Genomic DNA, 57,671 nt, shown 5'->3' on the forward strand with positions numbered 1-57,671 from the left:
TCAGGGCTGAGAACGGCACCCGACAGATCGCTGACATGCGCGGAAAGATCACGGATATTGCCGTCTGCATCGAGAAGGCCCGGCTTTTCCTGACCAGTTTCGCCATAGCGAAGAAATTTCATGAGTGCTGCCTCTCAAATTAGTGTAATATCTGCTGTAGAAACAGCTTGGTGCGTTCGTGCTGCGGGTTATCGAAGAACTCGACTGGTGCGTTTTGTTCGACGATTTGCCCCTGATCCATGAAGATCACGCGGTTTGCGACCTGGCGCGCAAAACCCATTTCATGCGTCACACAGATCATGGTCATGCCTTCATCAGCAAGGTTGACCATAGTGTCGAGCACTTCCTTGACCATTTCCGGGTCAAGTGCCGAAGTCGGCTCATCAAACAGCATGACTTTTGGATTCATGCAGAGAGCACGGGCAATAGCTACGCGCTGCTGCTGACCACCGGAGAGCTGGCCCGGATATTTATTGGCCTGTTCCGGAATTTTCACGCGCTTCAGATAGTGCATGGCGATTTCTTCGGCCTGCTTCTTTGGCATTTTACGCACCCAGATCGGGGCAAGCGTGCAGTTTTCCAAAATGGTCAGATGTGGGAAGAGGTTGAAGTGCTGGAACACCATGCCAACTTCACGGCGCACTTCATCGATGTTTTTGAGATCGTTGGTCAGTTCGATGCCGTCGACAATGATCTGACCTCTCTGGTGCTCTTCCAGACGATTGACGCAACGGATCATAGTTGATTTGCCTGAACCTGATGGGCCAGCCACGACAATACGTTCGCCACGCATAACTTTGAGATTTATGTCACTCAGCACGTGGAACTCGCCATACCACTTGTGCATGTTCCTGATTTCGATGACAGTTTCAGCAGCTGCTTGACGCGCATTGGCTGACATTTTGGATCGTATCGACATAGCTTGTTCTCCAGCCATCAAAATAGCTACTCTGTAAGCGATGTTGAAATATCGTTGGCAATCTGAATAACGGTGGGTGCAAGTCCTGCAAGTCTGGCGTCTGGCATGCGTTCAGCTGGACCGGACACACTCACAGCTGCAAAGACGCGTCGGGTCGAGTCGCGCACTGGTGCTCCGATGCAACGCACGCCAACCTCGATTTCTTCGTCGTCGACCGAATACCCCCTTGCCCGAATACGTTCCAAATCTTGCAAGAGCGTGTCCAGGTTAGTAATGGTATTGGCCGTATAGCTGTGTAACCCCTCGCTCGCGATTTTTCTAACCAGCTGCTCGTTCTGAAAAGCAAGAAAAGCTTTTCCAACGCTTGTACAATATGTCGGTGCGGCGCTGAGCGTCGTCAGACTTGAGGCGATCATTTCCTCTCGTTCGACACAGACCATTTGATGCCCATCAAACATGTGAAAATGTATGATCTCTCCGGTCAACTGCTGGAGCCGGGCAATATGTGGGTGCGCACGAGTAGCTGTATCGAGGCTATCGAGAACACTGCTGCCATAATGAAACATTTTCATTCCGAGCCGATAGCCTTGCCTGCGGCCGTCCTGATCAAGAAGGCCCACATCCCGAAGAGAAGCGACGATCCGGTGTACGGTTGTTTTGGGAAGTCCTGTCGCACCGGCGATCTCACCAACCGTTAGTGAAGGTTGTTTCCTTGTAAAGCTATCAAGCACAAGTGCCATTTTGCGTAATGATTTTGCACCTGTTTCGCGGCTTTCGCTGCTGTCGGCATTATGAGTATCTGTGTCATTTTCTGTCATAGCTTTGTCCAAATCTATCTTCCTGCTAAAATCAATCGCGCGCGCTTTTCTAATTTTCCTGCAACTCTTTCCAGCACAAAGCAAACACCAAAATATATCAATGCCAGAACTCCGAAAATAACAAAGGGTTCGTTTGTTCGGATCACAACTTCGCGTGCGAGCTTGGTGATTTCGCTGATCCCAACGACGGATACAAGTGATGTATCTTTGATAATCAGGATGCTTTGTCCTAATAAGGATGGAATGATCGCCATAAGTGTTTGAGGAAGTGTAATGTCCTTAAGCCGCTGAAACAGATTGAATCCGAGCGCTATGGCCGCCTCGTTTTGACCTTTGTCAAGACCGCGTAACCCGCCCTTGATGATTTCGGTCATATAGGCACCGTGAGAGAGAGACAATGCTATCACGGCAGTCGTAATGTGGCCGATATCGATGCCGAATTCAGGCAGACCATAATAGACGAGAAATATAAACATCAAGAACGGTGTGCTTCGAAAAATGTATACGTAGATAGTGACGATCAGGCGAACCAACCGCCATGGCGATGTCGCCAGTACCCCGCCAATGATGCCAAGTCCAAGGGCTGGAAAAAAAGAAGCGATCATCAGGTAAAGAACGATTGGCAGACCTGTTAGTATAAGAGCCAGCGCGTCACCTGATATCGAAATAAGATGTACCATGCTCATGCTCGCTTATGTCTGGAGAAACCTGCGCGGTTTTCGTAAACGTCCACCAAAACGTTCAGCATCACGCAGATGATTATGTAAAGAACGCAGCTCACAAGATATGCGGGCAAAAACTGGTAGCTTTCGTTTGCGACATCATCGGCAGCTTTTGTGATTTCTAGAACCGCAATCGTATAGAGTAGTGATGTATCTTTGATCAGCTGAACGAATTGGCCTGTCACTGCTGGTAGAATTACTGGAGCAGCCTGAGGCAATAATACCTTGTGAAGCGTCATATGCTGATTTAGCCCAAGCGCTGATGCAGCTTCACTTTGGCCTTTAGGAAGCGCGTTTAATCCGCCGCGTACCATTTCCGCAATATAAGCGCCTGAGTTAAATGTGAGTGCGATAACTCCGGTCCAGAATGCGCTGAGTGTAATGCCACAAGCTGGTAGTCCAAAATAGATGAAGTAGACTTGTACCAGAAGTGGAGTATTCCGTACAATCGATACATACACCGCAATGATGCGACCAATGAAATTGGTACTTTTGAACCGTGATATACCCGCAAAGATGCCAATAATCAGCGCAAATGCTAGCCCCAATGAGGCTGCGGAAAGTGCGTTTTTAACACCTGTGAGGTAGGTGTCCTGATATTGCAGAAATAGATCGTAGGCGTCAGAAAACATTTTAATTCTCCTAGTGCCTTAAAATTTGATCAAGAAAGTTACGCGTGCGTTGCTCGGCCGGATTTGAAAAGAACTTTTCCGGCGGGGCTATTTCCACCAGTTGACCTTGTTCCAAAAACGCAATTTCATTTGCTATTTCGCGCGCAAAGCCCATTTCATGCGTCACTATAATCATAGTCATCCCCGAATGAGCCAGTTCGCGCATCACCTGAAGCACTTCTCCGACCATTTCAGGATCTAATGCAGAGGTTGGTTCGTCAAAAAGCAGCATTTCGGGGTCCATTGCCAGTGCCCGACAAATTGCTACCCGTTGCTGTTGTCCCCCTGAGAGCTGAACCGGATAGGATCGAGCTTTGTCAGCCAGCCCAACGCGTTCTAGGAGGGCGATCGCGCGCGCATGTGCTTCACTGCGACCGCGGCGTAATACGCGGCGTTGCGGGAGCGAAATATTCTCTGCAACGGTCAGATGTTGGAACAGATTGAACCTTTGAAATACCATGCCAATTCTGCGATGCAGATTTTTAGCTCGCATAGTAGATAAATCTTCGCCTTCAAGAAGCATCATTCCGTCCGAAAGCTTCGGTGCAAGCCGGTTAATCGCGCGAATGAATGTGCTCTTCCCAGATCCCGATGGTCCACATATCACCAGAACGTTGGACTTTTCGAGCGAGAGAGAGATATTGCGCAAGGCATGGAACTGATTGAAGTGCAAACCAACGTCGCGCGCCTCGAAATATGCCAAATTAGCCTCCCAAAAGCCGATAAACTGAAATTTTCCTATGGCGACATGTAGTGAGACACGTCGCCTATGAGGGGGCTTATTGGAGTGTCATACGGCTTCCATCGCCGCTTTCAGGGACATAGGCGCTGATACCAAGGAGTTCCACGAGAGCTTTACGGTCATCTGATACGCCGTTATTTTTTTCAAGGAAGTCCTTTTTCCAAGCGTCTCCTTCCACCCAATATTTCTTAAGTGCAGCGAGTTCGCCACTCTCGGCGATCTTGGTCAGAAAGAAATCGAGGTATTGTTGTGTATAAAAATCACCGGGGCGAACGGCAAAGCCCCACGTGTCTGCGGTTATGAGTTGGCGCGGCTCTGAGAGAGCTTCAAATCCATATTCAGGTTTGACAATGCCAAGTACTGCGAGATCATTAAGGATTGCATTTACTCGGCCTGTCTTAAGTGCCTGATAGGTATCAACGTCATTTGGGTAGGTTTGCAATTCTGCCTTCGGGAAAAATTGTTTGGCAGCATCAACAGCGTTTGTACCTGCTTTGACGGCAATTTTTTGTCCCGGCTGATTGAGGTCTTCCCACGACTGATCTTTGTTTTCAGGCTGAACAATCGCGACGACGCCCGTTTCATACCAATTGTTACGCGTAAACATTACCTGTTGTGCACGTTTAAATGTTGTGGACATGCTGGTTGCCAGAATATCTGACTTGCGGCTGAGCAAGCCAGGAATGAGCCCCGCCCATTCTACGTTGCGCATCTCCAGATCAACATCAAGCTTCGCAGCAATCAGGCGATCAAGATCGATTGAAAAGCCAGCAGCATTGCCATTGGCATCGCGAAATTGCCACGGCGCTGCAGATAGATCGTTCATGATAACAATCTTCTTGGCCTTTAGAATGTCACCCAACGTTCCGCGAGGGTCTTCCGCTGCTGCCACTGACAATGTTGCGATGCTGGTTGCGACAAGTGCACCTATAAAGAGCTTCATGATTTTTTTCATTTTGTTCTCCCTTATTCCGTTATTCGGAATATATATTTGTAGCAAAGTAATAAACGCACAAAATTGATAGATAGGCAATAACGGTGTTGACTATTTCATATTTTTTTATTTTACTGACGCATAGAAATACATATTCCGAATTGTGGAATAATGACAGTAGAGAAGCTGCATTGCTGGGGCTAGAGGAGCAGCCTTGGCTTTCTGGGTTGAAAAACAAATGAGGGGTACAACTTCGCATAGGATGTGTTCCGTGCTGAAGGCTGTCGTCAGGAGCGATAATAATGAATTTTCAGGCAGCGAACTGGCCGGTTGCAGGAACTCCAGCTCGGATCAACAAAATAGAGCTGAACCAGATTTGCGACATTGCTGATCTTGCGCGCGAGGATCCGGATGTCATTAAACTCTGGATTGGAGAAGGGGACCTTCCCACTCCGGCTTTTATTCGTGAGGCTGCCATCAATGCGCTCGAAAATGGCCAGACACGGTACACCTATGCATTGGGTGTCCCCGCGCTTCGCGATGCGCTTGCGCGTTATCACAAGCGACATTGGAATGTTGATGTCAATCCAAATCGCTTTAGTGCTACTGCTGGTGGTGTTCAGGCCATTATGCAAGCTTTCCAGGCTATTCTAAGCCCTGGAGATGAGGTGATTGTGCCCGTCCCAGCGTGGCCTAATCTCATAGAGATTGTCGGCATACTCGGAGGGAAGGTCGTTCCTGTTCCATATCGGACTAAAGAGCAGGGCGGGTTCCTGCTCGATCTTGACGATCTGTTTGCTGCTGTGACGCCGCGCACGAAAGTTATTGCAATCAACTCGCCTTCCAATCCAACTGGTTGGATCATGCCGCGTGAGCAAATGATTGCAGTTCGGGATTTCGCACGCGAACGCGGACTGTGGATCGTTTCTGACGAAGTTTATTCACACTTCACTTATGATGGTAGCCTGGCACCATCATTTTTGGAGCTGACGGAGCCGACGGACAGGCTGCTGATAACCAACACCTTTTCCAAAAATTGGTGCATGACGGGTTGGCGGGTTGGTTGGATTATATATCCTGAGGGCATGTCGACGATCTTCGACAATCTCAGTCAATACAACACAACAAGCGTGTCAACCTTTAGTCAGCATGCAGCAGTCGCTGCACTCGATCATGGAGACAGCTTCATAAAGGAGCTGGTTGCACGTTCTGCGAAGGGGCGCGAGATCATATGTTCCACACTTGATAAGCTCCCGAATGTACGTGTGTTTTGGCCTGAAGGAACATTTTACTTCTTCTTTTCGGTGCATGGCATGAACAACGGCTACGATATGGCAAGACGTATTTTGCGTGAGGCGAGCGTAGGAGTCGCGCCAGGCTCCGCCTTTGGGCCGGGTGGAGAAGCATTCTTGCGCGTTTGCTTTGCAGTGGACCCGGCGCTCATTGCCGAAGGAGCAGGTCGTCTCGAGGAGTTTTTAAAGAAAATATAGGATTTGAGGCTTTGGGCGACACGAGTATTGCTCTGATTGATCAGTGTTGTTCCCGGCTTATGAAAATCTTGGTGAATGGACTATCTGGGAGAGAAAAGTGAAAAAAATTATCAACCGCCCGGCGGATATCGTCCGCGAAATGTTGGAAGGTTTGGTCGGGATTAATGCAAACTTGTCACTGTTGGACAGCGAAAATGTGGTGATACAGTCCAGTTTACCTGATCCGGTTCAGCGTAAGGTTGCGTTAATCTCCGGAGGAGGTGCGGGTCACGAACCTGCTCATGCAGGTTATGTCGGTGAAGGCATGTTAACTGCGGCCGTCACAGGCGAGATATTTACATCCCCAAGTGCAGACGCCGTTCTGGCAGCTATCCGGGCAAGTGCTGGTCCGCAGGGTGCTCTTCTTATCGTGAAAAACTACACGGGTGATCGCTTGAATTTCGGCCTGGCTGGAGAGCTTGCAGCACTTGAAGGTATTCCCACCGAACTCGTTGTCGTCGCCGATGATGTGGCGCTTGCAGGCATAGTTCCTGACGAGCGCAGACGCGGTATCGCTGGAACCGTCTTTATTCATAAGATTGCTGGTGCAGCAGCTGCATCGGGAAAATCACTTGCTGAGGTTGCCGACATTGCGCGACGTGCGGCGGAACGTATTGGTACAATGGGTGTCGCACTTGGTTCGTGTACCATTCCAGCTGCAGGAAAGCCGAGTTTTGAACTTGGCGAACAGGAGATAGAACTTGGTCTTGGGATCCATGGTGAAAAAGGTGTAGAGCGTGTCAGCATCATGGCCGCAGACCAGCTCACAGAGCGTTTGATTGACACCATTGTTGCTGATCGCAAGATACATGCTGGTGCGCGCGTTGTTTTGCTCGTGAATGGCCTTGGTTCCACGCCGCCTATGGAGTTGGCTATTGTTTCACGGCGCGCACTTGCGAGGCTACGTGAGCTGAACATTGAAGTGGAAAGAGCGTGGAGCGGGAACTTTCTGACTGCGATTGAAATGGCAGGCTGTTCGATTTCGCTGTTGGAAGTTGATGATGCAACACTCCTTGGTTTAGATCATGAAACCGATGCGAGTGCCTGGCCTCGCGGTGGAAATGTTCCAAAGCAACTTAATGTCACGCGTATGTCGGCCCAACAGGCAGTTCAAACGCTTGCGGTATCGTCGGTGCGATATGATGCTAAGACTGTTCAAGCCATTGCACTTTCAATCGCTGATGCGCTCGAACAGGCCGAACCTGAATTGACAGATCTTGACAGCAAAGCAGGCGACGGCGATCTCGGAGCGAGTATGGTGCGTGGCGCACAAGCGATTCGTGATGTGCCTGAGGCGTTATGGGCAGATCCCGCAAACGCTTTGATTACACTGGGCAATGATGTACGCCGTGCCATCGCAGGGAGTTCCGGACCATTTTACGCAATTGCATTGACACGCGCTGGCCGTTCACTTGGCTTGGATGCTGTGTCCGGGGTTCCTGATTATAAAGAGGCACTCCGTATAGCAACCGCCGCGGTCAGTGAAATTGGGGGCGCCAAGGCAGGCGACCGCACGATGCTTGATGCTCTTTTACCTGCCAGAGATGCGCTTGATTCAGCTGCAGCGTCATCGACTGCTAAAGACGCGTGGCACGATGCAGCTCAAGCAGCTGAAGTCGGTGCAAAAGCTACGGCGGCTATGATGCCGCGACTTGGACGGGCAAGTTATTTGGGCGAACGTGCACTTGGGGTTCCAGATGGAGGAGCTGTGGCCGTAGCTATTTGGATGCGTGCGCTGGCAAACAGTTTGTAACAGCGATCACTAGCAACAAACAAAGTAATAAAGATTCACGTCGTCACGAGAATGGGCGAACCCTTTCGTGCGCCTTGATGAAACAGACCTGAATGGTCAAACCTTGGGAAAAAGTTATGAATCTAGAAAACATCAATGGCATCATTCCACCAATCGTCACACCGTTCACCGCTGATGGAGAAATCGACGAAGCCGCATTCCGCAATATCGTAAAATTTAACCTCGACAAGAAGGTCCATGGGGTTTGCGTTGGCGGAAGCTCGGGCGAAGGTCATACGCTTACTGTTGAAGAATTCGCACGCCTTATGGAAATTACTGTCGAAGAAGTCGATGGTCGTATTCCGGTGCTTGCAGGAATTATTGCTAACTCTACACGCGATGCGATCCGCCGCGCCCAGGCAATCTCACACCTGTCGGTACAGGGGCTTCAGGTGACACCTGTTCACTACGTTTTCAAGCCGGATGAAGAAGCTACATTTGCACATTTCAAAGCACTCACTGAAGCGACTGACGTTCCCGTCATCATCTATAACGTCGTTCCATGGAACTATCTAAGCCCGGCACTGCTCATTCGTCTCATGAAAGAACTGCCCGGCGTTCAGGGCGTAAAGCAGAGTGCAGGCGATTTGAAGCTAATGGCTGATCTGATGCTTGGCATTCCTGCAGGCTGTAAAATTTATACAGCTGTTGATGCCTTGCTCTATCCTTCTTTTGCGCTTGGCTGCCATGGAACTATCGCAGCTAATCCAGCAGCTGTGCCAGGGGTTTGCATAGCATTGTGGAATGCAGTGCAGCGCGGTGATCATAAGCGCGCAAAGGAAATTCATGAAGCGCTGCTTCGCTTCTGGAACACGATTTCCGCGGACAACCTGCCGGCCAACATCAAGACAGTTATTGCACTGCAAGGCACTGAAGCTGGTCTTCCACGCATGCCAATGCCGCAAACATCGGCCGTGCAGTTGGAAAACATCAAACGCGAACTCAAGAATGTACTGAAATACGAAGAAGCTTAATGTCATACATGGGCGTTCACTCTGAACGCCCATTCACGCCTTGTTACGGTTGTGTGGGGCAATGCCGTGCGACCTGCCTACTGTTCTAATCTCGTTTACAAATTTCGTGATGGCTGACGTATCTGTCATTACAACCTGAATTCCGTGGGAGGAAAATTATGTTTAAACTGATTTCGTCAAAAGCATTAGCATCCGGTTTTGTAGCAACCGCTATATTGTCCAACCCAGTTTATTCACAAGAATGGCCAACCCGGCCAGTTCAACTCGTGGTAGTGGCAGGTGCCGGCGGCGGATCAGATTACACATTTCGCTTAATGGCTGCTGAGCTTGAGCGCACCCTGGGACAGCCCTTCACCGTTGTCAATCAAGCTCAAGCATCGGGTATCGTCGGCTATACAGCTTATAAAAATTCAGCGCCAGACGGTTATACACTAGGCCAACTTTCGCCAATTGCTCAATTTTCTATGCTAGGGCAAGCCGATTTCAAAGCAGATGACTTCACACCCATTGCTCAATTCAATGCGGACCCTTCAGCGATCCACGTTGCTGGCGACTCTCAATACCAGGATCTGCGCTCGCTCGTCGCTGCCATTAAAGACAATCCTTCCTCCTTTAACATCTCGTGTGGTGGAACATGCAATGCAAGTTGGGATATTCCATTTGTCTCGATGCTGCTTGGAGAGGGTGTCGATGTTAGCCAGATTAAATTGATCCCTTCTCAGGGTTCAGGCGCAGCACTTCAGGAACTCGCTTCAGGTGGCATTGATATTGTCCTGTGTTCAGTGCCAGAAGTGACCTCGATGGCCGATGCCGGAATTGTAAAAACACTTGCCGTGATGAGTGCAGAGCGCTTGCCAATTAACGATGCAATTCCCACGGTCAAAGAGGCTATTGGTACGAGCTATATGGGAGGAACCTGGCGCGGGATTGCTGGACCGGCTGGTCTTGATCCTAATGTCGTTGCCAAACTGGAGCAAGCGGTCGCTAAAGCTGTCGAATCCGAAACCTTCCTAAAAGGGATGCAAAACCGTGGGTTCGGCGTCACTTATCTCAACAGCGCTGATTTTACGACATTTCTCGGTGATCATTACAAAGAAACTGAAGTCGTGCTGAAAGCCGTTGCTGGGAAGTAACAATCGGCTCCCTAACCAGATACAGCTGCCGGCGCGATGCGTCGGCAATGGCGTATGGTGAATAAGGATTCAAATATGACGCAGAGATTGGTGGGTGCAGGGTTTGCGCTGCTTGGGATATTGGTTGTCATTTTAGCAATGCAATTACCCCAGCCGTTGGCCGCCACACGTATAGCTTATGGACCAGGTTTTTTTCCGCTCTTGTTGGGAACTGTTATAGCGGCTGCAGGAATATGGCTGGCTCTCGTGGGGTCCGGGCAAGCGATGGATGAGTTAGAGTGTGAACGATACTCTTTAGCTAATTTTGCAAAGCCCGCTGTCGTCTTTGGAGCTGCATTAATTTACGTTTTTTACTCTCAGCATTTCGGCTTTCTTATCTTGGCTCCGCTCATTTTGTTCACGCTTTTGCTCTTGGGCCGGGTGAGTCTTGTTCCTGCACTGCTAATAGCTCTAGCGACATCCATTATAGTTTACGTCGTCTTTGCTAAAATTCTTCTCGTTCCGCTGCCACTTGGATTTCTTAGTCCTTGGGGGAGGTACCTGTAATGGAAAATGTTATTGCAGGACTCGGTCTTTTGTTCAGTGTTGAAGTTATGCTTGTTATGCTGGCCGCTGGCATTTTTGGGCTTTTCATGGGCGCGCTGCCCGGACTCACGGCTACGATGGCAGTTGCGCTACTTGTACCCGTCACGTTTTATATGGACCCGGTGCCAGCGATCGCAGCTATGGTGACGGCCGCCGCTATGGCAATGTTTGCTGGAGACATTCCGGCGGTTCTCTTGCGCATGCCCGGAACTCCTGCATCCGCAGCATATACTGATGACGCTCATTCATTGACAAAAAAGGGGCAAACCCATGTCGCTATGGGTCTTTGCCTTCTGGCCTCAGCGATAGGTGGTCTTTTCGGTGCACTCATTCTGGCCACATTGGCACCGCCATTGGCAATGATCGCGTTGCGCTTTTCGTCTTACGAGTATTTCTGGCTTTGTCTTTTAGGCCTTACGACAACTGCCTTCATGATTTCGTCATCGCGGGTTAAAGGTGTCCTATCCCTGTCTCTTGGCCTTTTTACCGCTACCATTGGCATTGACCCAATTAGCGGCGTACCACGTTTTACATTTGGAAATCATAACCTCATCGGCGGTTTATCACTTGTTCCAATCATGATTGGACTTTTTGCTATTGCCGAAGTCTTTCGATACTATGCTCGTAAGGAGCCTACGGTTCGTCTTGAACAAAAGGCGATTAAAGGTGTGTTCGAAGGTCAGGCCAGACTACTCTGGAAAGAGCGTCGGGCTGTTGCTCAGGGAAATATTCTAGGAACAATACTCGGAATATTGCCCGGCGCTGGCGCAGACATTGCGGCCTGGATTTCATATTCTCTGGCTAAGCGGTTTGCACGTGAACCAGAAAAGTTCGGTAAAGGATCAACGGAGGGGTTAGCTGCCGCGGGTGCTGCCAACAATGCTGCTGTAAGCGGTGGTTTTATTCCGTCGCTTGTTTTCGGCATCCCCGGTGATGCCATCGCAGCCATCATCATCGGTGTCTTGTTCATGAAGGGTGTCAATCCTGGACCGACGATCTTTTTGAATAACCCCGCTATCGTATATGCAATCTTTGGCGCATTCTTTCTCGCTAATTTGTTACTTATTCCCCTTGGTTGGGTGGCGATACGGCTGAGCCGCGTGATGCTGATGGTACGTCTTAGCATATTGATGCCGATAATATTTATCTTCTGTCTGGTTGGCGCATTTGCAATGGAAAACACAGTGAGCGCCGTCGGTGTGGCATTGGCGTTTGGTGTTATCGGGTTTGCATTTGAGGCCTTTCGCATTCCGCTTGCGCCGTTTGTTCTCGGAGTTGTTTTAGGCCCCCTCCTCGAGCAAAATTTTTTGAGTTCAATGATGAAATCAGGTGGCAATTGGCTAACGTTTGTCGATCGTCCGATAGCAGGGGGACTTGCGCTATTAACGTTGCTCATATGGTGCTCGCCGCTAATCAAAGCTGGTCTTAGCCGTACAAGGTAATGTTCTACTACCATAATTTCGGCGTTGTGAAGGGAAGCACGCAGTAGAGTAGCCAGTCACCAATATAGTGGCATACTTGACTGGCTCTTCCTGAACTCGGATAATTTATACCGGATCTAAGCGGCTGTTGTTACTGGACCAACGTCTGAAAATTACGCTGGCGTTGACCCCACCAAACCCAAAACCGTTGGATATTGCGTATTCAGTGTCAATCTGGCGCGATTGGTTTGATACAAAGGTGAAGCCACTGGCTTCTGGATCCGGGTTATCTAAGTTGTGTGTTGGTAGTGCAACCTGATCCTTTAGCGCCAGAATTGTGAAAATTGCCTCAAGCCCCCCAGCAGCGCCCAACAGATGACCTGTCGCGGATCTGGGGGAAAGTGGCGTCCATGATGACGACGGGCATGACGTGGACGTCGTTTGGCGCGACGTTCGGGAGGATACTTTCAAAGCTCTTCTTTGCAACCATCAGCGGAATACACAAACTGATAGATCGTTTCATGACTGACAGAAACGGGATCGCGCACCAGTCGCATTCTCCCGGCAATCTGTTGCGGTGACCATCCACCGCTGATGTGATCGATCACGGACTGCCGGAGCTCATCATACCGGATGAGCTTGCGTTGCTTCGAACGCCGCTCACGACATTTCTGGTCAGCAATCGTACAGTAATAGCCGTTTAAATCCTTGATTTCATCATCGTGAAACTGATTGCGTTTCAGTTCACGAAAAATCGTCGAGCGATGCCTTCCAAGCCTTTCAGCAATAACGTCAACGAAAAGCTTTGCAGTGCGCCAGCGCGCTATTTTACGGCGTTCATCCAGATCAATATGCGAATAGGTGCATTGGATAACCCATTGTTATCATTTGTAAGTCGCACTTCAAGCTGGAACTCACCTAGTAACAAGCAGGTAGTAATCAAAAAACTCAGTCTCATCTGTCTCTCCAAGTTGGTGAGAACTTAAATGAAGACTGGCTCTAATCGGTATCCCTAAGAATAAGGGGCAGACTGTGTCGCCCCTCATTGATTATGCGGCTTCCAGCTCGTGAATTGCAGCCAAATCGCCTTCAATCTTGAGGTCAAAGCTTGCTTGCATATTCATCCAGAATTCCGGCGTAGTGCGAAAAAACTTTGCGAGGCGCAATGCGGTATCGGGTGTAACGGCTGTCTGTTCGTTTGCTAAGCGCTCGATTCGAGTACGAGGTACGTTCAACTGCTTGGCCAGTGCTCCTGTGCTCATATGGAGTGGAATAAGGTATTCCTCGCGAAGGATTTCGCCTGGATGCACGGGAGGCAGTATGCTGGTCATGGCTTTTCCTTTCAGTGGTAATCTACAATTTCGACCTGTTCAGCACCAGCACCAATCCAAACAAAGCAGATGCGCCACTGGTCATTTATCCGAATTGAGTGCTGTCCAATGCTATCCTTCTTCAAAGCCTCTAAACGATTGCCGGGCGGCGAACGAAGGTCATAAATTGTTACGGTGCTCTCAATCATTGTCAGTTTACGAACCGCAACTCTTACTGAATCAGCCGGGAAACCCGTTGGGCATTTGCCACTCGCGAGGGTCTCCGTTGGCTGTCTTTGTATGATCGGTTCATACTGAACTCCTTATGTATGTATCATATCGTGATACATTTTTGTCAGCATATAAGATGATTAGCCGCCGTCCTTTTGGGCGGCTTTTTGAATGGGAAAATCACATGAACCCGATTGAACAATATATCCGCCAAGCTGCATTTCAGCGGGGCATCAACCCCGATATTGCGACGCGTTAATTTTCTGAATTTGCCAATAAGGCGGTCGTACGAGAGGAAAATGGCGGCCGCTTCTTACGCTTTTAAGAGCCTGACTCATAATAACGCAATTATATCATGCTCTTGCGATGCGGGGGATGGAGCAGGCGGATATTTGCGATGTAGACCCACGCTTCAGCAGAGCCGAGCTACTCTAATTTGCTTCGTCTAACTGTCTAAGAATTCGTTTCGCGCGCTTTTGGACTTCATATGAGACACGGCTTAAGAGATCATGCCCCCCGACTTGTGTCCCGGCTATTTCATTGGCGACCATCTCAGCATGCTCTAGTACACTCTTGGCCAAGGATTGCACTCTGCGCAGTGTTTTAGCCGGACTGAGGCTAACACGCGTCGCCAATTCTTTCCAATCGGCTGCGTGCAACTCGTTAGCATTCGCTATGCCAGCAATCGCCTGAGCCAGGGATTGATCTACATTTTTGTAGATGGAAGTGCACATCAGATCGTACAGCGGAGCCAATTTAGCTGATCCACCTTGACCAATCAGGATTGAGTAATTCTTCGCGTGAGCATCAGTATTGCAGATCAAAACATTGAAGATAACGGCATCAAGGAATTTTTCGCGCTCACCAGCCGAAATGAACTCTTCAACGGCTTTAAACATGTCGACAAGCGTTGGGCCATTCCGACCGCCGAACCTGGAGCGTTCATATTTTTGAGCAGGAAAGTAACCCAGCACCTGGCAGAAATCTTCTTGATGGATACGGCGCACGAAGCCTTTGCCGTCTCGAATGCGGTCATAGCGTTCGACGAGGAGATACGAGCGACTTCCTGCTACTCCCGTTGTCACGTTCGCAACATCAAGACCGCATGCCTGGCGAGACGCATGCAGAAAGCTTCGTTCTGAACGCTTGCAGGAAGCAGGGTTTTCAGAACATCAGGTTTCAAAATATGCGTTGATGGTGTCCCCTCAGTTGGTACCCCAAGCATTCCATCATCGAGCATGTAGACCGGCAGTTTGTCTTGAACTCCAGCCAGAGACATGGATACGCCTTCGGTGCCAATCAAAAATGGCTTCTCTGGCAGCTCTTTGATTATCTTCTCCAGTGTTGCTTCATCTGGAATGGGTGTAACACTCGTACTCCCACTTTTGCGCGGCGCGCCGACTGATATTGCGCCAGCGGTATCTCTTCCGAGGTGAGCTAGCACACCGACGATGTCTTGCGGTGACACCTTGAGCCGCTGACGAATCTCACTCAGATGGCTTTCCGGCATCAAGTTAGCAAGCCAGGGCAGAATCTTATCAGAGCCATATGATGACGTTTTTGTTGGCATGGTCACGGAGAGAGGGAAGGCCGACTTTTGACTTGCCCATTTGTCCAGATAAGCGAAATTCAAGTTCTCTTCGGAGTGGAGCTCGCCAACTGCAAAATCTTCATAAAAAAGAGTTGTCATTACAAATGGCCTCGGCGTTTAGTATTTTGGCACGAATGACAATTCGTCGTTGTCTTCTGGTAACGTTTGCCGATTAACTGTAAGCGAATTTGCATCGATGATATTAATGCCGACTTCACGGGCTACCACCAGAGCCTTCCCGAGTTGGCATGTCGCCTTACCTTTTTCCAGGTCGATGATAAAGCGATCTCCGGTGCCGCATCTGCCTGCCAGGTCGGTTTGTGTCCAGCCGAGAGCTTTTCGCTTCTCGCGAACCAGTGCCCCCAAATCTGCAGCTGACTTTAACAATCGCCTTCTCCTTTTCATCTTACCGTACAGTAAGATTTAGGCGAGTTCAACTCGAAACATACCGAGCGGTAATATTTGCAGAATCCTTACCGGATTCTTATCGTTCGGTAAGAGAGAAGGCTCTATCGCAAATAATACATTTGGTTAGATGCGTGATTATTGTCGAGTTTCACCAGGATTTAACCCGTATTTCCATTTCGCACTAGACCACCCATCTCCGTGGCAGTGAATTGTTCGAAAACAGTTTTACCAGGCGTAAGTGGATTACGGCGGAATCGAAAAATGGATCGAACTCAAACGAGGGCTATTACTCTCTGTTTAATGAGATGTTTGAGCGCTCCATTTTTCGCAGTGCCGAGGCGAAAAAACGCCCCGGCAAAAAATGTTGCACATTTTAGGCACTAGAAGTGGAAGTTAAGACCTAACTTAACTGTATGTGTGTCCAGGGAGTTGGATGACTTGCGACCATTCACGACATTTGAACTACCAGTTTGAGGAACGTATTCCATAATTGGTTGTTCCATCGGTTCACAGAAAACACCGCCTAATACTTCACAGTTCCATGGATCGACCGGAATAATCTCCGTACCAACTTGCACAGGCTGATAGTAATCTAAGCCCGTGCCGGACCGGGCACTATCAAAACTGAAGCTTTTATTACCAAAGCGACTGTAAGTGTAATCGGCAGAAATTGACCATCGATCGTTGATTGCATATTCAGCGCCGCCACCAACGGTCAGACCCGTGCGTACACCAGAATCTTTTTCTATGAAAAACAGTGTATTCTCAGAATAAGAAACTTCATCAAAGCGATACTGGTCGCGTGACATTTTTTGATGTGCGAAGGCGACGCCCGCCGTGCCGTAAACCATCCAGCGATTATCGAACGCGTAGCCCAGACGCCCGCGGATAGAGCCCTTCCAATCAACTTCATAATTCGTGTTGGATTGAATACCCGCAATATCGTTGCGAGGGCCAATCCACTCTGGTTCCATATAGCTGAGGTTTGACCCTTTCATGCGAATTTTGCTGACGTCAGCTTCCACGCCGACAACGACGCGATTTTTAAACTGATAGTTATAGCCAGCCTGAACACCAAACATCGCGGAGTTACCGATGCCGTGATCAAAGGATTCGCTGCTCGATATCGGATCAGTCGTTCCATCGAGTGCTGTCGTTGTTGACGACGTGCTGCCTGAATTCATCCCAGTGTGAACGCCGCCATAAAAGCCGGTCCAGTTGATTGCATTTGCTCCGCCCTGCGAGCGGGAGAATGGCGAGAGCTGTGGCAAGCGCTGGTCGCCACCAAAATTACTGGTCAGACCTGCATAGAATGTGCGTCCCGGACCAGGCTGGTTTACCAGGCCAAGCGGGTCGACATAATATTGATCGGTCAGGTTTTCGACACGGAATGTAGCGGTGAGGCTGTCATTGACCTTATATTCCGCAAACACATCGACCAGCGTGTACGGATCCCATTTCGTCTGCGCGATAAACTGGCTCGCACCCACTGCCGTCACGTCACCGTGACCAATTGCACGCGGACCAATGTAGGAGACACGACCGCCCAATGTCAGCCGGTCTTCCATCATTTTCTGAGACAGGGTCAGATCGACACTGTATTCAGGCGGCACCTGATTGGTGGCATAATCGCCATAAAGCGATTTCTCTCCGCACGTATCTGACGTACGGCAGAATTCTACGCCAAGATAGTAATTAGCTGACAAGTCAGCGGTAAATCCACCAGCTTCATAGCGGCTGGAAAACTCAAGGCCAGAGAAACGTGCGCGGTCAATATTATAGACCTGCATACCTGTGAACGAAAACTCGCCTGCGGAGTTGTAAAACTCTCGATAAGCACGCGCGATGTAATTTTTAACGTCCCAGTTGAAGTAGCTTAACTTGACCATGCCACGGTCATCATCTCCAAGCAGACCTTCCTTTGTGAAGTTGGCGCCAACCTCCCAATTGCTGGAACGCTCAGGTTCAAGCATAGCATTTGGAATAACCGTAAAGGCTGAAACTGACTCAAACATGCTTGGATAGCGCAGCGCGTTTGAGTAGTTCACATAGAGTTGGCTTCCGTCAAACGGCTCGACAGTTACGCCAACCGAAGGGCTTAGGCCTCCGGAATCACGTTTTGGTTCCGGGTTGAGCTGTTCTGCACTGTTGGCTTCTGTGCGGCGATCGTTCGACCAGTAATGCGAATAGCGCAAGCCTGTATTCAGTGTCAGCCAGTCAACCGGCTTGTAGGCTGCCTTAGTGAACAGATCAAGTTCATCGCGGTCGGCATCGCGCAGGTTGAGCCAGCCCTCAAGCTCATTGGTGTGCTTGCTCGGGCGCGTATCTTCGTTGAGATAAGAAATGCCGTAATTCAGATCGAGGTCACCATAGTCTCCGAGTGAAAATTTGGATGTGTTGGTGACATCCCAACCCCACATGACTGTATCTGAGCCGGTACGGAAGTTTTTCGGCAGGCCGACAGACTCTGACGTTGGATATGTGCTGCCGCGGCGCGGATTGCGCAATTGTAGCTTCGTGATCCAGAGATTGGAGCGCAGATCAATCAGGTCATTGTCATCTGGATTCCAGCTGTAACGTAACGTGCCAGTATCAAGCGTAGAGCCAGAGGTAACTGCCTGCTGTGTCGGTTGTGTTTTATCACTGGTAAAGCGGGATGCCAGCAGATCGCCTGCCTCGCCACGAAAACCTGTGTATCCAAGCTTGAGCGTATGACCGCCATCAAAACGCAATGTCGTCTTGGTCAGGAATGATTTGGTTTCAAGCTGTGTGTTGAGAACTTCTTCGCCAGCACGATAGTTTGTGAGTCCACCGTTTTCGAGGAAATTGGGCCAGTTCTGGCAAAAAGATCCGTTAGAATTACAAACTGACCTTGGACCGGTATCCACTGGATCTGCCGCCGGGCCATTCTTACCAGCATGATAATTGCCGCGCTTTCGATAAGCATAGCCGGCAAAGAAATCATAATTTTCTTCTTTGATTGCCGCGATAATGCTTGCTGAGCCATTGGTTGGCTTCAGGAAGGAAGGTCTATCCATCCCGTCGGGCGATCCAATCGCAACAGGTGCAGCTGAAGTTGAATTTGGCCACTTATACCCGCCTGTTGCACCTGCCTGAGGCGTGGAGGAGTTGCCGCCAAACTCGCCTTTGACGCGCATACCCCAACCGTCGCCTTCTTTTACAATGTCATCGGCATCAAGCGTACGGATCGCGACACTGCCAGCAATGCCGCGTGATGATGCGTCCGATCCCTTATTGATGTCGACGCCTGCGATCAGGTCAGGATCGATATAGGTGCGGTTGGATAGGCCCTGATAACCTTGATAGACGGTGACACTGTTTTCAGCACCATCGATGGTGGTCGCAACACGCCCCATGCCCTGCATACCGCGAATATTAACGTCAATCGAACCCGCACCGTTACGCGCTTCGCCAGACATCACACCCGGTGTGCCACGGAAAATATCTGCCGGGCTTGAGCCACGAAAACGTTCGATGGTTTGAGCGGAAATATAATTGGTTGGGGCTGCGGTATAATAAGGGGTGTCTGCTGGCGTGAAACCCGCACCACCAGAAACAGTAATCGTATCGAGAAGTGTTGTACCATCAGCTGATAATGGAGCTTGCGCCGCTGCAGATTGATCGCCCAAAGCAACGGTATTTGTTCCGGTGAAACGATAAGAGATACCGGAACCAGACAGGAGGCGTGAAAGGGCGTCCTGACGCGACATCGTGCCGGAAACCGCCGGTGCCTGTTTTGAAGCTGCAATCTGCGGCTGATATGTGACCTGCATGCCCACCTGTCGGCCAAAATTGGCAAGCGACGCGGCGAGTGATCCAGCGGGTATGTTGAATGAAATCTGCTGTGAAGTCTGCGCTTCAGCCTGAACAGATATGGAAAGGGATAATGCGTAAACACACACAGATCCCATCAATGCAGCCGTCAGAACCCGTGTTCCGAAACGTCGCGCAGCACTTTTATCAACCCGAAGCCCCATTGCTCAATCACTCCAATACCCAGAACGCCGTGCGCCTTCGTGGACGCATCAAATACGCTCTAATCCCTCGAATCTACGCGTCGTGCTCTCCTAAACCGGGATCGATTTTGGCTGACGCAGTAGTGAAAAGGCGGATGTATGGCAGCGGCTAACTTCCGACCCTGATGTTTAAAACGAACAGGGTTTCAAATTTTTCTCCCCACAAAAAATAAATTCATTAAATTGAAGAAACGATTGTGAGCCATGGCGAGACCTGTCGCACGCGGCCACCATAAGGTTCAACAACGGCTTCCAGAGCGGCGGCAGGATTGTTCAGATCGAATACACCACTGATGCGCTGTGCCCCAAATCCAGACTGTGCCAATAGGACCCTGCCGGATTGCCAGCGTGCAATACGTGCGACTACAGAGGCGATTGTATCACGTTCAGCAACGAGTAAACCCTGACGCCATGCCGCGATTTGCGAGGCATCTCGGTTGCCCCGTTCAAAATTATGCGTTTGTTCATTAAACGATAGCCAATCGCCTTGCCCGAGCGGTGTCAGCGCATCATTTGCGCCTGTTGGCCTGATAGCAACAAGTCCATGATCAACCGACACGGTGAGATAACCCGCGTCATTGCTTACATCAAAAGCCGTCCCAACAGCCGTCGCTGTAAGATCACCCGTCTGCACAATAAACGGACGCGCAGGGTCTGACTTCACATCGAAGAATGCCATTCCCGCAAGAAGTTCTATCCGGCGTTCGCTTTCGCCGAACCGCAAACGGATTGCCGTATCTGGGCCAAGCGTTACCTGGCTGCCGTCAGAAAGAGATACGTCCTTTAGCTGAGCTGACGTCGTCATGAAATCAGCCTGTGCTTGCAAGATCAGCTGCGGTCCAAACAATGCACCGGCCGCAATAACGGCAAGGCCTGCTGCGCTGCCTGTTAGCAAAGAGCGTCGTGATATTTTTGACGATGTGGCGCGACGCTGGTCACGCATGACCTTGCCTGTCATGCCGTAAATTTCCATGGCTTCACGCCAGGCGACTTCGTGATCAGCGCTGCGTGCGCGCCATCGGCTGACGAGCTCAAGCGTAACAGGGTTTTCAGGGTCTTCCTGAATGCGCATGACAATATCGAGAGCTTCCTCGAAAAGCCTTTCGTCCTGCGAAGTTTTCTCATCCATGCAGCATTAGTCCTTTTGTCCAGCGAGTTCGCTTGCTGAACGGCTTTAGATAATCAACTCGTACAAGCTATAACGATTAGGAGGGAGAAATTTTCTCCCAGAGCGCATCCCGAATAACGGAAACCGATTTACGGAAAAAGATGTGCGTATAAATAAAGAGCCAGAGCATTTCGTCTGATGCAAATCAGGAATCCTATCGTTTTAAGAAGGAATGTCTTCGTTCAAGCGAGAACGCAAATGCACATATCCGCGTTTGATCAAGGTCCATGTCCGGGATACTGACAGGCTGAGTTCGCCAGCGACCTCGGTTATGGTTTTTTCGTGGAGGCGGTGTAATTCAAAGGCGCGGCGCGTCTGTTCAGGCAATTCAAGTAATGCCTTTTCAATAATAGCAAGTCGCTGCCGATCATAAACAATCGTTTCCGGTGTCGGTGTGCTATCCGCCAGCCGCCGCCATTCCTCATCCGGCATGTTGACAAATTCAACGATGCGCTCGCGTCGATAAAGGTCGATTGAGAGATTGCGTGCAACCTGATGCAGATATGCGCGAGAATTATGCTCTTTGGCCGACGGCGTGGCAGACATCAAACGTATAAATGTATCTTGTGTGAGATCGGCCGCGGTTTCCGCATTGTGTCCTCTGCGCCGAAAAAAGCGATTAAGCTCTCGCGCATGACTCTGGAAAAGGCGTTGCAGATTCCACATCAATAGAACTCATTCGGAATATAGGTGATGCCGATCAAGCGGCCGAGCCTGGAGTGTCGCCCACCGAATTGGCAGCTTCATGCTGCTCAATTATCTCTTAGTCTTATATATGATTACAATAGTCAACTTAATATTACAGGCTCTTCCCGATGGAATCCACAATCGGAATCGGACACAAGGCCTGCGGCGTCACACGAAAGGTCGCGAACACTTGCTGGCTCTCCCGTCGATCGTGCCCCAAACTCTAACATCACACTCGGAGTGACATGGCCTGAGCCTCCACCAACGGCTTCGTAGTCGACGAATGATTAGTCGGAGTCGATTTTTACTGTCGCTGGAAGCGCCTGTGCGTTGATCGCATCGACTATGAGTGGGCTAACAGTCTCATATAGCCAGATGGGCAAACGTTTCCTCGCTTCTGGTTTTCGGCAACGCCTCGTCATTCTCGCCCCCGAGATCATGAGCGAGCTCACGAATATCGTAGGTCAGGTCGACATCCTGCGAAAAACTGCGGATGGCCTTGTAAGCTTTGGAGACGGACGTGCCACTTTTGAAAACGAGGTGATCGCAGGGCGCCGTCCCATAGAGGGTCGCCAGAGCCCAGACGACCCATGCGTCCTTTTCCAGAAGATGGATTGGCCGCCCGGCCTTCTCAGCGGCGATCGCAAGAACATCTCTCCGATCTTCTCAAGAGAGCTGCAAAAACTGTTCAGCCATGGGCGGCCTTTCCTACGCTGCGGGCAAGCCAGCCGGGAAACTGGGGGGCGCGACGAGTTAGGTGAACGCCTCGGCGGAAAGCTACCGCTTGATGCTCAGAAGTGCCTCTTCTGCCTTTTGAGGACCAAGCCACGCCAGCGCGCGGACTGCCAGGCCGGCCGGTTTGTTCCTCAGGGCGAGCTGCCAGCGCGGCACGTGCTTTAGCTCGACAGTATGGCTACCGACCGTCATGGTACGGCTGCGGCCGGATGTGAAATAGATGGACCGGACCGGTACCTGAGTGGACAGCCCCAGCGAGTTTGTAGCGGCAGCACCATTTGAAACGATCACCTCACCGCGCTGGTGCGCAACCGCTTCTACGGCCTGCTCTACCGTCGGCGGCCGGATTCCGAAGCGGCTTTTGATCGCCTTCAGATAGACCCCACGACCTGCCTGTACGAGCTCGCCGCGTTTATGCAGACGTGACAATGCCTGGTCTACCGCGGCACGGTTTCCCAAATGCAGGAAGACCTTTGCCGAAAGCGCCGTTCCCTCGGCAACTGCCCGGCGTGACCCATGATCTGCGTTGTCAGTCTTTGCATGGCAATTCTCCTGTCAGAAATATATACAATTTTCTGACACTTTGGAATCCGGTGGCCCCGGTCTTTTTCAATCTAAGGAAAATCTGAATAGGAAAATTTTACTTCCCCGTTCCATGAGTGACAAGGCTATATCCATGATTCTTTTTGTGAATCGTGTTTAAGCAGCCAGTTCACGACCACGGACGGTAGAATCCGCCCGCTTGACTCTTTCTGGTTTTAAGAACAAAAAGAGAACAAATTCGTCCCTCTGGACATGAAAACTCAAAACGCGAGCCTGAGGAGGTCCGTGAACGATGTCACGCGCCCATAATCCTCGCATGATCGAGGACTTGAGAAACAGGATTGCTCACCTTGAGGGATCGGCGAACCGTAAGGCCGAGGTCTTGCCATTCGGCGTAGCCGAGATCGACAGGCACCTCCCCGGCGGAGGGCTTGCTTTCGGTGCGTTGCATGAGGTTGCCGGAGGAGGGGCGGGGACCGTCGATGGCGCAGCCGCCGCCTTGTTCGTCGCTGGCGTCGCGGCGCGCTCGAAAGGCAAGGTTCTCTGGTGCCTGACGCGACCGGATCTGTTTTTCCCGGCGATTTCGCAGGCAGGCCTGCATCCCGATCGCGTGATCTTCTGCGAGGCCGATAAGGAGGAGGATGTCCTGGCTTCGATGGAGGAGGGGCTCGCCTTTGGCGGGCTCGGCGCTGTCGTTGGCGAACTGGTCCGGTTGCCGATGACGGCCTCACGGCGCCTGCAACTCGCCGCCGAGAAGACCGGTACGTTGGGGCTGGCGCTCCGCCGCTGGCGCCGGCAGACCGAAGCCTCCGATTACGGCCAGCCGACGGCATTGACGACCAGGTGGCGGGTCAGCGTCCTGCCGTCCGACCCCTTACCCGTCGCTGGCGTCGGACGCGCGCGCTGGCTGGCCGAGCTGATGCGCGTCAAAGCGGGCGAGTGTGCCGAGTTCGAATTAGGAGCCTGTGATGCCCAGGGCCGTATCTGTCTTCTTTCCCTATCTGCCGACGGATCGCATCCGGCGCACCGGTGGGGACAGCGCGCCGGCTGACCAGCCACTTGTCGTTGTCGCCAAATCCGGCGCCAGGCGTTGGCTTTCGGCCGTCGAGCCGCAGGCCCTCAAACTTGGCCTGCGCGTCGGCATGCCCGCCAGCAAGGCGCAGGCGCTTGTCTCCAACCTCGTGATGATCGACGCGGATTTGGCTGCGGACGCCGCGGCACTGGAACGCCTGGCGCTCTGGGCACTTCGCCAATATAGCCCTGTCGTTGCCGTCGATGGCACCGACGGGCTGATCCTCGACACCGAAGGTGCCGATCATTTGCGCGGCGGGGAATTGCCGCTCATCACCAGCTTCGTCAATTCGCTACGGGCTAAGGGCCTGACCGCGCGTGCGGCCGTCGCCGACACCTGGGGTGCCGCGCACGCCATTGCCCGCATGCGACGGGCCGAAACCAGTATCATTCCGATTGGCGAGATCGCGGGAGCAGTGACCGGCCTGCCGATCCATTGCCTGCGGCTCCCTGCCGACACGATCCAGGCCTTGTGCGTTCTCGGTGTCGAGACCATCGGCGATCTGTCGGCAATGCCGCGCGCGCCGCTCACCCTGCGCTTTGGCCCCGAAGTCGGCCGGCGGCTCGACCAGATGTTCGGCCGGCTTGCCGAGCCGATCGAGCCCTTGCGCACCCCGGACATTGTCGAGGTCGCGCGGAACTTCCAGGAGCCGATCGGCGCGACGGAGACGATCGCCAAATATGTCCGTCGGCTCGTCACCCAGCTGATGGAAAAGCTCGAAGCCCGCGGCCTCGGGGTCCGGCGCTCGGATCTCATCATCCACCGCGTCGACAATACCCGCCAGTCGATCCGCGCCGGTCTCGCCAGGCCGGTGCGCGATCCGGCCCGTCTGTCGAAGCTGATCTGCGATCGGATCGAGGCGATCGATCCGGGCTTCGGGATCGAGCGGATGGTGCTGGTCGCAATCATGGCCGAGCCGCTCGAAGAAAAGCAGGTCACCTCCTCGCTGATCGACGAAGAGGTCATCGATGTCACCCCGCTCGTCGATATCCTCGGCAATCGCGGCCAGCGCCTCTATAGGGTGACGCCGGTCGCCTCGGATGTGCCGGAGCGGTCCATCGCGCGTATCGCGCCGACGGCAGCCGAGACTGGCGCCGACTGGGCGGCCAAATGGCCACGGCCCACGCGGCTGCTGGCCTTTCCCGATCCGATTGAGGTGATGAACGTGCTGCCCGACCATCCCCCGGCCGTCTTCACCTGGCGCGGCAAGCGCAGACGGGTGAGGCGCGCCGACGGGCCGGAGCGCATTTTTGGCGAATGGTGGATCCGGCCGACCGAGAAGCAGGCGGTCCGGGACTACTTTGTCGTCGAGGACGAGCTGGGTGAACGCTACTGGGTGTTTCGCACCGGAGATGGCGTCCACATGGAGACCGGGGCGCATCGGTGGTTCCTGCATGGAGTTTTCGGATGAGATATGCCGAACTTCAAGTAACCAGCCACTTCTCCTTTCTGCGCGGCGCAAGCTCCGCGCCGGAACTGTTCGAGACCGCGGCTGCACTCGGTATCGAAGCGCTTGGGATCGTCGATCGCAATAGCTTGGCCGGTATCGTACGCGCCTGGGAGGCGGCGCGGGCGACCGGGATCCGGCTTGTCGTCGGCTGCCGGCTTGATCTGACCGACGGCATGTCGCTCCTCGTTTATCCGATGGATCGCCCGGCCTATTCGCGCCTGACCCGGCTTCTCTCGCTCGGTAAGGGCAGGGGCGGAAAGGGCCGCTGCATTCTCGATCTGACCGATGTCGAAGCCTATAGCGAAGGGCTGATCGCTGTTCTCGTGCCGGATGAGGCTGACGACACCTATGCGGGGCAGCTGCGCAAGATCGCGGCGGTCTTCGGCGATCGCGCTTATGTCAGCCTGTGCCTGCGCCGGCGTCCGAATGATCGGCTGCGCCTTCACAATCTCTCGAACCGCGCCGCGCGCCACAAGGTGAAGACCGTCGTCACCAATGACGTGCTCTTCCATGAACCGGGCCGCCGGCAGATGCAGGACATTGTTACCTGCATTCGCAATCATACAACGATCGACGATGTCGGGTTCGACCGGGAACGCCATGCCGACCGGTTCCTCAAAGCGCCGGAGGAAATGCACCGGCTCTTTTCCGACTATCCGGAGGCGCTCGCGCGCTCGCGCGAAATTGTCGAGCGCTGCTGTTTCGACATGTCCCAGCTGCAATATCAGTATCCGGAAGAGGCGATCGTACCCGGCCTCGATGCACAGCAGTCGCTGACGAAGTTCACATGGGAAGGGGCTGCCGACCGCTATCCCGAAGGCATTCCCGACGAGGTGCGCAAGGCGATCCTGCATGAGCTTGAGCTCATTCGCGAGATGCGATACGCGCCCTATTTCCTCACGGTTTATTCGATCGTCCGCTTCGCCCGCTCGAAGGATATTCTTTGCCAGGGGCGCGGTTCGGCGGCCAATTCCGCCGTCTGCTATTGTCTCGGCATCACCTCGATCAATCCGGAGACCTCGGACCTTCTCTTCGAGCGCTTTGTCAGCCGGGAACGCGACGAGCCGCCGGACATTGATGTCGATTTCGAACACAACAGGCGCGAAGAAGTCATCCAGTGGATCTATGAGACCTATGGCCGGTCGCGATCGGCGCTCTGCTGTACCGTCCTGCGCTACCAGACCAAGGGAGCTATGAAAGATGTCGGCAAGGCCCTCGGTCTGCCGGAGGACCTGATCAGCCAGCTTCTCTCCGGTGTCTGGGGCTTCAGCCGCGAAGCGATCGGTGAAAAGCAACTGAAGGACAACAACCTCAACGCCACAGATTATCGCTTGCGCCTGGCGCTCGAACTCTCCGCCCAGCTGATCGGCACGCCCCGCCATCTTGGCCAGCATCCGGGCGGCTTTGTCCTGACCCAGGACCGGCTGGACGATCTCGTGCCTATCGAGCCGGCCGCGATGGACGATCGGCAGGTGGTGGAATGGGACAAGGACGATATTGAAGTTCTCAAGTTCATGAAAATGGACGTGCTCGGCCTTGGTATGCTGTCCTGCATCGCCCGCGCCTTTGTTCTTCTGGCTGAGTACAAGAACCTGCCCATGGGCCTCGCCGATGTCGAGCAGGAGGATCCAATGACCTATGCGATGATCCGCAAGGCCGAGACGCTCGGCACATTCCAGATCGAAAGCCGGGCTCAGATGGCAATGCTCCCGCGGCTGAAACCCCGAACCTTCTATGATCTCGTCATTCAGGTTGCGATCGTTCGCCCCGGCCCGATCCAGGGTGACATGGTGCATCCGTATCTGCGCCGACGCGAGGGCAAGGAGGAGCCTTATTATCCGACGCCTGAACTCGAAGCAGTTCTTTCAAAGACTTTGGGTGTGCCGCTGTTTCAAGAAAGTGCGATGCGGGTTGCGATGGTTTGTGCTGGCTTCACAGCTGGAGAGGCCGACCAGCTGCGCAAATCCATGGCGACTTTCAAGTTCACCGGTGGCGTCAGTAAGTTCAAGGACAAGCTGATCGCGGGAATGCTGAAGAACGGTTACGCCCGGGAATTTGCTGAGCAGACATTTGGCCAGCTCGAGGGTTTTGGTTCCTATGGGTTTCCGGAGAGCCATGCCGCAAGCTTTGCGCTGATCGCCTATGCCTCCTGCTGGATCAAGTGCCACCACCCGGATATCTTCTGCGCAGCGTTGATCAACAGCCAGCCGATGGGCTTTTACAGTGTCGCTCAGATCGTCCAGGACGCCAAGAAGAATGGCGTCGAGATCCGGCCGGTCTGTGTCAACGCCTCGCGCTGGGATTGCACGATGGAGCCGGCCAGTCGGGAAGGGCGCCTTGCCGTCCGGCTCGGAATGCGTCTGGTGAAAGGGCTCTCTGAAAATGACACGGCCCGGATCGTTCTGGCCCGCGGTGAGGAAGCCTTTCATTCGGCCGATGACATGTGGCGGCGATCCGGCGTCCCGACGGCAAACCGTGCAAGTCAGGCAATCGTTCCATTGCTGATTGAAGGCTTCAAGGATGCGGGAATGGATACATCCGCGCTATCTGAAGGCGTTCGTTTCTGATTTCGGATATTCAACAAGAAAGGTGCCGGTTACGGCACCTTTTGCAATTAAGCGAGCATTCCACCTCAGATATATACCTATAGAACAATAGAAAATTCTGTAACTAATCCATATCAAGTGAGCATTATTGCTTAGATGCATGATATCGGGGATGCTTTGATACAAGGCGGAGGGATGGCTTGAAATGGCGTATCACGACGAAGAACACGACGATCCAATGTTGGTTCGGGCCGTGGAAAAGGCGTTTCGCGTACTCGAAACCTTTGATGCAGTTCATTCTCGTCAAACGCTCACACAGCTTGCTCAGCGCGCAGGGATCGACCGTTCTGCTGCGCAGCGCTTTGCGCATACGTTACTGTATCTTGGCTATCTTCAAAAAGTACCAAATGCGAAGACGTATGAGCTTTCAGCCAAGTCGTTGAATATGGGTTACCGCTATACGCGTTCCAGTCAGCTTGTGCAGCGCGCTCATCCTTATTTGATGCATCTCAATCGCAGCACTGGAGAGACAATCTCCCTTACATTGCGTGATGACACCGATATTATTTATCTTGCTCGCTATTTGTCCACCAATACGCTCGACAACGATGTGATCGTTGGTAGTAAGCTTCCGGCTTATTGTTCTGCGGCAGGGCTGGTTTTCCTAGCCGGATTACAAGACGACCAAATTAACGATATTCTGGCGCGAAGTGACTTGCGTGCTTACACGCCCAAAACGATCTTCGAGCCTGAGCGGATATGGCAGCGTATTTATGAGACCCGCCAGCGGGGGTTTGCTATTGCTGTAGAGCAGGTTTATGCCAACGATATTGCCTTGGCCGCACCAATCCATTTGCCAGATGGTCACACGACCGCTTCCGTGGTGCTTGCTGCGTCTAATCTACGATATGATGAAAATACCCTCACGCGCCAGTTTGTACCGATGATGATTTCAGCGACCCGATCTGTGACGCAGATTCTCTCCTAGGCATCATAACAGTTCGCTCTACCCTTGCTGAGCTGAATTGGCCGTCAGCCCATAATAGTCTTGCTTTTGAATGCAATCATACGAAAAAAATGAGTTAGCGAGTGTTTTGGAGAGCTTGCCTCAATGACATCTCGCTTTCGGCAATGTCATCTCCAGGCACATTTGTTGCTGTTCATCTCTTTCCAACCCATTTGGCACCTTGCGTTGATTGTTTGGAATCGGAACCAACAATCTCGACTGACACTCTGGAAAACGGAAGGCAATATTCTGCGCGGGGCAGTTTCTTGATTTGCAATCAGCACTCGATCCAGTAATAGGGGCAAGAGGTTCATACTCCATTGTTTCATCCAAACATTACGCTGTGATGTCGAGTAGCTGCATGCATAAGGCGCGGGCATCGTTTGAAATGTCTGGACTAAAAACCAGCCAATAGCCTTTTGCGCTTGTCAGTGTCACATCGCAGGCGTGGACCAACTTCCCGCGCGCTATTGCATTATCGATAAGTCCCACCCAGCCAAGCGCGATCCCCTGATCGGCCATAGCTGCTTCCAAAACGAGGTTATAAGTGTTGAAAATCAACCCGTAATTTCCCTCATCAATCTTTTCGTTGATAGCCTCAAGCCATGTTGGCCACGTGTACCAGCGATCGCCTTGCAATGTATCCAGGTGCAAAAGTGCCGATGATTTGATACCCGCCGCATTCGGGAAAGGGCCATGTTCCTCTAAAAATGCAGGAGAGCAGACAGGGACAACAGCTTCTCCGATGAATGCAATAGAGTCTTTTGGGACGTCGTCCTTTGCTCCAAACAAGATTGCAACATCGGCTTCGCGATAATCCAGCGGCTTGATCATAGAAGATGCGGTGATACGAACGTCAACATCAGGATGTCTGGGGCGGAATTTCGCTACACGCGGCATCAGCCAGAATGCAGCGAAGCCGTAATCTGTTGCAATGCGCAGGCCGGGAGTCCGCTGTCTGCGTTTAATTTGTTGAATCGCATCTTCAATACCGTCAAGGCCGCGACGCACAGCATCATAAAGTATGCGTCCCTCCGGGAGAATTTCGACGCCTCGGGCTCGTCGTGCGAACAGCGATACGCCCAATCGATCTTCCATGCGTTTTATTTGATAACTGACAGCAGGTTGTGTCATGCCTAACTCACGCGCTGCGAGAGTTAGATTTTCTAATCGTCCAACAGCTTCAAAAACGCCGAGACTGCCCATATCCCAGGATGGAGAAACCATAAATAACCTTTATGACTATGATAAAAAATCAGTGTCTTTTCCCTTATCCCTAAAGATGTTTTTCTTAAACAAGGAATGCAAGACATAACGAATTTTGATTGAAAATCATTTCGCTAAATACAGATAGGGGACAGATATGCGCTACCTTACAATGACAGCAATTGCACTTGCGAGCTTTGCAGGTTTGTCGAATGCAGCCTCTGCGGCTGATGCTGCGGCGTGTGAAACAATTCGTCTGTCTGATCCGGGTTGGACGGATATTACATCAACAAATTCAATCGCCAGCGTGCTTCTTGACGGTCTTGGCTATAAGCCTGACGTGAAGACAATGTCAGTTCCTATCGGATATGAGGCACTCAAAACCGGTAATCTGGATGTTTTTCTTGGCAACTGGATGCCCGCGCAGCAGAAATTCCGGGATGATCTCGATAAAGCAAATGCTGCTGAGGTTTTGGTAAAGAACCTTGAAGGCGCAAAGTTCACATTGGCTGTTCCTGACTACGTGGCTAAAGAGGGTGTGAAAGATTTCGCTGATCTTGCAGCGCATGCTGATAAATTTAGCAAAGAGATCTATGGCATCGAACCCGGTGCGCCCGCGAACCAAAACATTCAGAAAATTATTGAAGATAAAAAGTTCAAGCTGGACGGCTGGAACCTTGTGGAATCAAGCGAGCAGGCAATGCTTGCTCAAGTGGACCGCAAGAACCGCGATAAGCAATGGGTTGTCTTTCTCGCATGGGCGCCACACCCGATGAACACCAAACTCAACATCGAATATTTGGCGGGTGGTGACGATTATTTTGGTGCGAATTACGGTGGCGCTGAAGTCTACACGCTTTCACGCACGGGTTGGGCAAACGATTGTGCAAACGCTGCTAAATTCTTCAAGCAATTGACGTTCACGGTTGATCTTGAAAATGAGCTGATGGACAAGATCCTTAACGAGGGAACTGAGGGCACTGCTGCGGCAACTGCATGGCTCAAAGCCAATCCGGCTCAGATCGATAAATGGCTTAATGGTGTAACCACGCTCAAGGGCGAGCCGGGCGCTGCCGCAGTGAAGGCAAAGCTCGGATTATAAGTCGCACGACAGTCTTGGTTTCGGCGGGCGTTGATTGCGCCCGTCGTTTACGTTTGTACTTTATCTCCATTGATGGTTCTTCCCATGAAAAAGCCGAACATACTCATCTTGATGGTCGATCAGTTGAATGGCACATTCTTTCCTGATGGACCGGCCGAGTTCCTTCATGCTCCGCATTTGCGAAAGCTTGCCGAACGATCTGCGCGTTTTGCAAATTGTTACACGGCGAGCCCGTTATGCGCGCCGGCACGCGCTTCGTTTATGTCGGGGCAATTGCCATCGCGCACCGGCGTTTATGACAATGCGGCTGAGTTCTCGTCCGAAATACCAACCTATGCGCATCATTTGCGAAATGCTGGATATCAAACAGCCTTGTCAGGCAAAATGCATTTTGTCGGACCTGATCAATTGCATGGCTTTGAGCAGCGCTTAACGACAGATATTTATCCTGCCGATTTCGGTTGGACACCGGATTATCGCAAGCCGGGTGAGCGGATTGACTGGTGGTATCATAATCTTGGTTCCATCACAGGCGCTGGAACAGCTGAGATAACAAACCAACTCGAATATGACGACGAAGTCGCTTATCAGGCTGAGACCAAACTTTATGATCTGGCTCGCGGCCATGATGAACGCCCATGGTGCCTCACTGTGAGTTTCACGCATCCACATGATCCGTACGTGGCGAGAAAAAAGTTCTTTGATCTTTATGCAGACATTCCTGAGCTTGATCCAAAAATTGGACCATTGCCCGCAAGTGAAATTGATCCGCACAGCGAACGTTTGCTACGGGCTTGCAAGGCGGAAGACTATGACCTGACACAAGAACAGATCAGGGCAGCTCGTCAGGCCTATTTTGCTAATATTTCTTATGTCGATGATAAAATTGGCAGCATTCTTGACGTCATTGAGCGATGCGGGATGGCTGAAAATACAATTGTTGTGTTTACGTCAGATCACGGAGATATGCTCGGTGAACGCGGGCTATGGTTCAAGATGAATTTCTTTGATGGCTCTGCACGTGTGCCTTTGATGATCGCGTCGCCGCAGCTTAAGCCGAGACGGATTGAGGAAGCTGTATCAACGCTTGATGTATTGCCGACGCTTGCTGACCTCGCTGGAATAAATCTCAGCGATATCATGCCTTGGACCGATGGGGCGTCATTGGTCGATATCGCATCAGGCGCTAAATCGCGCGGCGTGGTGCCGATGGAATATGCTGCGGAAGGCACTATCGCGCCTATGGTCGCGGTGAGAGAGGGGCGATGGAAACTTAATCTGTGCAAGGCTGATCCACCGCAACTGTTTAATCTTGTAGAAGACCCGGATGAACTGATGAACCTCGCCGATGCGTTTGAATATAAGGACGTTTTTAAACGTCTTAAAACACAGGCAGAAAAGCGTTGGAATTTAGAACTTTATGATCAGCAGGTTCGGGCAAGTCAGGCGCGCCGACATGTGGTTTACACTGCGCTTCGCAATGGTGCTTACTATCCCTGGGATTATCAGCCGCTTCAAAAAGCTTCGGAGCGCTACATGCGCAACCACATGGATTTAAATATTCTTGAGGAAGCGCAACGGTTTCCAAAATAGAATCGGAGCTCTTTGATGTCCACATGCATCGCTGAGTTATGTATTTCAGTCCGAAAATGCTTGACCATTTCAATGAGCCGTTAGGTTATACGCAAGTGGAACCGGCTCAGACAGATTAGCGCCATTAATGCAGGCGCTCCAGCACGTATCGTAATAATCGCACTCAGCATGATCAGTACGGAATTAAGCATCGCACATGCTCTATCTTCCACTTTAAGTCCGAAGTCGCAGAGGATATTACGCTTTCCGGTATTGAAGTCATGCATATGATGCGAAAACAGCAAGGGGACTTCGCCTGACTAACGCCGCGTATCATTGCACACCTGTTCAGGTATTATGGTATCGCTCAATTGGCGGGTAGTCGGGCTATCTGGACTTTTGCGGATTGAGTAAGCGATTGGAAATTGGCCTTGACCGCTTGGATCGGAATATTTCACATGAGGACCGATTAATCGCTTCGATCGCTTGCTCTCCCTTTAGTGCAAACCAAGGCTAACAGAAATAATCATGCATGAAATCATTTGTCCTCACTGCAACAAGGCCTTCAAGATCGACGAAACTGGTTATGCTGATATTTTAAAGCAGGTTAGAGACGGGGATTTCGAGAAGCAACTGCATGAGCGTTTGGAATTGGCCGAGCACGACAAGCGGAACGCAGTGGAACTGGCACAGGCTAAGGTTGCTAGTGAATTACAGAAGACGACTTCTGCAAAGGATTTTGAAATCCAGGAGTTGCGCGCAAAGCTTGAAGCAGGCGAAGTTGCGCGGAAGCTTGCGGTTGCTGAGGCTTTGAGCGACGTTGAAAAGCAGCGTGATAAGCTGGTGAACGATCTTGATAACGCCAGGCGGGATCAGGAAGCGATGTCTAAACTCGCAGAGGCAAAGCTGATTTCAGAGTTGCAAAAAGCTGGCTCAATTAAGGACGCTGAAATCCAGAGCCTAAAGGCGAGACTTGAGGCGGGAGAACTTTCGCAGCAACTCGCTGTAACACAAGCGGTCAGCGCGATTGAAAGAGAACGCCAGGAGCTGAAGAACGGTCTTTCCCGGGTAGAGCTCGAAAAGAAGCTGGCTGAAACGGCTCTCAAGGACAAGTACGAAACACAGCTCCGGGATCGCGATGACGCTATTGAACGCTTGAGAGATATGAAAGCGAAGCTGTCGACAAAGATGATCGGTGAGACGCTCGAACAACACTGTGCTACCGAGTTCGACCGAATTCGAGCGACGGCCTTTCCGCGCGCTTATTTTGAGAAAGACAATGACGCGCGCAACGGTAGCAAGGGGGACTTTATCTTCCGCGATATACATGATGGCGGGTCTGAAATCGTTTCGATCATGTTCGAGATGAAGAATGAGAATGATGAGACAGCTACAAAGAAGAAGAACGAGGACTTTTTTAAAGAACTGGACAAGGATCGCAACGCTAAGGGCTGTGAGTATGCCGTATTGGTCTCACTTCTGGAACCGGAGAGCGAACTCTACAACACCGGAATTGTAGACGTCTCGCATCGTTATCAGAAAATGTACGTGGTTCGCCCGCAATTTTTTATCCCGATCATTACGCTTTTACGAAATGCGGCAATGAACTCATTGAAATACAAAACTGAACTGGCTCTGGTGAAAGCGCAAAACGTCGACATTACCAATTTCGAAAGCCAGCTTGACGATTTCAAATCAGCGTTCGGGAGAAACTGGCGTCTTGCCTCAGACGGTTTTGAAGAAGCAATCAAGCGTATTGATGAAGCTATCAAAGATTTGGAGAAAACCAAAGAAGCGCTTCATAAGTCAGCAAACAACTTACGGCTTGCAAATGACAAGGCTGAGGATTTGACGGTCAAACGACTGACGCGTGGTAATCCAACGATGGCTACGAAATTTGCTGAACTCCAGTCCGGTGTCACGGAAGGTGATTGAGAGAACTACCGATTCTTGACTGGCTATCAAAACTGCCGGCTCGCGCCCGGTGGACGGCCAGTGACACGCTTGAATGCGCGGCTGAAAGCAGCTTGAGATGTATAGCCAAGTTTATGCGCCACAGTGTCAATCGCCAGCCTGTCCCGGTTTAGCCATTGGCTGGCAAGCCGCATCCGAAGTTCGGAAGCATAGCGAAGCGGCGGAATACCAATGGTTGATTGAAAGCGCCCGGCAAAAACAGACCGGGAAATGTTGCATTCAGCCGCAAGTTCTTCCACCGACCAATGATGGCCAGGGTTTCGGTGTAGTGCAAGAATAGCGCGCGCCAGACGCGGATCACGCAAGGCAGCCACGAGACCAGAGGCATTTTCACAGCCGCATTCCACCCAGCTTCGCACGATCAGAGCGGTCATGACTTCGGCCAGTCGCGCGAGTACGCCTGCAAATCCGATCCGTCCTGAACAGATTTCATTCTTCATACTGGTGAAAATGGGTTCCAGTCCCGGATAACGGTCATTATGAGCATCCGCCAGCATGACGGGCGGCATCAGCGGACCAAGCCCCTGCATTCCGCCCAGATCGAACTCCATACAGCCATAAAATAGAATGACGCTGGGTATCGTGCTGGTACTCGGGCAGGTGTCCACCCCACAGACCGCGTCACCAAGAGCGGCTGTGGCAAAGCTGTCGATAGGTTGCACCGGGACATGATCATCGGACAGCAACGCGTGCTCTCCGCCTTGAGGCATGAGAACGGCGCTGCCTGCCGATAGCCTGTGAAGACTTCCATCTGCGCTTCTTAGCAGTGCTGTGCCTACCGCAAGGTAATGAAAATAGGCATGACCGGGTCTGTCATCAAAACTCATGCCGAACTCCGGCCCCGTCTGTATGCGGCGATATTGAACCCCGCGCAGTCGCATCCCGGACAGCAACTCGCTTACAAGGTCGGAGGATAGCGCGAAGGAGTTATGAAGAGCCATATCAGGAGTTTCTATCAAATAATCAGGTCAGTTAGTCATAGATCGTCCGTTGATTGATGTCTAGGTTCCGGTTCCAATTGATTGAAAACGGAAAGAAACTGGATGACTGATATCACTTGCTGCTCTGCATTAAGTACAGAGCCTGATGGCGTAATACATGACGAGCCCGTATCTGCTTCGTGGCTTGCAGTGTTTTCGCTGACAATGGGCGTATTCGGTCTGCTGACGGCAGAGTATTTGCCGGCAAGCCTGCTGACACCTATGGCTGCCGAGCTTGGTGTTTCTGAGGCTTTGGCAGGGCAGGCTGTTACAGTCACCGCAGTGGTGGCGCTATTTTCAGGTCTGTTTGTTCCGGTTCTGACAAGAGGGTTCGACCGGCGCATAATTCTCCTGGCCTTCTCCACGTTGATGATCGCTTCCAACTTGCTGGTGGCTGTCTCCTCCAGCATAACAATTCTGTTGATTATGCGAGTTTTTCTGGGCGTTGCTCTTGGTGGTTTCTGGGCAATGGCCGCGGCTGTCACAATGCGGCTTGTACCTCCTGTACTGCTTCCGCGCGCACTTTCCATCGTCTTTAGCGGCATTGCCGTGGGGACAGTCGTTTCAGTGCCGCTAGGCAGCTATCTGGGAGAGTTGTTCGGGTGGCGTAGCGCCTTTTATGCAGCAGCGGCTATTGGGCTCGCAACATTGTTGTTTCAGCTTTTTACTTTACCGCGGCTTGCGCCGCGCAAAACGACGGCCCGTCTCAGAACAGTGCTCGATGTCGTGATGCGTCCGGGCATTGCGATTGGCATGCTGGGCTGCATTCTCGCGCACACCGGGCATTATGCGCTGTTCACGTATATAAGGCCATTTCTCGAAAGCACCGCTGGCGTTGGTCCGGATGCGCTTGCTTTGATGCTGCTGGGCTTTGGCATAGCGAATTTTGCTGGCACTCTTTTGGGAGGCTGGTTGATGGAGCGCAGTTTGCACCTCACACTTGTGCTCATGCCAATGCTTGTTGGCATCGCGGGCCTGGCTCTTGTCTTCCTACCTGCCTCGGGCCTTGGGCTGGCCCTACTGGTGGCTTTCTGGGGATTGACGTTTGGCGGTGTTCCCGTCGCCTGGTCGACCTGGGTTGCCCGTTCAGTTCCAGATCAGGCGGAAAGCGCCGGTGGAATAGTGGTCGCCTCTGTGCAAGGGGCCATCGCTGCCGGGGCTGCAACCGGAGGTCTCATGTTCGGCTTAAGCGGCATTGTTGGCGTGTTCATAGGTGGCAGCCTGGTGATGCTGCTTGCCGCATTGCTCATAGCACTACGTGTTAAGGTAGATGCTTCGGCAGGAGATGGAACAGGTGCAGCAAAGGTTCACCTCTGAATACCCGTCGGGTGTTCTCCGACATGTCAAAACAGTCAAACCGCGCGCAGCTCTAATATTAGAAGAAGGATTTTACGATGATTGCTTTGGTAAATTCCGCCTGAATCTGCAGCGGTTTTTTGTTTGGTTTTATCCAACTCAATACATATGCCCTATTGAAAGTAAATTCAATTAACGTCCTCATGGAGGGCAGCCGGAAATCAAAAGCAAGCTCGATTTCGGGCAAAAATCTAAAAATTACGGGCTATGTTGGCATCGGTGATGGCCGCTTCCCCATTTTTCTTCAATGACCTAAACCTTGATTCTCTGCCCCATTTGCCGTTGTGGATAGAGATATCAAGTCGCTATCTTCGCAATTATTTTATCCGCAAAACTTTGCGCCGTCGGAGACAGAATCTGACCTTTTCTTTTAATGAGCGCCATTTTACGGCTGATCGTTGGTTCGTTAAGTTGCAGGACACGGGCAGACTTTGCAGATCTTGTTTTCAGTCGTGAGGCCGGCTGTACGGATGCTCCCAAACCGGCCTCAGCCATGGCTATAATGGTTTCAGCGTGAATGAACTGATAACGTGTTTCGACACTCAGTCCGAGTTTTTCCAATACATCATCGACTAATCTTCGCATTGCAGTATCGTTACTGGGGAGCAGTAAAGGCAGCTTTACAATTTCTTCCCATGACACCTGACGCCGATTTTTGGAAATCATGTGTGTGGGTATGAGCGCTTGTATAGGGTCATGCAAAATCGTCGTATAGGAAAACTCGTCATCATCAAGTTGTGGCCCAATCGCAAAATCGACCTCTTTGCGTCGCAAGGCGTCAAACAGTTCCCGTGACGTCAGTTCACGAATTGAAAGTGTGACTTCCGGGTAATCACGGATGAACTCAGTAAGAATTGGTGGCAGGTGAATAGAGGCGATGTTGGAAGAACTCGCCACTGAAAGACGGCCACGTTTAAAATCCACAAATTCACGAACCTGACGGAGCCCAAGCTGGATTTCGTAAAGCGCTTTATTGGAGCTTTCGCGTAACTTTTCACCTTCGAATGTGAGTTTAATACTGCGCGTGGTTCTTTCAAACAGCTGTGCGCCCAACTGAAGTTCGAGCTGCTTAATCTGCATGCTCACTGCGGAGTGTGAGCGATGAAGTTTTTCCGCTGCTATGCGAAAACTTCCCTCGGAAGCGACCAAAAGAAATGTTTGCAGCAGCTTGAGATTAATGTTTCCAATCAGCTCCACGATGCCTCACATTGGTTTGAAAAACTGAATAATTGGTAGAAAAATTGAACTTGTTGTACCAATCATAAAATGTCAACTTCAGCGACGTGAATGGAAAACAGCTTTCGCAGGAGGCGTAAGTATCTTCCAAAATCCATGTGGGTTTATAGGCCTCAGGGGTTTGCTCTGTGTGCGTCGCGATAAACTGCGATTGTACCAAATAGCTTCACGATCCAAAGGAGGAGTTGGATTATGATGAGGAAAAGAGTTCGTTCCGCGCGCCGGCAATTACTCGCTGCAATTGCATCATTGACCCTTGCGCCCTTAACATTCATAGGATCAGCAGTTGCACAAAGTTATCCTGACAGGACAATTAATTACATTGTGACAGCCGGCGTTGGTGGTGGCAGCGACATTCTGGCCAGAACACTCGTTCGTGTTCTTGAAGAAAAAAAGCTGCTGCCGGTGAATGTTCTGGTTGAAAACCGAACAGGCGGATCAGGCGCAATTGGCTACAATTATATTAATGCACGTCAGGGCGATCCCTATGTGCTGGGCGGTGTTGGGGTGAGCTATTTCACGACGCCGCTGCTCGGTCGGATGGCATTCAACTATAAGAGCTTTACACCTTTGGCAGCTGTCGCCCGCTCGCCATATATTCTTGCGGTTCGCACGTCGTCCCCGATTGAAAAGCTGGATGATCTGAAGTCAGCGACCGGTTTGCGCATTGGTACAGTTGGTGCTGTGTCCGATCCTGCATTGCTCAGTAAAATGGTCAATCAGCAATTGGGAACGGAAATCCGCGTTGTTCCATTTGATGGTGGTGGTGAGGTTCTTAGTGCTGTCCTTGGTGGACATCTGGACATGTTGTTCGGTAATCCCAACGAAATTCTGGAACAGGTTAAAGCCGGAACCATGCGTCCGATTGCGGTCACGTCTGGAGAGCGCATGACCTCATTGCCTGATGTGCCAACATTCAAAGAACTTGGATATGACATTGAGCACACTCAATTGCGCGGCATAATCATGCCGGGAGACGTCGATCCAAAGGTTGTTGAATATTGGGAAGGGGTGCTGAAGGCCGTTGCTAAAAGCCCGGAATGGAAGGCCGCCTATCTTGATCGTTTCAATGAGATTCCGCTCTTTCTCGACAGTGCCGGGTTTGCAGCCGAGGCCGAACAAACCGCAACGCGTTACGAAGCGATGATGCGAGACCTTAATCTCATTCAGTAATCTGACATTCAGGGCCGGACGCCAGAAATATTTATTTCTGGTGCCGGGGAGGGAAACAATTATGTTTCAGACGCGAAATCTTGATATCGCGATGTCGACAGTCTTTCTGCTATTTGGCGTTTTCGTAACCCTTGAAGGTTATGGTTACGGCTATAGCGATCATGGCGCACCGGGGGCGGGCTTCTTCCCGATCTGGATTGGTGCAGGGATTCTTGTATTTTCTGCTATCAATCTGCTGAACAGCATTCGTCGCACCAATATAGGTGATATCATTGAGCGCGCTGAAGTCGGTCGCGTACTGGCATGCAGCGCTGCTATCTCAATCTTTGTTTTTTTGTCCGGCTTAATTGGAATGATAGCCTCTGGCTTTCTTCTTATGCTTGCCGTCAGTTGGATATTCGGTCACCGCAGCCTCGGATATTTTATCCGCTACGTTGCTGTAGCAATCGTAATCACCGCAGCTCTCTATACCATTTTCGGTAAGCTGCTGGGTGTGCCGCTGCTTTGAGCGCGGCTTGAAGGATCTCCCATGTTAGAAACCTGGACCTTGCTTCTTAACGGGCTTGTTGCTGCTTCAAGTCCTTCAATATTGCTCGCGGTTTTCATCGGTGCCGTCATTGGACTTTTCATTGGCGCATTGCCGGGCCTCGGCCCCACAGCCGGCGTTGCAATTCTCCTCCCCGTTGCGGTGAGCTTTGAAGGCACCGCAGCTATCGCGGCTTTGGGTGCTGTTTATTACGGTGCCCAATATGGTGGTGCCGTCAGTGCGATCCTGTTGGGAATTCCGGGAGATTCTTCCGCAGCAATGACTGTTCTGGATGGCTACCCGCTTACCAAACAAGGAAAAGCAGGCAAAGCACTTGGCCTTTCCATTTCATCCTCGTTTATTGGTGGTTTGCTTGGGATGGTGCTTGTAACCATCTTCGCAACGACGATTGCTCAGGCCGCTCTGGCTTTCGGTCCCGTCGAGATGACAGCCGTCATGGTTTTTGCGTTATCTTTGGTCTCTACACTGGGTGGTAAAGATCAGATCAAGGCGATGGTTTCGCTTGGATTGGGATTATGGATAGGTACGATTGGACTTGATCCGATCGTCGGTATTCCACGGTTCAATTTCGGAGAGATAAGGCTTTTTGACGGAATTGCATTTTCTATTCTTGCCGTCGGCGTTTTTGGCCTCGCGGAAATGTATTCAACACGCATCATTCCGGCCAGTGAGCAGCGCCCTGCAAGGCTTCGCATCAAAGACCTCATACCGGACTTGGGCACAACCTTCCGCTGCTGGCGTGATCTGCTGGTGGGTACATTATCCGGTTTTATTCTTGGTATTCTGCCGGGTACCGGTGCAACGGCTGCAACGATGATGTCGTATGCGGTTTCCAAGCGGATATCGAAAACACCGGAGCGTTTCGGGCATGGTGCTTATGAAGGGCTTGTTTCACCAGAAGCTGCAGGAAATTCTGCGTCTTATGGCTCTATGATCCCGATGTTTGCTTTGGGTGTTCCGGGTTCTGGGACAACAGCAGTCTTGTTGGGCGGCCTTTTGATGATCGGACTCCAGCCTGGCCCGATGCTGTTTCAAACGCAGCCGCAATTTGTCTGGACGATCTTTGGTAGCTTCTACATTGGGAATATCGCTCTGGTCGCCATCACAATTTTGCTGATACCGCTTTTGGCAAGCTTTGCATTCGTCAAACAGGGCTATCTCTTCCCTGCGGTTATAGCTGTCGTTGTATTCGGTATTTATTCGATCAGCTACTCTATGTTCGATGTGATGTTGGCTGTCCTTTTCGGAATCTTCGGATACATACTATCAAAGCTTAAGTACCCTGCCGTTCCACTAATCCTCGGTATGATCCTCGGTCCAATTCTTGAAAGGGGCATCCGCCGCACACTTGTCAGCTCAGATGGCGACACGATGGTGTTTCTTCAAAGCCCGATAGCCGTAACCATTTTTCTTGCGAGCGCGATACTTCTCACATGGCCATTGATGAAAAAGCTGCTGGTTCGACGGTCGCATAAAACCACGACTGCCTGACACTAGCACGCTCTTGTCCCAACTGCCTTACTTACCCCGGGCCCCCGCGCAGGACCCGGAAGGGCGAAGCTTTGCCAAATCTGGCGCAACACGACGCACATGGTCAGTGCGTTCAGAACAGGATTAATTATGGTCTATCATCATCTTTATGAGCAGTTTTCAAAAGCCACCACCGTACGTGTTGGTGTTATTGGTGCGGGAAATTATGGTACGGCAATTGTTACGCAAGAGCCTTACACGGACAGACTGACTATTCTTGCAATAGCAGATATTTCAGTTGATGCGGCGCGAGGCGCCTTTGAAAAGGCCGGGCTTGATATGTCTCAGGTTGTTTACTGCAGCACCGTAGAAGAGGCTGAAGTCCACATTCGCGAAGGCCGGAGAGTTTACACAGATCACCCGGAAATCATTCCACAGCTCTCAGCGGTTGACATTGTTTGCGAAAGCACAGGTGTACCCGAAGCAAGTGCGCGTTTTGCTCTCGACGCGATAGCGCATCGTAAGCATGTTGCCATGATAACCAAGGACTGTGATGTTGTTGTAGGGCCTATCCTCAAGCACAAAGCGAAGGAAGCCGGCCTTGTCTATACACCGGTTGATGGCGACCAGCACGGTCTTCTGATCCAGCTTTTTGAATGGGCAAAGTCTATCGGACTAACGGTTCTTTCCGGCGGCAAAGCAACGGACGGCGAGTATGTCTATGACAAAGATGCCGGAACTGTGTCAATCAGGACTGAAAAGAAGATACATCCTCCCTATGTCGAGACGGTCAGCGTGTCGGCTGAAAATCGAAAATATCTCGATTTTATTCCCGAGGGGCAGGCCGATCTTTACACACGCAAGCGCGCCGAAATTCTAGCGCAGTTGCCGCAGCCGGGGTGCTATGATCTTTGTGAAATAACGGTTGCAGCAAACTATACCGGTATGAAGCCAGCGATCAGTTCGCTGGTCCACGCACCATTGCGCATTACCGAAATTCCGGTCGTTTATTGCGAGAAAAGCAACGGCGGAATTTTTGATCACACCGACACAATTGATCTGGCAACATGCCTGCGCGCACCGGAAGAGGCCGGGTTGGGGGGTGGTGTATTTATCGTGGTGCGCTGCGATAACAACTACTCAAACCATATTCTTACGACAAAAGGCCAGATCGCAAATTACGATGACACCGCCGCAGTTATATATCGCCCTTATCATCTATGCGGCGTTGAAACCTCAACGTCTCTGCTCATGGCGGGTCTGTTGGGGATTGATACGGGATCAGGCTCTTATTTTCCGCATTTTGATCTGGTGAAAGTTGCGGCGCGCGACATCAAGGCTGGTGAGGTCTTTGGCAATGATCATAGTCCTATGATGACCGCTTTGATTATAGAAGCCAAACCAGTCGCCATGGGAAATCCCGCTGCAGCTCATCTTCTCACCGGGAACCAGGCGGCAGTCGATATTCCTGCCGGCACCGTCATAACATACGACATGGTAGTCGAGCCTGAGAGTTCAACAATCTGGCCATTGCGCCGTGAACAGGATGCCTTGTTTCTGACCACCGTATCTCAGTCCACGTGATTTCGTGCGGGTATATTTCAATGAAAACGCTTACCCCAATTTGGGTGGTCTCTTTGGAGGGAATATAATGGATAGGCCGAGGATCGTTTTTCTTCATGCAACCACTGTGGCAATGCCTCCAGTAAAGGCAACTTTGGGTGCACTCTGGCCTGAAGCTGAAATGGTCAACTTACTTGATGATGGTCTTTCAGCGGATCGTGCGCGCGAGGCGGCAGAATTGTCCGGCGCTATGATGAGGCGCTTCATTGACCTTGGACGATACGCACAGGACATTCATGCTGATGCAATTCTTGTTACCTGTTCAGCCTTTGGTCCAGCTATTGAACGAATGGCTGCGCGGTTAACAATTCCTGTTTTCAAGCCCAATGAAGCGATGTTTCGGGAAGCACTTGCTTGCGGTCCCAGAATTGCGATGCTTGCAACATTCGCGCCTGCAATCCCAACAATGGAAAGCGAGTTTCATGAAATCGTGCGTGAAGCGGGTCAGCAAGCCGAGCTGACAAGTGTGCTGGTGGATGGTGCGTTGACATGCCTGCATGATAATGATGTCGATGGGCATGACCGTCTTATTGCCGAAGCTGCATCAGAACTTCGTAATTTTGATGCCATTATGCTTGCTCATTTCTCAACCTCGCAGGCCATCGGCGCAGTTAAAGCAGTAACAAGCATTCCGGTATTTTCAGCTCCCTGTTCGGCCATTGCAGGACTTCGTGAACGCGTTGAAGATCATAATCCGCTGAAGAGGGTAAACAATTGAGGGCGATTACAACACGTATAGCCATCGTTGCTCATGATGCGCGGAAAGAATTTGCTGTCGCGTGGGCACGACAGCATTCTGAAAAGCTTTCAGACCTCAAACTTTACGCAACAGGCACAACAGGTGAGCGCCTTCAAAGTGAAGCGGGGCTTAATATCTGCCGATTGCTCAGTGGCCCCATGGGCGGAGATGCGCAACTTGGCGGGATGATCGCAGAGGGCAAACTTGATGCTCTGATCTTTTTCATCGATCCGTTGTCGGCACTACCCCACGACGTTGATGTCAAGTCGCTGTTACGGCTTGCGATCCTTTATGACACGCCACTTGCGGTCAACCAGAGCAGCGCGAACGCTATTATCGAGACTTTGCCGGGTATAGAGGAACCAACATGACAGTATTGGGATGCATAGCAGACGATTTTACTGGCGCAACAGATATAGCCAGCTTGCTTGCCCGTTCTGGTTACCGTGTTCGTCTTCATGCCGGGTTGCCTACAGGTGAACCTGACGGCGAGGGGGCTGACTTTGAGGTGATAGCCCTTAAATGCCGAACCTCTCCCGTCAGCGAAGCAATCAAAGAGACATCTGCGGCGTTTGACTGGTTGCATCGCAGAGGGGCAAAGCGGTTTTTCTGGAAATATTGTTCGAGTTTTGACAGTACGGCACAGGGAAATATCGGACCCGTTGCTGAAATGCTTATGGCAAAAACCGGTGTCAGGCAAACGATCTATTGCCCCGCTTTTCCGGATAATGGGCGTCGCGTCTTCATGGGCAATCTTTTTCTGAACGAAACGCCGCTCGCAGAAAGCTCCATGAAAGATCATCCGCTGACGCCCATGCGCGATAGCAATGTGATGCGACTGCTCGCTCCGCAGGTTGCAGGCGCTATAGGGCTGATTTCATTGCCCGATATAGCAATGGGCGCTCAGGCAGTACGCGCGCGTCTTGCTGCTTTAAAAGAGCAAGGGGTAGCGCATATCGTTATCGATGCTGTAAGCAATGATGACCTGCAAAAGGTTGCTGCGGCCTGTTGTGATATGGAACTCCTCACCGGAGGTTCTGCACTAACTCTGGCTCTTCCGGAGCTATATCTGCAAAGTGGATTACTGGCGGAAAACGCAGAGAAAAGATCAAGCCCATCATTGGGCTTAAAAGCTATTATCTTAGCTGGCAGCGTCTCTGCTATGACCAATCTGCAAGTCGCCGAATATCTGAAAGCCGGAGGCCCAGCTCTGAAACTCGATCCGTTGAGGCTTGCAACTGATGGTTATGACTATGCTGTTGAGTGGCTGGCGTCTCAGGATCTGACACGTGCACCTATTGTTTATACGACAACCGAACCTGAGCGCGTGAAACAAATACAAGTGAAACTTGGTGTTGAGAGAGCAGGGCAACTCGTTGAAGTGGCTTTGGCCGCATGCGCGCTTGCAGCGCGTAATCTGGGAGTTCAGAGATTTGTAGTCGCTGGCGGCGAAACCTCAGGTGCTGTCACGAAGGCGCTCAAGGTAAAAGAAATGGATGTCGGTCCGGAAATTTCTCCCGGCGTACCATGGTGCTTTTGCTTGTCTGATAAGACGCAGATTGCCCTCACTTTGAAGTCGGGAAACTTTGGTGCTCCCACATTTTTCCGGGATGCTTTCCAACGTCTGGAGTCTTTATGAGTACGGAATCTAAACTTCGTGAACAGATTTGCAGTCTTGCAAAGTCAATTTTTGACCGCGGACTTACGGGTGGCTCTTCCGGCAATATTTCCGCACGAACTGACGATGGTGGCCTGCTTGTAAGTCCAAGTGGATCTAGTTTCGGGCGCCTGGATCCCGCGCGGTTAAGCCGGTTTGATGAGGCTGGACAATTGATAAGCGGAGACAGGCCAACCAAGGAAATGCCTCTTCACAGTGCGTTTTACGATACGCGGTCAGCAACGGGGGCAGTGGTACACCTCCACTCTTGTTACTCGGTAGCGCTATCCATGCTGCCTGATACAAATGAGGATGATTTCCTCCCGCCACTTACTCCTTATGCAATAATGCAGTTAGGGAAGGTAAAGCTGTTGCCATATTACATGCCCGGTGATCCCGGCATGGGTGATGCTGTTCGTGGTCTTGCTGGAAAAAGAACAGCAGTAATGCTGGCTAATCATGGGCCAGTCGTTGCCGGACTTGATGTAGAGGCCGCATGTAATGCAATAGAAGAGTTGGAGGCGACAGCAAAACTGGCAATTCTGACACGTGGGATGCACCCAATAGGCCTTAGGTGTGCGGATGTAAAACGACTGGAGAACAGATCAGACAAATAACAATCTATTTTTATATTAATCTAATGGAGGATGAAATTGTACTCAACATTAAAGACAGTTGTTTTAATGGTGGTAGCCGCTACCTCCTTCCATTTGTCCAGCGCAAGAGCTGCGGACAAGAGTTTCATTTATGTTTCAAATGCTGAAGATGGGACAATTACGAGTTATATTCTGAATGATCAGGGTATTATGCGTCAGTTGCAAGTTTTTAGGGTTGGGGGCCTTGTCATGCCGTTGGCATCTAACCCCAGGAAGAACGTTCTATATGCCGGAGTTCGTTCAGCACCTTTTAAAGTTCATTCTATGAGTATAGATCCAAAGACAGGCATCTTGACGACGTTAAATTCAGCGCCTCTGAAAGATAATATGCTGCATATTTCCACCGACAATGCGGGGAATTATCTTTTTGCATCTTCAAACAGTGGCGATTTAATTGCCATTAAATCATTGTCAGATTTAGGTGAAGCGTCACAGGAAGATATTCAGGTGATCAAATCGCTGCATTATACGCATGCAATAAAACTCGACTGGACGAACCGTTTCGCCTTTGCGCCATCATTGGGTGAGAACGCGGTAGAAAAGTTTATATTCGATGCTCGACATGGCACCTTAAGATATAATGACCCACGTAAAATTGTCTCTGACAAAAAAAGTGGACTGCGACATCTGAGCTTGTCGCCAGACAACCAACACCTCTATGTGGTTAGCCAGTTTCTTGCGACAGTTGAAGCTTTTTCTATAGATCATAAAACAGGATCATTGAAAAAAATCGGCAGTTTCGAAGGCCTTGCTGATACTACCCTTGCGCCTGGAAAACAACGCCCCCCAGTTTCACAGAATGGAGCCGCAAAGCCTGATGTTCAAGCAATTTGGGCAGCTGATATTCAAATTACACCTGATGGCAGTTTCGTTTATATAACGGAGCGAACAACGAGTCAGATAATTGGGTTTAAGAGAAACGAAAGCACCGGAGAGTTGACATATATCAATTCTTTGCAGACCGAAGAACAACCACGGTCATTTTCTATTAATAAGAAAGGCGATTTTCTTGTCGTTGCTGGGGAAAAATCCGATCATATTTCTTCTTATTCAATTAATCGGAAAGATGGGTCGTTGAAGTTAATTGATCGTCAGGCCACAGGAAAAGGTTCGGCATGGGTTGAGATTGTATCAATAGTTGTTGGAAAAAACGATTAGCCATAGAGCAATATTGATTGTCATATTCTGTATAAAATTTCCATTTCTAGCACTATTTATTATTCATGCGGTACATGAGGTGACGGTTTGGTACCAGTCTAAGACAAGTGATGCGATCAAAGATGGTTCATGCTTTTTACGATTAAATGCAATAATTATCCGGTGCGGCTAAGAATCTTGACTGGACCTCAAGCTCACAAATTCGTTAGCGGTTGTGCCTCTCTTCTCAGAGCAGAAGATGGGCTGTCCGTTCGATTGGTCTGCCCCGATGGGGTGATTCCTTTGTAATGGTAGTGCATGCTGTGTCTGCTTGCCACTGCTGGTTGACGCTGGGCCATTTTGTTTAGGCCAGACGACTGCTTCGGGTGCCGGTGGCTTGTAGCCTAGTGTTGAATGGGGCCGCACTGTGTTGTAACGCTGTTTCCAGTTTTCGATGATGATCTTGTTTGGTGGGCAATCGATTCACCGGATCGATTGCTTTTCCACCTCACCCTTGAGCGTGTAGAAGATTTCGCCGTTGAGCAGTTCGTCACGGAGTTTGAAGTTGAAGCTCTCCCAATAGCCGTTTTCCCAAGGACTGCCCGGCATGATATAGGCGGTCTTGGCACCGACTGCTGCGATCCACTCCCGTAGCGCCTTGGCGATGAACTCCGGCCTATTGTCGGAACGAATATGGGTGGGGACACCGCGAAAGATGAAGAGGTCGGAAAGCACGTCGATGACACCGGCGGACTTCAGCTTGCTCTCGACCCTGATAGCGATGCATTCCCGCGTGAACTCATCGATCGCGTTGAGCATGCGGACTTCCTGCCGTTATGCGTCCGGTCCTCGACAAAGTTGCAGGACCAGACATGATTTGGGTATCCCAGTCGAAGCTGCATGCACGAGCTGTCGTTCAGCCACAGTCGGCTGCGTTTCGGTTGCTTGCGCGGCACTTTCAGCCCCTCCCGTCGCCAGATGCGCTCAACCCGCCTGACGTTCACGATCCAGCCAGCCTGGTGCAGCATCGCCGTTATGCGACGATAGCCATAGCGACCAAACTTAAGGGCGAGTGCATGATGTCCGCAGTCAACGCTGCTTTATCATCCGGCGGCTTGGCGATCTTGCGCTGCGTGGAACGAGGCTGGCCCAAAGCCCGGCACACCCATCTCTCGTGCTCCTTTATTCCATCTATCACATCGTGCACGCAAGCGCGGCGATGGGCGGGGCTCAGACGTTTCCCTTGAAGGCCTCGGCAAGGATCATCTAATCCAGTATGAGATCAGGAACAGCCCGCCTCAGCCGTTTATTCTCTGCCTCAGTTCCTTCAATCGCTTAACCTGATCGCCATTCAAGCCACCGTAGTCGGAACGCCATCGGTAATATGTGACTTCCGTCACGCCGATCGACCGGATCGCTTCCGCTATCTATTTTCCCTGCGCATACAACACGTCAATCTGACGAAGCTTGGTGACGATCTCTTTTGCCTTATGTCTTTTCGCTGCCATTTCAATGTCCTTCTGAGGCTCATAAGCCATACTTTATGTAGGGTCACTTTTCAGGGCGCAGACCAGTTCCCATTACATGTGCAATTTGCGCCGTGTGAAAGCTTAATTGCGGACAAGTTTGATAACTAAGCTTCGGTAATATTGCTCAATGGTGAACCCACACTCCCTGAAAAGCCTCTATAGCGCTGATGGCTGCGGGTAAGGTGAGCCTGCATCGCATTGCGGGCTTTTTCCGTGTCGCCTGAGCTGATCGCTTCGCAAATAGCGCGATGCTCTACAACCGTGTTCTGAATATATTCCGGCGTGATCAGAGCGGGGTTGAGATTGCGTGAGAACGCGGGCTGCGGCAGCATTTTCACGCTCATTACGCTGAAAAATTCGATGAAAGCAAGGTTGTTTGTAGCTTCCGCTATGCATCGATGGAAAACAAAATCAAGTTCATCTAATGCCGCTTCGTCATCCTGCGAGTTCTCAAACTGTTTAAGAGCCTCCCACATTTTAGCTTCCTGTGCCCATGATCTGCGCTGAGCAGCTAACCCGGCCGCATGAACCTCAAATGCCATTCGTAATTCAAGCAAGTCCATAAAGGGTAGGGATAAAAGACCGAGCGGCTCCAGAATGGTGGAGGCTTCGCCGGGTGCGACAATGGCTTTGTCCTGATCGCGAACAAAGATACCCACTCCGTGTTTCGCCTCCAGCAATCCGTCTGAGCGTAAGGCTGCAATCGCTTCGCGAATAACCGTTCGGCTGACGCCAAGCGTGTCGCCGAGCTCTGCCAAAGTGGGGAGCTTGTCTCCATTTTGGAGTGTTCCATCGGTAATCAGCGCCTTGAGATTGTCAATCGTTCGCGATGTCAGTGTTTTCAATGAAAATCTATCCCGCTCAATTCATTTTCTCATCTCTCAGCTTTGTTACGATGCCTTCACGAAAGAAGCAAGATATTATCATTGATAAGGTGATATTATCTCCTGCTAAATTCGTTTGCCTTTTGGTTAAAATTTGTATGAATTCAGATTCCTGAGCCCAAGAAAATCCAATCCAAGATGTGCATTTCAAAAAGAGATTCCATTTAAAAATTTATCAGACAGAAACTAATTATACAGGGCGGAACCTTGATAAGACATTATTTTAAAACAATAAAATGCAGCTCTTGAATATGTCGCAAACGCTGTACGACATCTCATAATCCATCTTGACAAGAAGTAATATTTCCGCGAATTTGATGTCATAACAAAACCGCAAGTGATAATATCACATTCTTTCTATGTCACATAACAGGTGATCAAAGCAGGAATTGCGGAAAACAATAAGGGGAAACATGATGGGATCGGTTTCATCCAGGCTAAAAGAACTCGGTATCACTATTCCTGAGATCACTGCACCAAACGGCACATATGTCCCGTTCAGGCTCAGCGGTGATACGCTCTATATCTCGGGGCAGGTTCCGCGCGTTGACGGTATTGATTGCTATATTGGCTTGGTGGGTGGCACGATGGATGTGAAAGAGGCTTACCAGGCAGCCCGCATCTGTGCGCTTAATATTCTAGCGCGTGTGTCCACTGCGCTTGAAGGCGATCTTGACCGCATTAATGCTTGTCTGCAAGTGCGCGGCTTTGTGAATGCAGTGCCCGATTTTAAGGATCATCCAGCTGTCATTGATGGGGCTTCTGATCTTCTCGTTGAAATTCTTGGCGAGAAAGGTCGTCACGCGCGTACTGCTTTGGGTGCAGGCTCCTTGCCGCGTGGTTTCGCCGTTGAAGTCGATGCGATTTTTGAGGTTCGGGCTTAAAGCGCTGTTTCCATTCTGCTGATATAACGAAGCGAGAGTTAGATGACTGACAAAGCCATCAAGATGAGTGCGGTCAACAAATGGTATGGCCAGCTTCACGTCCTCAGAGACATCAATCTGGAGGTTAATCGCGGCGAGCATATCGTGCTGTGCGGTCCTTCCGGTTCTGGAAAATCCACGCTGATACGCTGCATTAATTTCCTCGAAGAAATACAAGATGGTATAATTGATGTGAATGGAACCCGTTTGGGCAACAAAGGAGCGAATGTCGATCATATTCGCCGCGATGTCGGGATGGTCTTTCAGCAGTTTAATTTGTTTCCGCATATGACCGTGCTGGAAAATTGCATGCTCGCTCCGCGCCGCGTGCACAAGTCGTCGACGCCGGCTGCGAAAGAGAAAGCAATGCATTTTCTCAACCGCGTCCATATTGCGGATCAGGCCAACAAGTATCCAGCTCAGCTATCCGGTGGGCAGCAGCAGCGGGTTGCCATTGCGCGCGCACTTTGTATGGACCCCAAGATCATGCTTTTTGACGAACCGACTTCAGCGCTTGATCCCGAGATGGTCAAAGAGGTGCTTGATACTATGGTATGTCTTGCTGATGATGGCATCACGATGATCTGTGTAACCCATGAAATGGGTTTTGCGCGCGCAGTTGCCCATCGCGTGATTTTCATGGATCGCGGCGAGATTATCGAAAGCGCTCCACCCAACGAATTTTTCAGCAATCCCAAACATGAGCGCGCCAAAGCGTTTCTCGGGCAGATTCTCAACCACTGACAATAAGGGGAACAAAGGTGATAAGTGGGAGATAGCGAATGCATTATATATTTGACTTTGGACCAGTCTTGGCAGCATGGCCGGCGCTCGTTAATGGCGCAATCCTGACGCTGAAAATATCGTCCACGTCGATGATTTTGGGCCTGCTGCTCGGTATTGTTTTCATGCTTATGCGCATGAGCTCGATCAGGCCAATTGCGCTTATCGCGTTTGGCTATATCGAACTGATCCGGAATACTCCTTTTCTCGTGCAGTTGTTTTTTATCTTTTTTGGCATGCCTTCCATGGGGATCACGCTGACTGCTGAACAGGCGGCAATTTTGGCGATGACGCTGAATTGCGCGGCCTATGCTGCTGAAATTGTTCGCGGTGGTGTTGAATCAATCAAGGTTGGGCAGGTTGAAGCTGGCAAGGCATTGGGGCTTCATACATTCGATATTTACCGCTTCATTATCTTCCGCCCCGCCATTCGCGCAGTCTACCCCGCTTTGTGCAGTCAGTTCATTCTGATGATGCTCAATTCAAGCCTGGTGGCATCCATCTCTGCGGAAGAACTGACCTATGTGGGACAGATGATCGATTCAGAAACGTTCCGAAGTTTTGAGGTCTATTTCATACTGGGCGTTATCTATCTTGCACTATCGCAGTTCTTCTCCATCGTTCTGCAATTCATCGGCAGAACCTACTTTTCCTATCCGACGAAGTGAGGCTTAGCGATGATCCGTAGTTTTGGTTCAGGAGAATTCTTTTTCATCCTTGAAGGCGCACGCTGGACGGTCTTGTTGTCAATCCTCGCTTTTACTTTCGGAGGGCTTGCGGGCTTAATGGTTGCGCTTGGGCGTACCAGCCGGATGAAATGGCTGCGTTATACGATGGCCACCTATATCCAGATTTTCCAGGGTACACCGCTGCTTATCCAGCTCTTCTTTGTCTATTTTGGCTTGCCGCTGTTGGGCCTTCGTGTCGATGTTTGGGTAGCCATGATCGTCGGACTTTCGCTGCATGCCAGTGCGTTTCTAGGCGAAATCTGGCGTGGAAGTATTGAAGCTGTTCCGACCGGTCAGGACGAGGCTGCACGTGCGCTCGGCGTTGGATATTTTGATCGTATGAAGGATGTCGTACTGCCACAGGCATTTCGCATCGGTCTGCCCGCGACCATCGGATTTCTGGTCAATCTTATCAAGGGAACAGCGTTAGCCGCATTGCTTGGGCTGACCGAGCTCACGCGATCAGGACAGCTCATGGCAAATATCACTTTCGAGCCGATGAAAGTCTTTGGAACGGTGGGTCTCATGTATTTCGTCATTTGTGTTCCGCTCACTTACTACAGCGCCCGGATCGAGAAGCGCCTCAACGCGTCACGTTAAATCAACAATAAATAAACCAGAGGTAAGAACATGTTTTCGAAGATCGCATTTAGTCTGGCAGCAGGAGTTGTTGCATCTCTTTGGGCTTCGGGTACTGCACTGGCTGCATCACCTGACGAAATCAAAGCCAAGGGTGTCGCCGTTGTTGGGGTTCAGATGGACCAGTTTCCATGGGGCTTTATTGACGAGAATGGCAAAAATGGTGGCTACGACATTGAAGTCGCCAATCTGATTGCCAAGGAGCTTGGAGTCGAGGTCAAGTTCGAACGCGTTACCGGCCAAAACCGTATTCCATTGCTAACCAATGGTATGGTTGATTTCCTTGTGCCATCTATGACGGTCACGCCGGAACGCGCCAAGGTCATTCAGTTTGCTCTGCCTTACTCCGCAAATGACATCACTGTTTGGGGTAAAAAAGACCTCGCCATTAAAGGCAATGAAGATCTTGCCAACTATACAATAGGTGTCAACCGAGGCAGCGCGTTTGAGCCGATCCTTAGAAGGGTTGCACCAGCGGGCACAAAAACCAAAGGTTTCGATGATGATGCAACAACCGTGCAAGCCCTTTTGTCTGGACAGGTAGACGCTATTCTTGGAAGTCTGACCTATGGTTTGGTGATCGACAGCACGGGGAATGGCGATAACTATGACCGCAAGTATAAGGCTGCAGATAATATTCAATCCATGGCTGTTCGTAAGGGCGACCAGGAAATGCTCGACTATCTCAATGATTTCGTAACGCGGCATAATGCCGACGGATCATTGGATGCGCTTTATAAAAAGTGGATTGGTGTTGATCGCCCAAAACTACCAACCGAGCTTGATGGTGTAGACTTTACGGGCAAGCAATAGTTATCCCGTGATTTGAGTTAGATTGTGTGCGGCGCTAACCGTACACCACCACCAAAGCATGCACATTCGACGACATTGAACCCGCAAAGGATATTTGCGGGAACCGATAGACACGTGCCGCTTTACAGCTTTCCAGCTGCGCCCGCACATACCGTATTGATCTCTTTCTGGGAGTTAAGCAAGAACATGACGATAGATGGCAAACTGATCAGGGTTGGTGTCGATATTGGCGGAACCTTTACTGATGTGGCGATGGAAGTTGGTGAGACTCTTCATTCGACCAAGGTGCTGACGGATTACGCATTTCCGGAAAACGCGATCATCAAAGCCATTGCTGAAGTGGCTGAAAAAGCTGGAGTTAAGCTTGAGCAGATCGACACCGTTATTCACGGCACAACACTTGCTACGAATGCGTTGATTGAGCGGCGCGGTGCCAAGACGGCACTGGTGACGACAAAGGGCTTCCGTGACGTTATCGAAATGCGCACTGAAAGTCGCTTCGAGCAGTATGATCTGGATATTGTCCTGCCAGCACCACTTGTTCCGCGCAATGACCGATTGGTAATCGATGAGCGTATTGGAGCAACGGGAGAAATTCTTAAGCCGCTTGATGAGAAGGAAGTCGACACGCTCTGCGACCGTATTATTGCGGAAGGCTATGAAAGCGTCGCCGTCGGATTTATTCATTCATATCTCAACGGAGAACATGAACGCCGCTTCCGTGATCGGTTGTTGGCGAAAAAGCCTGATCTGTCGGTGTCCATCTCATCGGAAGTGTCGCCACAGATGCGCGAGTTCCAGCGCTTCAATACGGTTTGTGCGAACGCCTATGTAAAGCCGCTGATGGCTTCTTATCTCAATCGTCTTGTTGGCCGTTTGCGCGAAGAGGGGCTGGTCTCTCCTGTCTTCATGATCCATTCGGGTGGTGGTATCATTAGTATTGAAAGTGCGATTGAATTTCCGGTTCGTCTGCTTGAATCGGGACCCGCAGGAGGCGCTATCTTTGCGGCCTATATTGCGGCCAACCACAAGCTTGATCAGGTCGTTTCCTACGATATGGGTGGGACAACCGCCAAAATCTGTTTGATCGAACAACAGGTTCCTAAGACGTCGAAGACCTTTGAAGTGGCACGTACATATCGCTTCAAGAAGGGTAGCGGCATGCCAATTTCTATTCCGGTTATCGAAATGGTCGAGATCGGCGCCGGTGGCGGCTCGATTGCAACGGTGGATTCGATGCGTCAGATCCGCGTTGGTCCGCATAGTGCTGGCTCAGAACCGGGCCCTGCATGCTATGATCGTGGTGGTATTCATCCAACCGTTACGGATGCTGATGTTATTCTCGGTCGCCTTGATCCCGACAGCTTCGCTGGTGGTGCCATGAAGCTGTCGCGCAATGCGTCTGAAAAGGCGATGGAAGCTGATATTGGAAGTAAACTCGGTTCAGATGTTGCAACCTCTGCTTATGGTTTGAGTGAAGTCGTTGACGAGAACATGAGCAACGCAGCGCGCATGCATGCGGTCGAAAACGGCAAGGAATTATCGGAATTCACAATGATTGCCTTCGGTGGAGCAGCGCCTGTTCATGCGGCACGTCTTTGCGAAAAGCTCGGTGTTAATGATCTTCTCATTCCACCCGGTGCAGGCGTCGGCTCGGCAATCGGCTTTCTGCGCGCTCCTTTTGGTTTTGAATCTGTCCGCAGTGCCTATAGTCGCCTGAGCCGTTTTGATGGCACCGCGATCAACACGGTCATCCGCGAACTGGTCGAGGAAGCAACGTCCTTTGTCCGTTCGGGTGCGCCTGATGCGAACCCATCGCTCGAATGTACGGCCTACATGCGCTATGCGGGTCAAGGCTGGGAAGTACCCGTAACTATCGAAGTTCGTGACTATCAGGATGCGGATGCTGGTCTTTTCCGCGGTCTTTTCGATGAATGCTATGAACGTTTCTTCGGTCGTGTGATTGATGATCTGGACGTTGAAATCGTGAGCTGGTCGTTACGTGCAAGCGCAGATGCGGCCGCTCCATCACCTGCAAAGCCTGTAAACAAACAGTCGCGGGCATCCGTGTCTGGTCAGCGTCAGATATTCGATGTTCTCGAAGAGCGCTTTCTGGATGCCTCTGTGGTTGAACGTGCTGATATGAAACCGGGTGATTGGATCGCCGGACCTGCGGTCATTACAGAACGCGAAACATCAACCATTGTGACTGCTAGCCGCGAAGTGGTCATGCAGGCCGATGGATGCCTGTTATTGCGCGCAAAAGCTGCTTGAGGAATGTTATCATGACAAAGAAACCTATTTCAGACGTCCATATGCAGATCATGTGGAACCGACTTATTTCTGTTGTTGAAGAACAGGCAGTGACGCTCATCCGCACCGCTTTCAGTACGAGTGTGCGTGAATCCGGCGATCTTTCGGCGGGTGTTTTCAACCGCGCTGGTTTGATGATCGCTCAGGCCGTCACCGGCACCCCTGGACACGTCAATGCCATGGCGGAAGCAGTCGGCCATTTCATCAATGACATTGGCCGTGAGAATATTTTTGAGGGTGATGTTTACATTACCAATGACCCATGGAAGGGCACAGGACATCTGCACGACTTTACCGTCGTGTCGCCAAGCTTTCGCAAAGGCGAGTTAACCGGCTTTTTTGCCTGTACGGCACACGTTGTTGATGTCGGCGGCCGTGGTTTTGGACCCGACGCAAATGAAGTTTATGAGGAAGGCATTTTTGTGCCGATCATGAAGTTTGCGGAACGCGGTGTGGTCAATAAGGACCTCGTCAATATTCTGCGCAACAACGTGCGTGAAAGCCATCAGGTTGTTGGTGACGTCTATTCGCTTGCCGCTTGTAATGAAATCGGTCATCGCCGTCTGATGGACATGATGGATGAATTTCATCTCGACGACCTTGAGGGACTGGCTGAATTCATTTTCAAGCGCAGCTATGATGCAACGCTCGAACGGCTTGCTGCTTTGCCGCATGGATCCTATTCCAATGTCATGCGGGTCGATGGTTATCTTGATCCCATCGACATTGTTGTCCGCCTTGATGTGCATTCCGATCATATTCTGGCCGACTTCGCTGGGACATCCGCGCCAAGCCCTAAGGGGATTAACTGTCCGTTGATCTATTCAGCAGCCTATGCATGCTATGGCTTGAAATGTTCCCTTGCACCGGAAATTCCGAACAATCATGCCTCGCTGTTGCCATTCAAGGTGACTGCGCCGAAAGACTGTATTCTTAATGCGCAGCGTCCGGCACCTGTTTCAGTCCGCCACGTTCTTGGTCATCTCGTGCCCGATGCGGTACTTGGTGCGGTTCACAAGATGCTACCGGGAAAAATTCCGGCGGAAGGTTCCGGTGCCTTGTGGAACCTTCATGTCAGTGCGCGGCCATTGACCGGGGAAAATGCGCCAAAGAATGGCGGACATCGTGCCGAAGTCTTATTGTTTAATAGTGGTGGAACGGGTGCGCGTCCGCAACTCGACGGTTTAAGTGCCACCGCCTTTCCAAGTGGCGTTCATTCGATGTCGATTGAAGCCACCGAACATGTCGGCCCGGTTATATTCTGGCGTAAGGAATTGCGCGACGGATCTGGTGGTGCAGGTCAATATCGTGGTGGTCTTGGGCAGGTTGTTGAGATTGCGCCGACCGAAGGGCATGAAATTTACTTTAACGCCATGTTCGATCGCATCAAGCATCCGCCGCGTGGTCGTGAAGGTGGCGAAGATGGAGCCGCCGGAGCTGTCGTGCTCGATGACGGCACAGTCCTTAATGCCAAGGGCAGACAGCATGTGCCCGCTGGTCGCCGTCTTATCCTGGAGCTACCCGGTGGCGGCGGTTATGGCCCTGTCGAGAAGCGGTGTGAAGAGGCCGTGCAACGTGATCTCGAATTTGACTATGTCATAAGCCGG

The 57,671-nt window shown here is 51.1% G+C and carries 44 protein-coding genes and 9 pseudogenes (1 of these 53 running past the window's edge); 30 read left to right on the forward strand and 23 right to left on the reverse strand.

Annotated elements, in window-relative coordinates:
• From J2782_RS19195 to J2782_RS19225, 7 genes and pseudogenes are all read right to left on the reverse strand, one after another.
• Positions 1-122, reverse strand: a pseudogene (locus J2782_RS19195) (2-hydroxyhepta-2,4-diene-1,7-dioate isomerase); the annotation flags it as partial.
• A 17-nt stretch (positions 123-139) separates the two neighbouring features.
• A complete protein-coding gene (locus J2782_RS19200) occupies positions 140-901 on the reverse strand; it encodes an amino acid ABC transporter ATP-binding protein (protein WP_404989682.1) in 762 nt (253 codons plus the stop codon).
• A 44-nt stretch (positions 902-945) separates the two neighbouring features.
• Positions 946-1,737, reverse strand: coding sequence for an IclR family transcriptional regulator (locus J2782_RS19205; protein ID WP_310015492.1), 792 nt, complete (start codon positions 1,735-1,737; stop codon positions 946-948).
• A gap of 14 nt (positions 1,738-1,751) precedes the next feature.
• Positions 1,752-2,417 carry an amino acid ABC transporter permease gene (locus tag J2782_RS19210; RefSeq protein ID WP_310015494.1) on the reverse strand — a complete coding sequence of 222 codons (666 nt, stop codon included), beginning with the start codon at positions 2,415-2,417 and terminating at the stop codon, positions 1,752-1,754.
• A 2-nt stretch (positions 2,418-2,419) separates the two neighbouring features.
• Positions 2,420-3,091, reverse strand: coding sequence for an amino acid ABC transporter permease (locus J2782_RS19215; RefSeq protein WP_310015496.1), 672 nt, complete (start codon positions 3,089-3,091; stop codon positions 2,420-2,422).
• 10 nt (positions 3,092-3,101) lie between these two features.
• Positions 3,102-3,833, reverse strand: coding sequence for an amino acid ABC transporter ATP-binding protein (locus tag J2782_RS19220; protein ID WP_310015498.1), 732 nt, complete (start codon positions 3,831-3,833; stop codon positions 3,102-3,104).
• A 76-nt stretch (positions 3,834-3,909) separates the two neighbouring features.
• The gene (locus tag J2782_RS19225) at positions 3,910-4,827 is read right to left on the reverse strand and encodes a substrate-binding periplasmic protein (protein ID WP_310015501.1); all 918 of its coding nucleotides are present in this window, start codon (positions 4,825-4,827) and stop codon (positions 3,910-3,912) included.
• Positions 4,828-5,108: 281 nt separating this feature from the next.
• On the opposite strand from J2782_RS19225, the gene J2782_RS19230 reads away from it, so the two are divergent.
• The 6 genes from J2782_RS19230 (at position 5,109) to J2782_RS19255 (ending at position 12,261) form a co-directional block, all read left to right on the forward strand.
• A complete protein-coding gene (locus J2782_RS19230; protein ID WP_310015503.1) occupies positions 5,109-6,296 on the forward strand; it encodes a pyridoxal phosphate-dependent aminotransferase in 1,188 nt (395 codons plus the stop codon).
• A gap of 97 nt (positions 6,297-6,393) precedes the next feature.
• Positions 6,394-8,088: a dihydroxyacetone kinase family protein gene (locus J2782_RS19235; RefSeq protein WP_310015505.1), complete on the forward strand. Its 1,695-nt coding sequence runs from the start codon at positions 6,394-6,396 to the stop codon at positions 8,086-8,088.
• A 116-nt stretch (positions 8,089-8,204) separates the two neighbouring features.
• On the forward strand, positions 8,205-9,101 hold the full coding sequence (locus J2782_RS19240; RefSeq protein WP_310015507.1) for a dihydrodipicolinate synthase family protein: 897 nt from the start codon (positions 8,205-8,207) through the stop codon (positions 9,099-9,101).
• Between the two features lie 158 nt (positions 9,102-9,259).
• Positions 9,260-10,234, forward strand: a complete 975-nt coding sequence (locus J2782_RS19245; RefSeq protein ID WP_310015508.1) for a tripartite tricarboxylate transporter substrate binding protein — start codon at positions 9,260-9,262, stop codon at positions 10,232-10,234.
• Positions 10,235-10,288: 54 nt separating this feature from the next.
• Complete coding sequence (locus J2782_RS19250) at positions 10,289-10,780, forward strand: tripartite tricarboxylate transporter TctB family protein (protein WP_310015510.1); 492 nt, start codon at positions 10,289-10,291, stop codon at positions 10,778-10,780.
• Positions 10,780-12,261, forward strand: coding sequence for a tripartite tricarboxylate transporter permease (locus J2782_RS19255; protein WP_310015512.1), 1,482 nt, complete (start codon positions 10,780-10,782; stop codon positions 12,259-12,261). Before J2782_RS19250 ends, J2782_RS19255 begins: the two co-directional genes overlap by 1 nt.
• A 105-nt stretch (positions 12,262-12,366) precedes the next feature.
• Here J2782_RS19255 and J2782_RS19260 read toward each other — a convergent pair.
• The 11 genes and pseudogenes from J2782_RS19260 to J2782_RS19315 all read right to left on the reverse strand — a co-directional run.
• Positions 12,367-12,633 (reverse strand): annotated as a pseudogene (locus tag J2782_RS19260) (beta-ketoacyl-[acyl-carrier-protein] synthase II); the annotation flags it as partial.
• Positions 12,630-13,112, reverse strand: a pseudogene (locus J2782_RS19265) (transposase); the annotation flags it as partial. The pseudogenes J2782_RS19265 and J2782_RS19260, both read right to left, overlap by 4 nt.
• 177 nt (positions 13,113-13,289) lie before the next feature.
• Positions 13,290-13,571 (reverse strand): HigA family addiction module antitoxin, encoded by a 282-nt coding sequence (locus tag J2782_RS19270; protein WP_310015513.1) that lies wholly within the window; start codon positions 13,569-13,571, stop codon positions 13,290-13,292.
• Between the two features lie 11 nt (positions 13,572-13,582).
• A pseudogene (locus tag J2782_RS22900) lies at positions 13,583-13,863 on the reverse strand (type II toxin-antitoxin system RelE/ParE family toxin).
• A 349-nt stretch (positions 13,864-14,212) separates the two neighbouring features.
• A pseudogene (locus J2782_RS22905) lies at positions 14,213-15,471 on the reverse strand (HipA domain-containing protein).
• Positions 15,472-15,489: 18 nt separating this feature from the next.
• Positions 15,490-15,759: a helix-turn-helix domain-containing protein gene (locus J2782_RS19290; protein ID WP_310015518.1), complete on the reverse strand. Its 270-nt coding sequence runs from the start codon at positions 15,757-15,759 to the stop codon at positions 15,490-15,492.
• 401 nt (positions 15,760-16,160) lie between these two features.
• Positions 16,161-19,778 carry a TonB-dependent receptor domain-containing protein gene (locus J2782_RS19295; protein WP_310015519.1) on the reverse strand — a complete coding sequence of 1,206 codons (3,618 nt, stop codon included), beginning with the start codon at positions 19,776-19,778 and terminating at the stop codon, positions 16,161-16,163.
• Positions 19,779-19,995: 217 nt separating this feature from the next.
• Positions 19,996-20,946 (reverse strand): FecR family protein, encoded by a 951-nt coding sequence (locus J2782_RS19300; RefSeq protein ID WP_310015520.1) that lies wholly within the window; start codon positions 20,944-20,946, stop codon positions 19,996-19,998.
• A 201-nt stretch (positions 20,947-21,147) separates the two neighbouring features.
• Entirely contained in the window at positions 21,148-21,651 is a 504-nt protein-coding gene (locus J2782_RS19305) for an RNA polymerase sigma factor (RefSeq protein WP_310015521.1), read from the reverse strand.
• A gap of 173 nt (positions 21,652-21,824) precedes the next feature.
• A pseudogene (locus tag J2782_RS19310) lies at positions 21,825-22,314 on the reverse strand (nucleotidyl transferase AbiEii/AbiGii toxin family protein); the annotation flags it as partial.
• A 46-nt stretch (positions 22,315-22,360) separates the two neighbouring features.
• Positions 22,361-22,949: pseudogene (locus J2782_RS19315) on the reverse strand (DUF6088 family protein).
• Between the two features lie 293 nt (positions 22,950-23,242).
• Between J2782_RS19315 and J2782_RS19320 the strand changes: the two are divergent.
• From J2782_RS19320 to J2782_RS19335, 4 genes and pseudogenes are all read left to right on the forward strand, one after another.
• Positions 23,243-24,001, forward strand: a complete 759-nt coding sequence (locus tag J2782_RS19320; protein WP_310015522.1) for an ImuA family protein — start codon at positions 23,243-23,245, stop codon at positions 23,999-24,001.
• Positions 23,919-25,433 (forward strand): Y-family DNA polymerase, encoded by a 1,515-nt coding sequence (locus J2782_RS19325; RefSeq protein WP_310015523.1) that lies wholly within the window; start codon positions 23,919-23,921, stop codon positions 25,431-25,433. Before J2782_RS19320 ends, J2782_RS19325 begins: the two co-directional genes overlap by 83 nt.
• A pseudogene (locus J2782_RS19330) lies at positions 25,430-27,946 on the forward strand (error-prone DNA polymerase); the annotation flags it as partial. The gene J2782_RS19325 and the pseudogene J2782_RS19330, both read left to right, overlap by 4 nt.
• A gap of 277 nt (positions 27,947-28,223) precedes the next feature.
• The gene (locus J2782_RS19335) at positions 28,224-29,006 is read left to right on the forward strand and encodes an IclR family transcriptional regulator (protein ID WP_310015525.1); all 783 of its coding nucleotides are present in this window, start codon (positions 28,224-28,226) and stop codon (positions 29,004-29,006) included.
• 354 nt (positions 29,007-29,360) lie between these two features.
• On the opposite strand, the gene J2782_RS19340 is transcribed toward J2782_RS19335, so the two are convergent.
• Positions 29,361-30,251, reverse strand: a complete 891-nt coding sequence (locus J2782_RS19340; RefSeq protein WP_310015526.1) for a LysR substrate-binding domain-containing protein — start codon at positions 30,249-30,251, stop codon at positions 29,361-29,363.
• Positions 30,252-30,387: 136 nt separating this feature from the next.
• Here J2782_RS19340 and choX point away from each other — a divergent pair, with 136 nt between their 5' ends.
• The 3 genes from choX to J2782_RS19355 all read left to right on the forward strand — a co-directional run bounded on the left by choX (position 30,388) and on the right by J2782_RS19355 (position 34,839).
• Positions 30,388-31,332: a choline ABC transporter substrate-binding protein gene (gene choX / locus J2782_RS19345; RefSeq protein ID WP_404989679.1), complete on the forward strand. Its 945-nt coding sequence runs from the start codon at positions 30,388-30,390 to the stop codon at positions 31,330-31,332.
• A gap of 84 nt (positions 31,333-31,416) precedes the next feature.
• Positions 31,417-32,925, forward strand: a complete 1,509-nt coding sequence (gene betC, locus J2782_RS19350; RefSeq protein ID WP_310015528.1) for a choline-sulfatase — start codon at positions 31,417-31,419, stop codon at positions 32,923-32,925.
• 507 nt (positions 32,926-33,432) lie between these two features.
• Positions 33,433-34,839: a DUF2130 domain-containing protein gene (locus J2782_RS19355; protein ID WP_310015529.1), complete on the forward strand. Its 1,407-nt coding sequence runs from the start codon at positions 33,433-33,435 to the stop codon at positions 34,837-34,839.
• A gap of 26 nt (positions 34,840-34,865) precedes the next feature.
• On the opposite strand, the gene J2782_RS19360 is transcribed toward J2782_RS19355, so the two are convergent.
• Entirely contained in the window at positions 34,866-35,819 is a 954-nt protein-coding gene (locus J2782_RS19360) for an AraC family transcriptional regulator (RefSeq protein ID WP_310015531.1), read from the reverse strand.
• A 102-nt stretch (positions 35,820-35,921) separates the two neighbouring features.
• Between J2782_RS19360 and J2782_RS19365 the strand changes: the two genes are divergently transcribed.
• Positions 35,922-37,175, forward strand: a complete 1,254-nt coding sequence (locus tag J2782_RS19365) for an MFS transporter (protein WP_310015534.1) — start codon at positions 35,922-35,924, stop codon at positions 37,173-37,175.
• 336 nt (positions 37,176-37,511) lie between these two features.
• Here the strand turns inward: J2782_RS19365 and J2782_RS19370 are convergent, their stop codons facing one another.
• Positions 37,512-38,411, reverse strand: coding sequence for a LysR family transcriptional regulator (locus J2782_RS19370; protein WP_310015536.1), 900 nt, complete (start codon positions 38,409-38,411; stop codon positions 37,512-37,514).
• Between the two features lie 231 nt (positions 38,412-38,642).
• Between J2782_RS19370 and J2782_RS19375 the strand changes: the two genes are divergently transcribed.
• From J2782_RS19375 to J2782_RS19415, 9 genes are all read left to right on the forward strand, one after another.
• Positions 38,643-39,623: a Bug family tripartite tricarboxylate transporter substrate binding protein gene (locus J2782_RS19375; protein ID WP_310015538.1), complete on the forward strand. Its 981-nt coding sequence runs from the start codon at positions 38,643-38,645 to the stop codon at positions 39,621-39,623.
• A 61-nt stretch (positions 39,624-39,684) separates the two neighbouring features.
• The gene (locus J2782_RS19380) at positions 39,685-40,131 is read left to right on the forward strand and encodes a tripartite tricarboxylate transporter TctB family protein (RefSeq protein WP_310015540.1); all 447 of its coding nucleotides are present in this window, start codon (positions 39,685-39,687) and stop codon (positions 40,129-40,131) included.
• A gap of 21 nt (positions 40,132-40,152) precedes the next feature.
• Positions 40,153-41,661 (forward strand): tripartite tricarboxylate transporter permease, encoded by a 1,509-nt coding sequence (locus J2782_RS19385; protein WP_310015542.1) that lies wholly within the window; start codon positions 40,153-40,155, stop codon positions 41,659-41,661.
• A 129-nt stretch (positions 41,662-41,790) separates the two neighbouring features.
• The gene (locus J2782_RS19390; RefSeq protein WP_310015545.1) at positions 41,791-43,224 is read left to right on the forward strand and encodes an NAD(P)H-dependent oxidoreductase; all 1,434 of its coding nucleotides are present in this window, start codon (positions 41,791-41,793) and stop codon (positions 43,222-43,224) included.
• A gap of 67 nt (positions 43,225-43,291) precedes the next feature.
• On the forward strand, positions 43,292-43,981 hold the full coding sequence (locus tag J2782_RS19395; protein ID WP_310015546.1) for an aspartate/glutamate racemase family protein: 690 nt from the start codon (positions 43,292-43,294) through the stop codon (positions 43,979-43,981).
• A gap of 5 nt (positions 43,982-43,986) precedes the next feature.
• On the forward strand, positions 43,987-44,373 hold the full coding sequence (locus tag J2782_RS19400) for a methylglyoxal synthase (RefSeq protein ID WP_310015665.1): 387 nt from the start codon (positions 43,987-43,989) through the stop codon (positions 44,371-44,373).
• Positions 44,370-45,641, forward strand: a complete 1,272-nt coding sequence (gene otnK / locus J2782_RS19405; protein WP_310015548.1) for a 3-oxo-tetronate kinase — start codon at positions 44,370-44,372, stop codon at positions 45,639-45,641. Before J2782_RS19400 ends, otnK begins: the two co-directional genes overlap by 4 nt.
• On the forward strand, positions 45,638-46,276 hold the full coding sequence (gene otnC, locus J2782_RS19410; RefSeq protein WP_310015550.1) for a 3-oxo-tetronate 4-phosphate decarboxylase: 639 nt from the start codon (positions 45,638-45,640) through the stop codon (positions 46,274-46,276). The genes otnK and otnC overlap by 4 nt, the downstream gene beginning before the upstream one ends.
• Before the next feature lie 36 nt (positions 46,277-46,312).
• A complete protein-coding gene (locus J2782_RS19415; protein WP_310015553.1) occupies positions 46,313-47,473 on the forward strand; it encodes a beta-propeller fold lactonase family protein in 1,161 nt (386 codons plus the stop codon).
• Between the two features lie 315 nt (positions 47,474-47,788).
• On the opposite strand, the pseudogene J2782_RS19420 reads toward J2782_RS19415, so the two are convergent.
• Positions 47,789-48,960, reverse strand: a pseudogene (locus J2782_RS19420) (IS3 family transposase); the annotation flags it as partial.
• A 125-nt stretch (positions 48,961-49,085) separates the two neighbouring features.
• Complete coding sequence (locus J2782_RS19425; protein WP_310015555.1) at positions 49,086-49,826, reverse strand: FadR/GntR family transcriptional regulator; 741 nt, start codon at positions 49,824-49,826, stop codon at positions 49,086-49,088.
• Positions 49,827-50,281: 455 nt separating this feature from the next.
• Here J2782_RS19425 and J2782_RS19430 point away from each other — a divergent pair, with 455 nt between their 5' ends.
• The 7 genes from J2782_RS19430 to J2782_RS19460 form a co-directional block, all read left to right on the forward strand.
• The gene (locus J2782_RS19430) at positions 50,282-50,749 is read left to right on the forward strand and encodes a RidA family protein (protein WP_310015667.1); all 468 of its coding nucleotides are present in this window, start codon (positions 50,282-50,284) and stop codon (positions 50,747-50,749) included.
• 42 nt (positions 50,750-50,791) lie between these two features.
• On the forward strand, positions 50,792-51,532 hold the full coding sequence (locus J2782_RS19435; RefSeq protein WP_310015556.1) for an amino acid ABC transporter ATP-binding protein: 741 nt from the start codon (positions 50,792-50,794) through the stop codon (positions 51,530-51,532).
• A gap of 38 nt (positions 51,533-51,570) precedes the next feature.
• On the forward strand, positions 51,571-52,239 hold the full coding sequence (locus J2782_RS19440) for an amino acid ABC transporter permease (protein WP_310015557.1): 669 nt from the start codon (positions 51,571-51,573) through the stop codon (positions 52,237-52,239).
• 9 nt (positions 52,240-52,248) lie between these two features.
• Entirely contained in the window at positions 52,249-52,899 is a 651-nt protein-coding gene (locus J2782_RS19445) for an amino acid ABC transporter permease (RefSeq protein WP_250043421.1), read from the forward strand.
• A 30-nt stretch (positions 52,900-52,929) separates the two neighbouring features.
• Entirely contained in the window at positions 52,930-53,751 is an 822-nt protein-coding gene (locus J2782_RS19450) for a transporter substrate-binding domain-containing protein (protein ID WP_310015558.1), read from the forward strand.
• Positions 53,752-53,937: 186 nt separating this feature from the next.
• A complete protein-coding gene (locus tag J2782_RS19455; RefSeq protein ID WP_310015559.1) occupies positions 53,938-56,025 on the forward strand; it encodes a hydantoinase/oxoprolinase family protein in 2,088 nt (695 codons plus the stop codon).
• An 11-nt stretch (positions 56,026-56,036) separates the two neighbouring features.
• On the forward strand, positions 56,037-57,671 hold the 5' portion of the coding sequence (locus tag J2782_RS19460; RefSeq protein WP_310015560.1) for a hydantoinase B/oxoprolinase family protein. Its footprint extends 3 nt past the window's final position; the window shows 1,635 of its 1,638 coding nt (coding positions 1-1,635); the start codon lies at positions 56,037-56,039; the stop codon falls past the right edge of the window.

It is taken from the genome of Brucella pseudogrignonensis, assembly GCF_031454375.1.
Lineage (GTDB): Bacteria > Pseudomonadota > Alphaproteobacteria > Rhizobiales > Rhizobiaceae > Brucella > Brucella pseudogrignonensis_A.

What these genes read in the sequence shown, in the direction of transcription:
- J2782_RS19200 (WP_404989682.1), bottom strand. Translation starts at nt 901, where the DNA reads ATGTCAGCCAATGCGCGTCAAGCAGCTGCTGAAACTGTCATCGAAATC.
- J2782_RS19205 (WP_310015492.1), bottom strand. Translation starts at nt 1,737, where the DNA reads ATGACAGAAAATGACACAGATACTCATAATGCCGACAGCAGCGAAAGC.
- J2782_RS19210 (WP_310015494.1), bottom strand. Translation starts at nt 2,417, where the DNA reads ATGGTACATCTTATTTCGATATCAGGTGACGCGCTGGCTCTTATACTA.
- J2782_RS19215 (WP_310015496.1), bottom strand. Translation starts at nt 3,091, where the DNA reads ATGTTTTCTGACGCCTACGATCTATTTCTGCAATATCAGGACACCTAC.
- J2782_RS19225 (WP_310015501.1), bottom strand. Translation starts at nt 4,827, where the DNA reads ATGAAAAAAATCATGAAGCTCTTTATAGGTGCACTTGTCGCAACCAGC.
- J2782_RS19230 (WP_310015503.1), top strand. Translation starts at nt 5,109, where the DNA reads ATGAATTTTCAGGCAGCGAACTGGCCGGTTGCAGGAACTCCAGCTCGG.
- J2782_RS19240 (WP_310015507.1), top strand. Translation starts at nt 8,205, where the DNA reads ATGAATCTAGAAAACATCAATGGCATCATTCCACCAATCGTCACACCG.
- J2782_RS19245 (WP_310015508.1), top strand. Translation starts at nt 9,260, where the DNA reads ATGTTTAAACTGATTTCGTCAAAAGCATTAGCATCCGGTTTTGTAGCA.
- J2782_RS19250 (WP_310015510.1), top strand. Translation starts at nt 10,289, where the DNA reads ATGGTGAATAAGGATTCAAATATGACGCAGAGATTGGTGGGTGCAGGG.
- J2782_RS19255 (WP_310015512.1), top strand. Translation starts at nt 10,780, where the DNA reads ATGGAAAATGTTATTGCAGGACTCGGTCTTTTGTTCAGTGTTGAAGTT.
- J2782_RS19270 (WP_310015513.1), bottom strand. Translation starts at nt 13,571, where the DNA reads ATGACCAGCATACTGCCTCCCGTGCATCCAGGCGAAATCCTTCGCGAG.
- J2782_RS19295 (WP_310015519.1), bottom strand. Translation starts at nt 19,778, where the DNA reads ATGGGGCTTCGGGTTGATAAAAGTGCTGCGCGACGTTTCGGAACACGG.
- J2782_RS19300 (WP_310015520.1), bottom strand. Translation starts at nt 20,946, where the DNA reads ATGGATGAGAAAACTTCGCAGGACGAAAGGCTTTTCGAGGAAGCTCTC.
- J2782_RS19305 (WP_310015521.1), bottom strand. Translation starts at nt 21,651, where the DNA reads ATGTGGAATCTGCAACGCCTTTTCCAGAGTCATGCGCGAGAGCTTAAT.
- J2782_RS19320 (WP_310015522.1), top strand. Translation starts at nt 23,243, where the DNA reads ATGTCACGCGCCCATAATCCTCGCATGATCGAGGACTTGAGAAACAGG.
- J2782_RS19325 (WP_310015523.1), top strand. Translation starts at nt 23,919, where the DNA reads ATGCCCAGGGCCGTATCTGTCTTCTTTCCCTATCTGCCGACGGATCGC.
- J2782_RS19335 (WP_310015525.1), top strand. Translation starts at nt 28,224, where the DNA reads ATGGCGTATCACGACGAAGAACACGACGATCCAATGTTGGTTCGGGCC.
- J2782_RS19340 (WP_310015526.1), bottom strand. Translation starts at nt 30,251, where the DNA reads ATGGTTTCTCCATCCTGGGATATGGGCAGTCTCGGCGTTTTTGAAGCT.
- choX (WP_404989679.1), top strand. Translation starts at nt 30,388, where the DNA reads ATGCGCTACCTTACAATGACAGCAATTGCACTTGCGAGCTTTGCAGGT.
- betC (WP_310015528.1), top strand. Translation starts at nt 31,417, where the DNA reads ATGAAAAAGCCGAACATACTCATCTTGATGGTCGATCAGTTGAATGGC.
- J2782_RS19355 (WP_310015529.1), top strand. Translation starts at nt 33,433, where the DNA reads ATGCATGAAATCATTTGTCCTCACTGCAACAAGGCCTTCAAGATCGAC.
- J2782_RS19360 (WP_310015531.1), bottom strand. Translation starts at nt 35,819, where the DNA reads ATGGCTCTTCATAACTCCTTCGCGCTATCCTCCGACCTTGTAAGCGAG.
- J2782_RS19365 (WP_310015534.1), top strand. Translation starts at nt 35,922, where the DNA reads ATGACTGATATCACTTGCTGCTCTGCATTAAGTACAGAGCCTGATGGC.
- J2782_RS19375 (WP_310015538.1), top strand. Translation starts at nt 38,643, where the DNA reads ATGATGAGGAAAAGAGTTCGTTCCGCGCGCCGGCAATTACTCGCTGCA.
- J2782_RS19380 (WP_310015540.1), top strand. Translation starts at nt 39,685, where the DNA reads ATGTTTCAGACGCGAAATCTTGATATCGCGATGTCGACAGTCTTTCTG.
- J2782_RS19385 (WP_310015542.1), top strand. Translation starts at nt 40,153, where the DNA reads ATGTTAGAAACCTGGACCTTGCTTCTTAACGGGCTTGTTGCTGCTTCA.
- J2782_RS19390 (WP_310015545.1), top strand. Translation starts at nt 41,791, where the DNA reads ATGGTCTATCATCATCTTTATGAGCAGTTTTCAAAAGCCACCACCGTA.
- J2782_RS19395 (WP_310015546.1), top strand. Translation starts at nt 43,292, where the DNA reads ATGGATAGGCCGAGGATCGTTTTTCTTCATGCAACCACTGTGGCAATG.
- otnK (WP_310015548.1), top strand. Translation starts at nt 44,370, where the DNA reads ATGACAGTATTGGGATGCATAGCAGACGATTTTACTGGCGCAACAGAT.
- otnC (WP_310015550.1), top strand. Translation starts at nt 45,638, where the DNA reads ATGAGTACGGAATCTAAACTTCGTGAACAGATTTGCAGTCTTGCAAAG.
- J2782_RS19430 (WP_310015667.1), top strand. Translation starts at nt 50,282, where the DNA reads ATGGGATCGGTTTCATCCAGGCTAAAAGAACTCGGTATCACTATTCCT.
- J2782_RS19435 (WP_310015556.1), top strand. Translation starts at nt 50,792, where the DNA reads ATGACTGACAAAGCCATCAAGATGAGTGCGGTCAACAAATGGTATGGC.
- J2782_RS19440 (WP_310015557.1), top strand. Translation starts at nt 51,571, where the DNA reads ATGCATTATATATTTGACTTTGGACCAGTCTTGGCAGCATGGCCGGCG.
- J2782_RS19445 (WP_250043421.1), top strand. Translation starts at nt 52,249, where the DNA reads ATGATCCGTAGTTTTGGTTCAGGAGAATTCTTTTTCATCCTTGAAGGC.
- J2782_RS19450 (WP_310015558.1), top strand. Translation starts at nt 52,930, where the DNA reads ATGTTTTCGAAGATCGCATTTAGTCTGGCAGCAGGAGTTGTTGCATCT.
- J2782_RS19455 (WP_310015559.1), top strand. Translation starts at nt 53,938, where the DNA reads ATGACGATAGATGGCAAACTGATCAGGGTTGGTGTCGATATTGGCGGA.